This is a genomic window from Micromonospora sp. NBC_00330 (genome assembly GCF_036136635.1).
In the GTDB taxonomy this organism is placed as follows: Bacteria; Actinomycetota; Actinomycetes; order Mycobacteriales; family Micromonosporaceae; genus Micromonospora; species Micromonospora salmantinae.
The window spans coordinates 6,463,528-6,518,880 of the sequence record NZ_CP108012.1 but is presented as its reverse complement, the minus strand read 5'-3'; the positions used below and the strand labels follow the sequence as shown (position 1 = coordinate 6,518,880).

Annotated in this window: 60 protein-coding genes and 1 pseudogene (2 of these 61 cut by a window edge); 31 read left to right on the top strand and 30 right to left on the bottom strand. The window is 71.3% G+C overall.

The genetic code is table 11. The features are described from left to right. Both OG598_RS29740 and OG598_RS29735 read right to left on the bottom strand, forming a co-directional pair. Positions 1 to 450, bottom strand: partial view of a response regulator transcription factor gene (locus OG598_RS29740; protein ID WP_030329696.1) — the 5' portion only. Its footprint begins 234 nt before the window's first position; only the first 450 of its 684 coding nucleotides appear in the window; the start codon lies at positions 448 to 450; the stop codon falls past the left edge of the window. Positions 451 to 474: 24 nt separating this feature from the next. Further along, positions 475 to 1,758: a sensor histidine kinase gene (locus tag OG598_RS29735; RefSeq protein ID WP_328652012.1), complete on the bottom strand. Its 1,284-nt coding sequence runs from the start codon at positions 1,756 to 1,758 to the stop codon at positions 475 to 477. A 204-nt stretch (positions 1,759 to 1,962) separates the two neighbouring features. Between OG598_RS29735 and phoU the strand changes: the two genes are divergently transcribed. Continuing rightward, positions 1,963 to 2,616: a phosphate signaling complex protein PhoU gene (gene phoU / locus OG598_RS29730; protein WP_328652011.1), complete on the top strand. Its 654-nt coding sequence runs from the start codon at positions 1,963 to 1,965 to the stop codon at positions 2,614 to 2,616. 65 nt (positions 2,617 to 2,681) lie between these two features. On the opposite strand, the gene OG598_RS29725 is transcribed toward phoU, so the two are convergent. After that, entirely contained in the window at positions 2,682 to 3,449 is a 768-nt protein-coding gene (locus OG598_RS29725) for a phosphoglyceromutase (protein WP_196919940.1), read from the bottom strand. A 152-nt stretch (positions 3,450 to 3,601) separates the two neighbouring features. Between OG598_RS29725 and OG598_RS29720 the strand changes: the two genes are divergently transcribed. Together OG598_RS29720 and OG598_RS29715 are read left to right on the top strand one after the other, a co-directional pair. Further along, complete coding sequence (locus OG598_RS29720) at positions 3,602 to 4,882, top strand: MDR family MFS transporter (protein WP_328652010.1); 1,281 nt, start codon at positions 3,602 to 3,604, stop codon at positions 4,880 to 4,882. A gap of 75 nt (positions 4,883 to 4,957) precedes the next feature. Beyond that, a complete protein-coding gene (locus OG598_RS29715; RefSeq protein ID WP_328652009.1) occupies positions 4,958 to 6,253 on the top strand; it encodes an MFS transporter in 1,296 nt (431 codons plus the stop codon). A gap of 366 nt (positions 6,254 to 6,619) precedes the next feature. Here the strand turns inward: OG598_RS29715 and OG598_RS29710 are convergent, their stop codons facing one another. The 3 genes from OG598_RS29710 to mshA form a co-directional block, all read right to left on the bottom strand. Next, the gene (locus OG598_RS29710) at positions 6,620 to 7,573 is read right to left on the bottom strand and encodes a hypothetical protein (RefSeq protein ID WP_328655475.1); all 954 of its coding nucleotides are present in this window, start codon (positions 7,571 to 7,573) and stop codon (positions 6,620 to 6,622) included. A gap of 439 nt (positions 7,574 to 8,012) precedes the next feature. Next, positions 8,013 to 8,528, bottom strand: coding sequence for a YbjN domain-containing protein (locus OG598_RS29705; protein ID WP_112605262.1), 516 nt, complete (start codon positions 8,526 to 8,528; stop codon positions 8,013 to 8,015). Positions 8,529 to 8,585: 57 nt separating this feature from the next. Continuing rightward, positions 8,586 to 9,950: a D-inositol-3-phosphate glycosyltransferase gene (gene mshA, locus OG598_RS29700; RefSeq protein ID WP_328652008.1), complete on the bottom strand. Its 1,365-nt coding sequence runs from the start codon at positions 9,948 to 9,950 to the stop codon at positions 8,586 to 8,588. A gap of 205 nt (positions 9,951 to 10,155) precedes the next feature. On the opposite strand from mshA, the gene OG598_RS29695 reads away from it, so the two are divergent. Continuing rightward, positions 10,156 to 10,917, top strand: a complete 762-nt coding sequence (locus OG598_RS29695) for an SDR family oxidoreductase (protein WP_328652007.1) — start codon at positions 10,156 to 10,158, stop codon at positions 10,915 to 10,917. A gap of 72 nt (positions 10,918 to 10,989) precedes the next feature. Next, the gene (locus tag OG598_RS29690; RefSeq protein WP_328652006.1) at positions 10,990 to 11,778 is read left to right on the top strand and encodes a class I SAM-dependent methyltransferase; all 789 of its coding nucleotides are present in this window, start codon (positions 10,990 to 10,992) and stop codon (positions 11,776 to 11,778) included. 165 nt (positions 11,779 to 11,943) lie between these two features. Here the strand turns inward: OG598_RS29690 and OG598_RS29685 are convergent, their stop codons facing one another. Continuing rightward, positions 11,944 to 12,981, bottom strand: a complete 1,038-nt coding sequence (locus tag OG598_RS29685; RefSeq protein ID WP_442931541.1) for a UDP-N-acetylmuramate dehydrogenase — start codon at positions 12,979 to 12,981, stop codon at positions 11,944 to 11,946. A 115-nt stretch (positions 12,982 to 13,096) separates the two neighbouring features. Here OG598_RS29685 and OG598_RS29680 point away from each other — a divergent pair, with 115 nt between their 5' ends. From OG598_RS29680 to OG598_RS29650, 7 genes are all read left to right on the top strand, one after another. Continuing rightward, positions 13,097 to 13,855, top strand: coding sequence for a maleylpyruvate isomerase family mycothiol-dependent enzyme (locus OG598_RS29680; RefSeq protein WP_328652004.1), 759 nt, complete (start codon positions 13,097 to 13,099; stop codon positions 13,853 to 13,855). Positions 13,856 to 14,085: 230 nt separating this feature from the next. Further along, positions 14,086 to 15,390, top strand: coding sequence for an ABC transporter substrate-binding protein (locus OG598_RS29675; RefSeq protein WP_328652003.1), 1,305 nt, complete (start codon positions 14,086 to 14,088; stop codon positions 15,388 to 15,390). Positions 15,391 to 15,463: 73 nt separating this feature from the next. Further along, positions 15,464 to 16,456, top strand: coding sequence for a carbohydrate ABC transporter permease (locus OG598_RS29670; RefSeq protein ID WP_328652002.1), 993 nt, complete (start codon positions 15,464 to 15,466; stop codon positions 16,454 to 16,456). Then, positions 16,453 to 17,286: a carbohydrate ABC transporter permease gene (locus OG598_RS29665; protein ID WP_328652001.1), complete on the top strand. Its 834-nt coding sequence runs from the start codon at positions 16,453 to 16,455 to the stop codon at positions 17,284 to 17,286. The genes OG598_RS29670 and OG598_RS29665 overlap by 4 nt, the downstream gene beginning before the upstream one ends. Then, positions 17,283 to 18,695 (top strand): GH1 family beta-glucosidase, encoded by a 1,413-nt coding sequence (locus OG598_RS29660; protein ID WP_328652000.1) that lies wholly within the window; start codon positions 17,283 to 17,285, stop codon positions 18,693 to 18,695. Before OG598_RS29665 ends, OG598_RS29660 begins: the two co-directional genes overlap by 4 nt. A 19-nt stretch (positions 18,696 to 18,714) precedes the next feature. Then, positions 18,715 to 19,722 (top strand): LacI family DNA-binding transcriptional regulator, encoded by a 1,008-nt coding sequence (locus tag OG598_RS29655; protein WP_328651999.1) that lies wholly within the window; start codon positions 18,715 to 18,717, stop codon positions 19,720 to 19,722. 466 nt (positions 19,723 to 20,188) lie between these two features. Further along, entirely contained in the window at positions 20,189 to 21,085 is an 897-nt protein-coding gene (locus tag OG598_RS29650; RefSeq protein WP_328651998.1) for a GNAT family N-acetyltransferase, read from the top strand. Between the two features lie 266 nt (positions 21,086 to 21,351). Here OG598_RS29650 and OG598_RS29645 read toward each other — a convergent pair. Together OG598_RS29645 and OG598_RS29640 are read right to left on the bottom strand one after the other, a co-directional pair. Further along, positions 21,352 to 21,645: pseudogene (locus OG598_RS29645) on the bottom strand (macro domain-containing protein); the annotation flags it as partial. Between the two features lies 1 nt (position 21,646). Next, a complete protein-coding gene (locus tag OG598_RS29640; RefSeq protein WP_328651997.1) occupies positions 21,647 to 22,438 on the bottom strand; it encodes an EI24 domain-containing protein in 792 nt (263 codons plus the stop codon). Between the two features lie 200 nt (positions 22,439 to 22,638). On the opposite strand from OG598_RS29640, the gene OG598_RS29635 reads away from it, so the two are divergent. The 5 genes from OG598_RS29635 to OG598_RS29615 are packed head-to-tail and all read left to right on the top strand — an operon-like array spanning position 22,639 to position 27,205. Further along, entirely contained in the window at positions 22,639 to 23,547 is a 909-nt protein-coding gene (locus tag OG598_RS29635) for an ABC transporter ATP-binding protein (RefSeq protein ID WP_328651996.1), read from the top strand. A 13-nt stretch (positions 23,548 to 23,560) separates the two neighbouring features. After that, entirely contained in the window at positions 23,561 to 24,295 is a 735-nt protein-coding gene (locus OG598_RS29630; RefSeq protein ID WP_328651995.1) for an ABC transporter permease, read from the top strand. Positions 24,296 to 24,306: 11 nt separating this feature from the next. Continuing rightward, complete coding sequence (locus OG598_RS29625) at positions 24,307 to 25,575, top strand: sensor histidine kinase (RefSeq protein WP_328651994.1); 1,269 nt, start codon at positions 24,307 to 24,309, stop codon at positions 25,573 to 25,575. Continuing rightward, entirely contained in the window at positions 25,572 to 26,213 is a 642-nt protein-coding gene (locus tag OG598_RS29620; RefSeq protein WP_328651993.1) for a response regulator transcription factor, read from the top strand. The genes OG598_RS29625 and OG598_RS29620 overlap by 4 nt, the downstream gene beginning before the upstream one ends. A 23-nt stretch (positions 26,214 to 26,236) precedes the next feature. Next, positions 26,237 to 27,205 carry a helix-turn-helix transcriptional regulator gene (locus OG598_RS29615; protein ID WP_328651992.1) on the top strand — a complete coding sequence of 323 codons (969 nt, stop codon included), beginning with the start codon at positions 26,237 to 26,239 and terminating at the stop codon, positions 27,203 to 27,205. Here the strand turns inward: OG598_RS29615 and OG598_RS29610 are convergent. From OG598_RS29610 to OG598_RS29585, 6 genes are all read right to left on the bottom strand, one after another. Further along, positions 27,196 to 28,110 carry an SDR family oxidoreductase gene (locus OG598_RS29610; RefSeq protein ID WP_328651991.1) on the bottom strand — a complete coding sequence of 305 codons (915 nt, stop codon included), beginning with the start codon at positions 28,108 to 28,110 and terminating at the stop codon, positions 27,196 to 27,198. The two genes, OG598_RS29615 and OG598_RS29610, sit on opposite strands and share 10 nt — an antisense overlap. Positions 28,111 to 28,165: 55 nt before the next feature. Further along, entirely contained in the window at positions 28,166 to 28,903 is a 738-nt protein-coding gene (locus tag OG598_RS29605) for an alanyl-tRNA editing protein (protein ID WP_124858939.1), read from the bottom strand. Positions 28,904 to 28,914: 11 nt separating this feature from the next. Continuing rightward, a complete protein-coding gene (locus OG598_RS29600) occupies positions 28,915 to 29,802 on the bottom strand; it encodes an alpha/beta fold hydrolase (RefSeq protein WP_112726773.1) in 888 nt (295 codons plus the stop codon). Beyond that, positions 29,799 to 30,113 (bottom strand): DUF2516 family protein, encoded by a 315-nt coding sequence (locus tag OG598_RS29595; protein ID WP_121653557.1) that lies wholly within the window; start codon positions 30,111 to 30,113, stop codon positions 29,799 to 29,801. The genes OG598_RS29600 and OG598_RS29595 overlap by 4 nt, the downstream gene beginning before the upstream one ends. 71 nt (positions 30,114 to 30,184) lie before the next feature. Continuing rightward, positions 30,185 to 30,820, bottom strand: coding sequence for a hypothetical protein (locus OG598_RS29590; RefSeq protein ID WP_328651990.1), 636 nt, complete (start codon positions 30,818 to 30,820; stop codon positions 30,185 to 30,187). Further along, positions 30,817 to 31,398, bottom strand: coding sequence for a helix-turn-helix domain-containing protein (locus tag OG598_RS29585; RefSeq protein ID WP_328651989.1), 582 nt, complete (start codon positions 31,396 to 31,398; stop codon positions 30,817 to 30,819). The genes OG598_RS29590 and OG598_RS29585 overlap by 4 nt, the downstream gene beginning before the upstream one ends. A gap of 113 nt (positions 31,399 to 31,511) precedes the next feature. Here OG598_RS29585 and OG598_RS29580 point away from each other — a divergent pair, with 113 nt between their 5' ends. Continuing rightward, positions 31,512 to 32,309 carry an alpha/beta fold hydrolase gene (locus OG598_RS29580; protein WP_328651988.1) on the top strand — a complete coding sequence of 266 codons (798 nt, stop codon included), beginning with the start codon at positions 31,512 to 31,514 and terminating at the stop codon, positions 32,307 to 32,309. Between the two features lie 22 nt (positions 32,310 to 32,331). Here OG598_RS29580 and OG598_RS29575 read toward each other — a convergent pair whose 3' ends face one another. The 4 genes from OG598_RS29575 to OG598_RS29560 all read right to left on the bottom strand — a co-directional run bounded on the left by OG598_RS29575 (position 32,332) and on the right by OG598_RS29560 (position 35,774). Next, a complete protein-coding gene (locus tag OG598_RS29575) occupies positions 32,332 to 33,291 on the bottom strand; it encodes an asparaginase (RefSeq protein ID WP_328651987.1) in 960 nt (319 codons plus the stop codon). Between the two features lie 94 nt (positions 33,292 to 33,385). Beyond that, positions 33,386 to 34,213, bottom strand: coding sequence for a 3-keto-5-aminohexanoate cleavage protein (locus OG598_RS29570; RefSeq protein ID WP_328651986.1), 828 nt, complete (start codon positions 34,211 to 34,213; stop codon positions 33,386 to 33,388). Positions 34,214 to 34,236: 23 nt separating this feature from the next. After that, positions 34,237 to 35,349, bottom strand: coding sequence for a CAF17-like 4Fe-4S cluster assembly/insertion protein YgfZ (gene ygfZ, locus OG598_RS29565; protein ID WP_328651985.1), 1,113 nt, complete (start codon positions 35,347 to 35,349; stop codon positions 34,237 to 34,239). After that, positions 35,346 to 35,774 carry a Fur family transcriptional regulator gene (locus OG598_RS29560; RefSeq protein ID WP_091402843.1) on the bottom strand — a complete coding sequence of 143 codons (429 nt, stop codon included), beginning with the start codon at positions 35,772 to 35,774 and terminating at the stop codon, positions 35,346 to 35,348. Before OG598_RS29560 ends, ygfZ begins: the two co-directional genes overlap by 4 nt. Positions 35,775 to 35,843: 69 nt before the next feature. On the opposite strand from OG598_RS29560, the gene OG598_RS29555 reads away from it, so the two are divergent. Beyond that, a complete protein-coding gene (locus OG598_RS29555; protein ID WP_328651984.1) occupies positions 35,844 to 36,722 on the top strand; it encodes an aminotransferase class IV in 879 nt (292 codons plus the stop codon). Positions 36,723 to 36,742: 20 nt separating this feature from the next. Here OG598_RS29555 and OG598_RS29550 read toward each other — a convergent pair whose 3' ends face one another. Both OG598_RS29550 and mtfM read right to left on the bottom strand, forming a co-directional pair. Further along, on the bottom strand, positions 36,743 to 37,333 hold the full coding sequence (locus OG598_RS29550) for an FABP family protein (protein ID WP_112584198.1): 591 nt from the start codon (positions 37,331 to 37,333) through the stop codon (positions 36,743 to 36,745). Next, the gene (gene mtfM, locus OG598_RS29545) at positions 37,327 to 37,431 is read right to left on the bottom strand and encodes a small membrane protein MtfM (protein ID WP_030327764.1); all 105 of its coding nucleotides are present in this window, start codon (positions 37,429 to 37,431) and stop codon (positions 37,327 to 37,329) included. The genes OG598_RS29550 and mtfM overlap by 7 nt, the downstream gene beginning before the upstream one ends. Positions 37,432 to 37,443: 12 nt before the next feature. On the opposite strand from mtfM, the gene OG598_RS29540 reads away from it, so the two are divergent. From OG598_RS29540 to OG598_RS29530, 3 genes are all read left to right on the top strand, one after another. Next, on the top strand, positions 37,444 to 37,818 hold the full coding sequence (locus tag OG598_RS29540; RefSeq protein ID WP_124820325.1) for a DsrE family protein: 375 nt from the start codon (positions 37,444 to 37,446) through the stop codon (positions 37,816 to 37,818). A gap of 79 nt (positions 37,819 to 37,897) precedes the next feature. Next, positions 37,898 to 38,278, top strand: coding sequence for an SCP2 sterol-binding domain-containing protein (locus tag OG598_RS29535; RefSeq protein ID WP_328651983.1), 381 nt, complete (start codon positions 37,898 to 37,900; stop codon positions 38,276 to 38,278). Beyond that, entirely contained in the window at positions 38,275 to 40,329 is a 2,055-nt protein-coding gene (locus OG598_RS29530; RefSeq protein WP_328651982.1) for an amylo-alpha-1,6-glucosidase, read from the top strand. Before OG598_RS29535 ends, OG598_RS29530 begins: the two co-directional genes overlap by 4 nt. 19 nt (positions 40,330 to 40,348) lie before the next feature. On the opposite strand, the gene OG598_RS29525 is transcribed toward OG598_RS29530, so the two are convergent. From OG598_RS29525 to OG598_RS29495, 7 genes are all read right to left on the bottom strand, one after another. Next, positions 40,349 to 41,212, bottom strand: coding sequence for a hypothetical protein (locus OG598_RS29525; protein WP_328651981.1), 864 nt, complete (start codon positions 41,210 to 41,212; stop codon positions 40,349 to 40,351). Positions 41,213 to 41,283: 71 nt separating this feature from the next. Beyond that, positions 41,284 to 41,742 (bottom strand): winged helix-turn-helix domain-containing protein, encoded by a 459-nt coding sequence (locus tag OG598_RS29520; RefSeq protein WP_328655474.1) that lies wholly within the window; start codon positions 41,740 to 41,742, stop codon positions 41,284 to 41,286. Between the two features lie 195 nt (positions 41,743 to 41,937). After that, on the bottom strand, positions 41,938 to 42,258 hold the full coding sequence (locus OG598_RS29515) for a DUF1416 domain-containing protein (RefSeq protein ID WP_091402852.1): 321 nt from the start codon (positions 42,256 to 42,258) through the stop codon (positions 41,938 to 41,940). A 2-nt stretch (positions 42,259 to 42,260) separates the two neighbouring features. Next, the gene (locus tag OG598_RS29510) at positions 42,261 to 43,109 is read right to left on the bottom strand and encodes a sulfurtransferase (RefSeq protein WP_328651980.1); all 849 of its coding nucleotides are present in this window, start codon (positions 43,107 to 43,109) and stop codon (positions 42,261 to 42,263) included. Between the two features lie 206 nt (positions 43,110 to 43,315). After that, the gene (locus tag OG598_RS29505; RefSeq protein ID WP_310503780.1) at positions 43,316 to 43,393 is read right to left on the bottom strand and encodes an Ms5788A family Cys-rich leader peptide; all 78 of its coding nucleotides are present in this window, start codon (positions 43,391 to 43,393) and stop codon (positions 43,316 to 43,318) included. Positions 43,394 to 43,497: 104 nt separating this feature from the next. Then, positions 43,498 to 44,286: an LmeA family phospholipid-binding protein gene (locus OG598_RS29500; protein ID WP_328651979.1), complete on the bottom strand. Its 789-nt coding sequence runs from the start codon at positions 44,284 to 44,286 to the stop codon at positions 43,498 to 43,500. A 104-nt stretch (positions 44,287 to 44,390) separates the two neighbouring features. Next, complete coding sequence (locus OG598_RS29495; RefSeq protein WP_328651978.1) at positions 44,391 to 45,449, bottom strand: hypothetical protein; 1,059 nt, start codon at positions 45,447 to 45,449, stop codon at positions 44,391 to 44,393. Between the two features lie 241 nt (positions 45,450 to 45,690). Here OG598_RS29495 and OG598_RS29490 point away from each other — a divergent pair, with 241 nt between their 5' ends. From OG598_RS29490 to pstB, 7 genes are all read left to right on the top strand, one after another. Beyond that, on the top strand, positions 45,691 to 46,410 hold the full coding sequence (locus OG598_RS29490) for a winged helix-turn-helix transcriptional regulator (protein WP_328655473.1): 720 nt from the start codon (positions 45,691 to 45,693) through the stop codon (positions 46,408 to 46,410). Positions 46,411 to 46,564: 154 nt separating this feature from the next. Beyond that, a complete protein-coding gene (locus OG598_RS29485) occupies positions 46,565 to 47,443 on the top strand; it encodes a polysaccharide deacetylase family protein (protein ID WP_328651977.1) in 879 nt (292 codons plus the stop codon). A 58-nt stretch (positions 47,444 to 47,501) separates the two neighbouring features. Continuing rightward, entirely contained in the window at positions 47,502 to 48,428 is a 927-nt protein-coding gene (mshD, locus tag OG598_RS29480; RefSeq protein WP_328651976.1) for a mycothiol synthase, read from the top strand. Between the two features lie 291 nt (positions 48,429 to 48,719). Further along, positions 48,720 to 49,826, top strand: a complete 1,107-nt coding sequence (pstS, locus tag OG598_RS29475) for a phosphate ABC transporter substrate-binding protein PstS (RefSeq protein ID WP_328651975.1) — start codon at positions 48,720 to 48,722, stop codon at positions 49,824 to 49,826. A 38-nt stretch (positions 49,827 to 49,864) separates the two neighbouring features. Continuing rightward, the gene (pstC, locus tag OG598_RS29470; RefSeq protein ID WP_328651974.1) at positions 49,865 to 50,956 is read left to right on the top strand and encodes a phosphate ABC transporter permease subunit PstC; all 1,092 of its coding nucleotides are present in this window, start codon (positions 49,865 to 49,867) and stop codon (positions 50,954 to 50,956) included. After that, positions 50,953 to 52,041, top strand: coding sequence for a phosphate ABC transporter permease PstA (gene pstA, locus OG598_RS29465; RefSeq protein WP_328651973.1), 1,089 nt, complete (start codon positions 50,953 to 50,955; stop codon positions 52,039 to 52,041). Before pstC ends, pstA begins: the two co-directional genes overlap by 4 nt. Positions 52,042 to 52,058: 17 nt before the next feature. Continuing rightward, complete coding sequence (gene pstB / locus OG598_RS29460; protein WP_328655472.1) at positions 52,059 to 52,835, top strand: phosphate ABC transporter ATP-binding protein PstB; 777 nt, start codon at positions 52,059 to 52,061, stop codon at positions 52,833 to 52,835. A 244-nt stretch (positions 52,836 to 53,079) separates the two neighbouring features. Here pstB and OG598_RS29455 read toward each other — a convergent pair whose 3' ends face one another. Further along, on the bottom strand, positions 53,080 to 53,913 hold the full coding sequence (locus OG598_RS29455) for an NUDIX hydrolase (RefSeq protein WP_328651972.1): 834 nt from the start codon (positions 53,911 to 53,913) through the stop codon (positions 53,080 to 53,082). Between the two features lie 59 nt (positions 53,914 to 53,972). On the opposite strand from OG598_RS29455, the gene OG598_RS29450 reads away from it, so the two are divergent. Next, on the top strand, positions 53,973 to 54,098 hold the full coding sequence (locus OG598_RS29450; protein WP_328651971.1) for a hypothetical protein: 126 nt from the start codon (positions 53,973 to 53,975) through the stop codon (positions 54,096 to 54,098). Next, a complete protein-coding gene (locus OG598_RS29445; protein ID WP_328651970.1) occupies positions 54,095 to 55,063 on the top strand; it encodes a Gfo/Idh/MocA family protein in 969 nt (322 codons plus the stop codon). The genes OG598_RS29450 and OG598_RS29445 overlap by 4 nt, the downstream gene beginning before the upstream one ends. A gap of 56 nt (positions 55,064 to 55,119) precedes the next feature. Here the strand turns inward: OG598_RS29445 and OG598_RS29440 are convergent, their stop codons facing one another. Continuing rightward, positions 55,120 to 55,353, bottom strand: partial view of an inorganic phosphate transporter gene (locus OG598_RS29440; RefSeq protein WP_328651969.1) — the 3' end only. It continues 774 nt past the right edge of the window; 234 of the gene's 1,008 nt are visible here — the last part of the coding sequence; the start codon falls outside the window, past its right edge; its stop codon occupies positions 55,120 to 55,122.

Here is a 55,353-nt window from a genome sequence, read left to right as displayed (position 1 = left end):
CCCGCCGTCCACGGTCACCACGTGCCGCTCGATGTCCATCCGCACCGGCCCAGCGGCCAGCGTCGGCGCACCCGCCTCGGCCACCTCCGGGCTCTGCCGGCGCAGCACCGCCCGGATCCGGGCGACCAGTTCCCGCGGCGAGTACGGCTTCGTGACGTAGTCGTCGGCGCCGATCTCCAGCCCGACCACCTTGTCGATCTCGCTGTCCCGGGCGGTGACCATGATGATCGGCACGGCGGAACGCTGCCGCAACTGCCGGCAGACCTCGGTCCCCGACATCTCGGGCAACATCAGGTCGAGCAGCACGATGTCGGCGCCGGTCCGGTCGAACTCGGTGAGGGCGTCGGTGCCGGTCGCGGCGACCGAAACCTCAAAGCCCTCCTTACGGAGCATGTACGACAAGGCGTCGGAGAACGACTCCTCGTCCTCGACCACCAGAACGCGGCTCAACGGGGATTTCCTTTCCATTTGCTGTCAGACCTGCCGTAGCCCAGTCGGACCGGACTCGATCCCAACCGGCGGCAGTGTCGCCAGGAGGTCGTCCGGTGGACTGGCGGGCAGCCGGAGGGTGAACGTCGATCCACCACCAAGAGTGCTCGACACCTCGACCCGTCCGCCATGGTTGCTCGCAATGTGTTTCACGATCGCCAGGCCGAGCCCGGTGCCGCCGGTGGCACGCGAGCGGGCCTGGTCGGCCCGGTAGAACCGCTCGAAGATCCGGTCCACGTCGGTGGGGGCGATACCGATGCCCTGGTCGGCGACGGCGACCTCGACGTGCTCGTCGTCGCCGCGGAGGGTCACCCGCACCGTGGTGTCCTCGCCTGAGTAGTTGATGGCGTTCTCCACCAGGTTCGCCACCGCCGTGGCGAGTTGGGAGTCGCTGCCGTACGCGGTGAGACCACGGGCCCCGTCCACTGTCACCGCCACACCCCGGGCGGAGGCAGTGGTGCGGGTCCGGTCGACCACCTCGGCGATCACCCAGTCCAGCGCGACCGGCTCGGGTGGCGGCTGCGGCTCAGCCCCCTGCAACCGGGTCAGCTCCAGCAACTCCTGCACCAGCCGACCCAACCGGGTCGACTCGTGCTGGATCCGTTCGGCGAACCGGCGGGCGGCCACCAGATCCTCGGAGAGGTCGGGTGCCGCGGCGTCGGCCGGCTCGGTCGCGTCCAGCAACGCCTCGGCGAGCAGTTGCAGGGCCCCGATCGGCGTCTTCAGCTCGTGGCTCACGTTGGCCACGAAGTCGCGTCGTACCCGGGTCAGCCGGTGCGACTCGGTCACGTCGACCGCCTCGACAGCGATGAAGCCGTTGCCGAGACCCATCGCCCGCAGGTGCACGCCCAGCGGGTTCTCCCCCGCACTGTCGCGACCTCTGGGCAGGTCCAGCTCGATCTCGCGTCGCACGCCGGTGCGTCGCACCTGGCCGGCAAGGGTACGGATCAGCGGATGCGCGGCGATTGAGCCGGGGGTGCTGCCGGTACGCAGCAGTCCCATCGCGCGGGCGGCCGGGTTGATGAGCACGGGGACGTCGTCGTTGTCCAGAACCACGACACCGGCCCGGAGTGAGTCGATCGTCCGGCGGCCGAGCCCGGCCTGCTGCTCGTCGGCTATCGCGGGCCTCCCCCTGCTCCAGCGGAAGCTGACGCTCCCCTTCGACGTGGAGTGACCGTCCCGCCTCGGCAGGAACCGGGGCAGCAGCAGACCGGCGGCCATCCCGGCCACCAACGCCAGGGCCACCACGACCGCCACAGCCCACTCCACCCGGCGATCGTAGGGTCATTGTTAACCTGGCTACCACACAGAACGGGACGAACTACCCTCACTTACGGAAGTGTTCACCCCCACGTCTGGCGTCGTTCACCGTGGTTCATCCGGGATCCGTCCACGCGCCCTACCGTTGGCGTCGCACCTGCTCAACCCCCTGCGCCGGCACCCGTCGGCGGCGACCGACCACAGGACGTGATGATGCGCGACGAGTTCCGGGCCGACCTCCAGATCGTCAGCCAACTGCTGGTGGACATGGCGGAGGGCGTCCGCGCCGCCATGCGCCAGGCCACCCGGGCCCTGCTCACCGCCGACCGGCAGGCCGCCGAGACGGTCATCGAGCGGGACGCCGAGATCGACGACCTCTACCGGCACGTCGAGGAGCGGGTCTGTGACCTGCTCGCCCGACAGGCGCCGGTCGCCTCCGACCTCCGGGCGATGATCACCGCGCTGCACGTGGCCGCTGATCTGGAGCGGATGGGCGACCTCGCCGAGCACGTGGCGAAGACCGCCCTGCGCCGGCACCCCTCTCCCGCCGTCCCGGCCGAGCTGCGGACGGTCTTCACCGAGATGTCCGAGATCGCCGACCGGATGGCCGTGAAGATCGGTTCGGTGCTGGCGAAGCCCGACGCCGACCTCGCCGGCGAACTGGACCGCGACGACGACGCCATGGACGAGCTGCACAAGAACCTGTTCGCCGTGCTGCTCGGCGACGACTGGCCGTACGGGGTGGAGACGGCTATCGACGCCACCCTGCTGGGCCGCTTCTACGAGCGCTTCGCCGACCACGCGGTCAACGCCGGCGAGCACGTGATCTACCTGATCACCGGGGAGAGCTCCCCCAGCGGTAACTGACCGGCACGCAAAGGGGCCCCTCGCCATCGCTTCTCCGCGATGACGAGGGGCCCCTTTCTGGTGGCTCAGCGCCCCTGGTTGGCCACCGCCGCGGCGGCCGCCTTCGCGGCGGTCGGGTCGAGGTAGGTGCCGCCCAGAGTGAGCGGGCGCAGCTGCGGGTCGAGGTCGTAGCGCAGCGGGATGCCCGTCGGGATGTTCAGCTTGGCGATCGCCTCGTCGGAGATCTGGTCGAGGTGCTTGACGAGGGCGCGCAGCGAGTTGCCGTGCGCGGCCACCAGCACCGTCCGGCCGGCCAGGATGTCCGGCACGATCGAGTCGTACCAGTAGGGCAGCATCCGCTCGACGACGTCCTTGAGGCACTCGGTGCGCGGCATCAGCTCGGTCGGCAGCAGCGCGTAGCGCGGGTCACCCACCTGCGACCACTCGTCGTTGTCGTCGATGGGCGGCGGTGGGGTGTCGTACGACCGGCGCCAGAGCATGAACTGCTCCTCGCCGTACTCGTCGAGGGTCTGCTTCTTGTTCTTGCCCTGCAGGGCGCCGTAGTGGCGCTCGTTGAGCCGCCACGACCGGCGCACGGCGATCCAGTGCCGGTCGGCGGCGTTGAGCGCCAGCTCGGCGGTGCGGATCGCACGGCGCATCACGCTGGTGTGCACGACGTCCGGCAGCAGGCTGTGCTCGCGCATCAACTCGCCGCCGCGCCGCGCCTCGCCCTCGCCCTTCTCGGTCAGGTCGACGTCCACCCAGCCGGTGAAGAGGTTCTTGGCATTCCAGTCGCTCTCACCGTGTCGCAGCAGGACCAGCGTCCCGACGGTGGGCCCTTCGCTCGCAGTCATGCGGATCATCCTGCCTCAACCGCCCGGCGGACACGCGGGCAGCCGTCGTGACGACCACCACGTGAAAAAGCTGATGACCAGCGGATCCGGCCGCCACTAGGGTTGTAAGGCACACCAGTCACATCGGTCATTACTTGCAAGCGGGGCGCCATATGCGGACGATGCGGAGTTGGTTCCGGGACACCACCGGCGGCCTACCGACCACCTTCTGGTACCTGTGGTCGGGCACCCTGATCAACCGACTCGGCTCGTTCGTCCTCGTCTTCCTCGCCATCTACCTGACCCAGGAACGTGGCTTCTCGGCCTCGCAGGCCGGCCTGGTGATCGGCCTGTGGGGCGTTGGCGGGGCGTTCGGCACCACCGCCGGCGGCACTCTGGCCGACCGGTGGGGCCGCCGGCCGACGCTGCTCACCGCCCACGTGGGCGCTGCGGCCATGATGCTCGGGCTCGGGCTGGCCCGGGATCTCTGGGCGGTGGCGCTGGGCGCGCTGCTGCTCGGCATGTTCGCCGAGGCGGCCCGGCCCGCGTTCGGGGCGATGATGATCGACGTGGTGCCGGCGAAGGACCGGCTGCGCGCCTTCTCGCTCAACTACTGGGCGATCAACCTGGGCTTCGCCTGCGCCGCCGTCCTCGCCGGCCTCGCCGCACAGGCCGACTACCTGCTGCTGTTCGTGGTCGACGCGGCCACGATGCTGATCACCGCGCTGATCATCTTCAGCAAGGTGCCGGAGACCCGACAGGCCGGCCCCGCCACCGCCGTCACTGCGGCAGCGGCTCCGCGCGGCGCGCTGCGCACGATCCTCACCGACCGGGTCTACCTCGGATTCGTGGCACTCAACCTGTTCGCCGCGCTGGTGTTCCTCCAGCACATCTCGATGCTGCCGATCGCGATGGGCGACGACGGTCTGAGCCCCGCCACCTACGGCTCGGTGATCGCGCTCAACGGCATCCTCATCGTGGTCGGCCAACTCTTCGTGCCCCGACTGATCCGGGGTCGGAGCCGCTCGCACGTGCTCGCGCTGGCGTCCGTGGTGATGGGCGTGGGGTTCGGGCTGACCGCTTTCGCCGGCACCCCCTGGTTCTACGGGCTGACAGTGCTGATCTGGACGGTCGGCGAGATGCTGAACTCGCCCTCCAACTCCACGCTGATCGCCGAACTCTCCCCGGCCGAGCTGCGCGGTCGCTACCAGGGCGTGTTCTCCCTCTCGTGGCAGATCGCCGGGGCCAGCGCGCCGATCCTCGGTGGCCTGGTGCGCGAGCACGCCGGCAACGACACCCTCTGGTACGGCTGCGCCGCCCTCGGCCTCCTGACCGCGGTGGCCCACCTGGTGTCGGGGCCGGCCCGGGAACGGCGTGCGGCCGCGCTGCGCCGCTCCGGTGAGGCACTGGCACCGGCCACCGGGTCACGTGCGCCACAGCCCGCCGAGGCGTAATGAGTGGCGCGGCGGTGCCGCAGTTCCTACTGTGCAGGTGGAAACAGTTAACAACCTGAACTGTCGGGAGGTCGGGTGCACGCCCTGCGGCGCTGGTGGCACGAAACCGCAGGCGGACTACCCGCCACCTTCTGGTACCTCTGGGCCGGCCTGCTGATAAACCGGGCCGGCGCGTTCGCCATGCTGTTCCTCTCGCTCTACCTCACCGACGTACGCGGCGCGAGCGAAGCTCTGGCCGGCACAGTGGTCGGCGCGTACGGGGCCGGCGGAGCGGCCGGCGTCCTGCTCGGCGGGGTGCTCGCCGACCGGTGGGGACGCCGGGCGACCCTGCTCGCCGCGCACCTGGCCACTGTCGGCCTGATGATGGCGCTCGCCTTCACCCGACCCCTGCTGCTGATCGCGGTGCTGTCCGCGCTGATCGGCGTGGTCCACTCGATGCCCAGCCCGGCGTTCGTGGCGGCGATCGTCGACGTGGTGCCCGCCGAGCGCCGCTCGCGGGCGTTCAACCTTCAGTTCTGGGCGTTCAACCTGGGCATGGCTGTCGCCTCGCTGCTCGCCGGGGTGCTGGCCGAGGCGAGCTTCACCGCGCTGTTCCTGGTCGACGCGGGCGCCACACTGACCGCCGCTGCCGTGATCGCCTGGAAGGTGCCCGAAACCCTGCGGCTGGCCCGGCCAGCGGCCGGCCCAGCGCCCGCCACGGGCGCGGCACCGACATCCGTCCGGACCCGTCGGCCGGGCCTGCACACCGCGCTCACCGACCGCACCTTCCTGATCTTCGTCGGGCTCACCTTCGTGCTGGCCGTACTCACCATGCAGACGTCGACCATCATGCCGCTGGCCATGCGCGCGGACGGCCTGGGCCCGTCGGCGTACGGGGTGGTGGTGGCGCTCGGCGGCGCGCTGATCGTGGTCGGGCAGTTGTTCGTGCCCCGGCTGATCGACAGGCACCGTAAGGACGTCGTGCTGGCGGCCTCCACGGCGCTGCTCGCGCTCGGTTTCGGGGCGCTCGCCATCGCCGACGAACTGGCCATCTACCTGGGTGCCGCAGTGGTCTGGACGGTCGGCTCGATGCTCGCCGCCCCGCCCAACGCGCAGATCAACGCGGACCTGGCGCCACCGCAGCTACGAGCGCGTTACCAGTCGGTCTTCTACCTGACGTTCCCCGCCGCGGCGTTCGTCGCGCCCACTCTCGGAGGCGTGAGCCTCCAGCACCTCGGCGACCGGCACTGGCTGATCGTGGGCGGGCTGGGTCTGCTGGCCGCGCTCGGGCACCTGCTCGCCGGACCACCCCGGGAGCGGCACGTCGCCGCGCTGCGCCGGGTTGTCGACAGGGAGCGGACACCCCCGGCAGACCGCGTACCGACCGGATAACCGACGCAAAGCGCCCACCACGTCCCTGAAGGTCGTGGTGGGCGCCCGCCGGTGGGGCCGGCGGCGGCGGGCAACACTCACCCCCGTAAGCATCGCCCGCTCACGCCGCCGGTCCAAACAGGTGGGAACCGTCCCCCAACGGTTATTCCACCCGTCCCCTCGCGCCTCGTCTGGTGCGCGGATCTGATCGATCCGCCGCTCCCCCGAACGTTTCCAAACGTGGCGCGGTGCAATAAAGCTAGTTCGCCCGGATTCTGGATTCAACCCAGAACGGCTGTCTCGCCGGTCACAACTGGCGAGTATCCGCTGCTCCGGCCTCGTCCGTTGGCAACAGCCGGGTACCCGTCGGCCATTCCCGCAAACACCTCAACCGTCTTCCCGATCGGGTGACTCGGTCCGGAAGAAGCTGCTCTGCCGGCCGTTCCGCAACTGTTCCTGATAAATCAGGTTCAGCCGCCGCAGGTCAAAGGTGTAGAACCAGTCATCCCAGGTGATCTCGCGGATCCGGCTGCTTTCCCGGTATCCGGGAATGTTGAACGTCAACACCCCCGCCCGGCCATCCCGCTCGGTGCCGGCGATGGTCGCCGGTTTGGCCCCGCGTTCCCGGGCCCACCGCTGGATCACCTCGTGGTTCGCCGTGATCAAACTCCGTCCCGGCCGCTCCGGCCGGTCCGTGAGCGACGAGATCACCTGCGAGCTACGGACCGACCGCCCCGTACCCCGTCCGGTCCGGATCCCGCCGACCGCCGTCCCGCCACCGGTCGACGGCGTCAACGTGCGCTTGGCCGCCGCGCTCTTGGCCGGTGCCGTGCGCTTGGCTGCCGCGCTCCTGGCCGGTGCCGCGCGCTTCGCCGTCGTGCGCTTGGCCGCCGCGCTCTTGGCCGGCGTCGTACGCTTCGCCGCCGGTCGTGCCGGCGCCTTCTTCGCCGGCGCCTTCCGCGCAGGCGCCGTACGCGCCGTCGCTGTCTTACGGGCCGCCGTGGTCTTCCGGGCGGCGGCGGTCCTGCTCGCGGCCGTCGTCCGGCTCGCGGCAGTGGTCCTGCGGGCGGCCGTCGACGTCGCCGCCGTGGTCCTCTTCGCGGCGGTCGCCTTCTTCGCCGGCGCCTTCTTCGCCGCCGCCGTCGACTTCCGCCCGGCGGTCGCCTTCGTTGCGGCGGCCCGCTTCGCGGGCGCGCTCTTGTTCGCCGGCGCGGCCTTCGCGCGGCTCGACGCCGGCCTGGCCGCCGACTTCTTGGTGGCGGCGGCACGACCCGCCGACGCCCTGGTGCCGGCGGCCCGGCCCGAGGGGCCGGTGCTGCTCCGACCCGCGCCGGAGCGCATCGAGCGCACCAGCTGTTTCACCAGCTCGGGCTTGCGCAATGCGGAGATCCCGGAGACCCCGCGTTTGCGCAACTGTCCGCGGATGTCGTCCACCCGCATCCGGGAAATCTCCGACTCGGAGACTCCGGGCGTACCCGGCGTCTGGTTGCCGGCCTGTCGCTTCGTCCTGGTCGCAGTCGCGCCGCGACCTGAGCTGTTCCGCTGAGCCATGGGACGCTCCGCTCCTTGGCACTCCGTCATCGGCGCGCGGGGGTCCCTTGCCGCACCGCGCGGTGCGGCATACCCGTCAGGAGCACTCCGAACCACAGTCAACTCGCCATGGTCGTGCTGCATCCAGGATCGAGTGGTGACGCCGCTGCGGCGACACCACCACTTCCTCGTTCGAGCACGATCAGGGGAGGCGGTCCCGGGCGCGGGGCCCCGGGCGCGGGCTGGTGGGTCAGGTCGGGTCGGGGCCGGCGCCGGAAGGCTCGAAGAGGTGGGCGAAGGCGGCCAGGTTGGCTGTCGACTCGCCCCGCTTCACCCGCCACTCGTACTCGCGCCGGATCGAACTGCCGAAGCCGATCTCCAGCATCGTGTCGAACGACTCGTCGGCGTACGTGAGCACCGCGCCGAACAGTCGGTCCAACTCGTCGGCGTCCACGCCGGCCGGGTTGACCCGACCGGTCAGGTACACGTCGCCGACCGCGTCGGTGGAGAAGGAGACGCCGTACATCCGGGCGTTGCGCTGCAACAGCCAGGCCCACAGCTCCTCGCGGCGCTCGTCCGGCTGGCGCATCACGAACGCCTCGATCCGCAGCGCGTGCTCGCCGACGATCAGGTTGCAGATCGTCTTGAGCTTGTGGGTGCCCGGCAGCGTCACCGCGTACGAGCCGGGGCCGGTCGACTCCCAGGCCAGGTCCCGCTCGGCGCAGACCGACTCGATCAGGGTCGCAAGATCGCTCTTCGGGCTCACCGGACCCACTCTACGACCGACCCGGCTCGCGCACCGGGTGACAACCGGGCCCCCGGGTCACCAGGAGCAGGAGAGCGCCGGGCCGCCCGCGAGGTCGGCCGCGAGCCGGGCGCGCTGCCCGGCGATCGCCTCGCCGTAGACCCCGAGCAGACCGGCGACCGTACGGTCCCAGGAGAAGTGCCGAGCGTGCTGCTCGGCGCCTCGGGCCAGCACCGACCGCAGCGCCCGGTTCGGCAGCAGGCTGCCCATCGCACGGGCCCAGTCAACCGGGTCGTGACCGTCGATCAGTACGCCACTGACCTGGTCGCGGACGGCGGTGACCAGCCCTCCGACGGCGGCGGCCAGCACCGGCGTACCGCAGGCCTGCGCCTCCAGGGCGACAAGCCCGAACGATTCGTTGTGCGACGGCACCGCGACCAGGTCCGCCGCCCGGTACAGGGCCGGAAGGTCGTCCCCGGTGAGCGGCGGCAGGAACCGCACCCCGTCGCTGACCCCGAGCTTGGCGGCCAACTCGATCAGGGCGGTCGGCCGGTCCAGCCCACTGCCGCTGGGCCCGCCGCAGATCACCACCGTCACCTGGTCGGCCAGCGCCGGATCCCGCTCCCGCAACGCGGCAATCGCGCGAATCAGCACGTCGGGGGCCTTGAGTGGCTGGATCCGACCGACGAAGGCAACCACGTACCCGTCGACGGGAAGCCCCAGCCGGCGACGGGCCTGGCGGCCGGCCGCGGACCTGTCACCCGGCGCGGGCCGGAACCGGGCCAGGTCGACGCCCGGCTGCACGACGGACACGCGGGTCGGGTCGGCGTCGTACCGGTCGAGCAGGTCGCTGGCCTCGAACCGGGTGTTGGCGACCAGCCGGTCCGCCTCGGCGACGACCTGTTCCTCGCCGATGACCCGGGCCTTGGGCTCCGGCCGGTCCCCGGCCGCGAGTTGGGCGTTCTTGACCTTCGCGAGGGTGTGCGCGGTGTGCACCAGCGGCACCCCCCAGCGCTCCTTGGCCAGCCAACCGACCTGGCCGGAGAGCCAGTAGTGGGAGTGGATCAGGTCGTAGTGGCCGGGCGGACGGGACGCCTCGGCGCGCAGCACCCCCGCGGTGAAGGCACAGAGCTGACCGGGCAGCTCCTCCTTGGTGAGGCCCTCCAGGGGGCCGGAGGTGATGTGTCGGACCTGCACTCCGGGCGCCATCTCGACCACCGGGGGGAGGTCACCGGAGGTGGCCCGGGTGAAGATCTCCACCTCCACGTTGGCCTCGGCGAGACGCCTGGCGACTTCGAGGATGTAGACGTTCATTCCGCCGGCATCACCCGTGCCGGGCTGGTGCAGGGGGGAGGTGTGTACCGACAGGGTGGCGATGCGGCGAGGCCGGGGCCACGGTCGGGCACCTCGCTGACGCCCGACACCGGTGTGCATATCCGCCACATCCGCTCCTTCTTCACGGTTGATGCCGTCTCGCACGACCGGCGCTTCTCGGTCAACCTGTACGCCGGATGTCATCTTCCCCATCGGGCTTCGGAAATTCCCCGGCGCGGCCCCTCGGCGTGACGGACCTCATCACCGAACGCCCGCCGATGGCTGCCCTACGCCCGGTCGGGGCGGGTCGTACGCCCGCTGTGACAATGTCGGGATGACCTCAGTCGCCATCGTCACCGGAGCGTCCAGCGGGATCGGCGCGGCCACCGCCCGCCGACTCGCCGCCGAGGGCTTCCACGTGCTCGCCGCCGCCCGCCGCGCCGAACGGCTCACCGAGCTGGTCGCCGAGATCACCGCCGCCGGCGGGCAGGCCACCGCCGTGACCTGCGACGTCACCTCGGACGAGTCGGTGGCCCGGCTGGCCGAGGCCGCCGCCCAGGCACCCGGGCCGGTCGCGCTCCTGGTCAACAACGCCGGCGGAGCGCGCGGGCTGGACCCGGTGGAGTCCGGCTCGGTCGCCGACTGGCAGTGGATGTACGACGTGAACGTGCTCGGCACCCTGCGGGTCACCCAGGCGCTCCTGCCGGCGCTGGAGGCCTCCGGCTCCGGCACCGTCGTGGTGGTCTCCTCCACCGCCGGATTGACCGTGTACGAGGGCGGGGGCGGCTACACCGCCGCGAAGCACGCGCAGACCGCCATCGCCGGCACGCTCCGCCTGGAACTGTGTGGCCGGCCGCTGCGGGTCATCGAGATCGACCCGGGCATGGTGAAGACCGACGAGTTCGGGCTGGTCCGCTTCGAGGGCGACGCGGAACGGGCCGCCGCCGTCTACGCCGGGGTGCCGGGGCCGCTGGTCGCCGAGGACGTCGCCGACTGCATCGCCTGGTGCGCGACCCGCCCCGAGCACGTCAACATCGACCGGCTGGTGGTCCGGCCCCGGGCACAGGCCGCCCAGCACAAGGTGCACCGGGTCTAGCAGTGCTGCGCGAGGAGTGAGCCGGGTCTGCGAGCCCCGCAGCCGCGAACGGAGATTGGCCTTGAGGTCGACATGAGCCCTGCGGCACGGCGGCGGCCGGTCGGCGTGGTCACGCGCGGCACGACGAACCCGAACCGGCTCCGTCGGGTGGACAACTGGATCGTCGCCACCTGCGCCGACCGGCTGTTGGCGGCGGACGACCCCCTGGTGGTCGACCTCGGCTACGGCGCCACCCCGGTGACCGCTGTGGAGTTGCGCGCTCGACTGGCGGCCGGGGTCCGTCCGGACGTACGGCTGGTCGGGTTGGAGATCGACGCGGCCCGGGTGGCGGCCGCGGCGTCGGCCGCCGACCCACCCGGGCTGACGTTCGCCCGGGGTGGGTTCGAGTTGGCCGGGCTCCGGCCGGTGCTGGTCCGCGCGTTCAACGTGCTGCGACAGTACGACGAGAGCGAGGTGGCCGAAGCCTGGCAGACGATGACCGCCGCGCTCGCCCCCGGCGGAGTGCTCGTCGAGGGCACGTGTGACGAGTTGGGGCGGCTCGCCAGTTGGCTGCTGATCGACGCCGACGGCCCTCGGACGCTCACAGTGGCCGCGAAGCTCACCACGCTGGGCAGCCCTGCCGAGTTGGCCGAGCGTCTACCCAAGGCGCTGATCCACCGCAACGTTCCCGGTGAGCCGGTGCACGCGCTGATCCGCGCACTGGACGACGCCTGGCAGGCCGCCGCACCGTACGCCACCTTCGGCCCCCGCCAACGCTGGCTGCACGCGGTGACCCGCCTCCGCGAAACGGGCTGGCCCATCCTCGACAACCCGACCCGCTGGCGCCAGGGCGAACTAACCCTCCCCTGGCCCCTCCCCTAACCCACAAACCCCACAGACCCCACCCCGCACATCCGCCCCGCCCTGCCCCGTCACCCTCGCCGTCGATCTTGAAGTTGTGGTGGGCATTTTGGCCGCAGCAGGGGCAAATGTCTCCCACCACAACTCCTTGATCGACAAGGGCCGGCGGGGGCGGGGTGGGGTGGGTTAGAGGGTGCAGTTGATGAGGACTGGTTCGGGGTGCAGGGTTACGCCGAAGCGGGCGTGGACCTGGTCGCGGATGGTGGCGGCCAACGCGAGCAGGTCGCCGGTGTGGGCGGTGCCGCTGCGGTTGGTCAGGGCCAGGGTGTGCTTGCTGGAGATGGCCACCCCACCCTCGCCGGGGTGGCCCTTGGCGAAGCCGGCCTTGTCGATCAGCCAGGCGGCGCTCACCTTGACCAGCCCGTCCGCCCCGGGCCAGGCGGGCGGGTCGCCCAGCTCGGCGGAGCGTTCCAGGAGCTGTTCGTACGTCGCGCGGTCGAGCACCGGGTTGGTGAAGAAGGAGCCGACCGAGCGAGTGTCCGGGTCGTTGGCGTCGAGCACCATGCCCTTGCCCGCCCGCAGCCGCAGCACGACCGCTCGGGCGTCGGCCAGCGGCACCTGGTCGCCCACCTCGACACCGAGGGCTCGGGCCAGCTCCGCGTAGCGCACCGGCCCGGAGAGCGGAGACCTGGTGAGTCGGAAGTCGACCGAGAGCACCACCCAGCGGTCCACGTACTTGAAGATGCTGCCCCGGTAGGCGAAGCCGCAGTCGGCGGCGGGGATGACCTGGCGGGTGCCCTCGACCCGGTCGTACACCTCGACGCCGGTGATCGTCTCGGCGACCTCCTGGCCGTACGCGCCGACGTTCTGGATCGGGGTGGCACCGGTCGAGCCGGGAATGCCGGAGAGGCATTCGAGCCCGGCCCAGCCGTTGGCGACGGTGGCGGCGACCAGGTCGTCCCACGGCTCGCCGGCGTCGACCCGTACGGTGACCGAGGTGGCGTCCTCGGAGATGACCCGCATGCCACGGGAGCGCACCAGCACGACGGTGCCGGGGAAGCCGGCGTCGCCGATCACCACGTTGCTGCCCCCGGCCAGGATCAGGACCGGCTCCGCCGCGGCGCGTACCGCCTGGACGAGCTCGTCGGCACTGCCGGCGGCCACGATCCGCTCGGCCGGCCCACCCGTTTGCAGGGTGGTGTGGCCGGCGAGTGGACCGGGGATGGCACGATCGGCGTCGGTTGTCGGCTGGGCGGAGGCGTCTGGCACGCCTTTCACCTTAGGCTGACAAGTAGCCGTGGCACCCAACTGGTCGCCCGGCACCCCCGGGAGGATGGCGATGAGCAGACTGCAGGGCAGCAAGGATTTCTGGATCGGGGCGCTCCGGACGGAGGGTCCGGCTTTCGCGGCAGCGGTGGCCGAGGCGCCGCCGGAGACACCGGTGCTGTCCTGTCCGGGCTGGACGGTCAACGACCTCACACTGCACATGGCCGGCATCTACCACTGGGTTTCGTCGTTCGCCGGTTCCGGCCAGACCAGCCAGCCGCCTCGGCGGGAGAAGATCGAGGCCGACCCGGCCGTGAACGCGCTCCAGCTGTGGCAGCAGGGTTACGACCGGGTGATGACAGTCTTCGACGGGCTCGACCCCGAGGCGCCGGCGTGGAACTGGGCCCCGCAGCCGAAGAGGGCCGGTTTCTGGCCGCGTCGGATGGCGCACGAGACGGCTGTGCACCGTTGGGACGCCCAGCTCGCCATCGGCGCCGGTGACCCGGTGGAGGCCAAGCTCGCGGCCGACGGGGTGAGTGAGGTGCTGGACACCTGGCTGCCGGCGGGCCGGCGGCAGGTGCCGGGTGACTGGCACGGGGTGGTGCAGCTCTGCGCGACCGATGCGGCCCAGGAGTGGTATCTGCGGTTGCGCGGCGAGGGGGTGGCGCTGCTCGACACGGCGACCATCTTCGACCACGACGATCACCACGCCCGCGCCCAGGTCAGCGGCACGGCGAGCGATCTGCTGCTGGCGCTCTGGGGTCGGGTGAGCTTCGAGACGCTGGACGTCGTCGGTGACCGCACCCTGTTGGACGGTCTGCGCACCGACTGACCGACCCACCACGACACAAGGGCGTCACCCCATCCGGGGTGGCGCCCTTCGTCGATGTCGGTGGTTCCCCCGCCTGCCGGACGCCGCACCGGCGGCGGGCGTTCATCACGGGACCACAACGCTGAGAGAGCGCTCTCTTGACAGTGGGATGGCGACCCACCACCCTGTCGTGAGAGCGCTCTCTTAGCCATCCGCCATCACCCGCCCGCCTTGAGAGAGGTCGATAACCCATGGCTGTCTTCCCTCGCCGCCGCCTCGCCGCGGTGGCCCTCGCCGCCGCCACCGCCCTGCTCGTCACCGCTGGCTGCGGCGGCGGCGACGAGCCGGGCGACGGACCGGTCACCCTGACCGTCGACGTCTTCGGCCAGTTCGGCTACGAGCAGCTCTACCAGGAGTACATGAGCGCGAACCCCGGCGTGAAGATCGTCGAGCGCGGCACCGGCACCAACCTCGACGAGTACTCGCCGAAGCTCACCCAGTGGCTCGCCGCCGGCCGGGGCGCCGGCGACGTGGTGGCCATCGAGGAGGGTCTGCTTGTCGAGTACAAGGCCAACCCGGCGAACTTCGTCAACCTGCTGGACCACGGCGCCGCCGACCTGAAGGGCAACTTCCTGGAGTGGAAGTGGAACGCCGGTCTGACCGCCGACGGCAAGCAGCTCATCGGTCTCGGCACCGACGTGGGTGGCATCGCCATGTGCTACCGCAAGGACCTCTTCCAGAAGGCCGGCCTGCCCACCGAGCGGGACGCGGTCTCGAAGCTCTGGCCGACCTGGTCGGACTACATCGCCACTGGTGAGAAGTTCGTCGCGGCCAAGACCGGGGCGTCCTTCCTCGACGCGGCCACCAACACGTTCAACACGATCCTGCTGCAGACGGCCGGCAACGGCAGCGGCTACAGCTACTACGACACCAGCGAGAACTTGGTGGTCGACAGCAACCCGGCCGTGCGCCAGGCCTACGACACCACAATGGACATCATCGACTCGGGCCTCTCCGGAAAGTACGGATCCTGGTCGGAGGAGTGGGTCTCCGCCTTCAAGCAGTCGAAGTTCGCCACCATCGCCTGCCCCGCCTGGATGACCGGCGTCATCGAGGCCAACGCCGGCACCGGCGCGCAGGGCAAGTGGGACATCGCCCAGGTGCCGGGCAACGGCGGCAACTGGGGTGGATCGCACCTCGCCGTGCCCAAGCAGAGCAAGCACCAGGCCGAGGCGATCAAGCTGGCCAAGTTCCTCACCAGCGCCAAGGGGCAGATCGGGGCGTTCAAGGCCAAGGGCCCGCTGCCCTCCTCGCCGCAGGCGCTCGACGACCCGGCGATCACCGGCGCGACCAACGCGTACTTCTCGGGGGCACCGGTCGGCGCCATCTTCGGCACCGGCGCGAAGAGCCTGAAGCCGGTCTACATGGGCCCGAAGAACCAGGCCGTACGGACCGAGGTGGAGAACGCCGTACGGACCGTGGAGCTGGGTCAGCGCAGCCCCGCGCAGGGCTGGACCGACGCGGTGGCCAACGCGAAGAAGGCCGCCGCCAAGTAGCCCGAGCGAGCGAGCGTGCGGGCGGGCCTCGGCGCAGAGGTCCCGCCCGCACGACGGAAAGGAGTTCTCGGGCATGACCGTCCAGCTCGACGCCCACCCGCCGGCCACACCGGCAACCGGTAACCACCGCCAATCCTCGGGTCGGCTGAGCCGGCTCGACACCCGCTTCTCGCCGTACCTCTACATCGCCCCGTTCTTCCTGATCTTCGGCGTCTTCGGGGCGTACCCGCTGGCGTACACCTTCTGGGTCTCGCTGCACGACTGGGACCTGCTCGGAGCCGACCATCCCTTCGTCGGCGCGGAGAACTACACAAGGCTGCTGGCCGACGCCGACTTCTGGCACGCGCTCGTCAACACGCTGGGGATCTTCGTCATCTCGACAGTGCCCCAGTTGCTCGCCGCGCTCTGGCTGGCCAACCTGCTCAACCGCGGCCTGCGGGCGCGCACCGGTTGGCGAATGGCGGTGCTCGTCCCCAATGTCACGTCCACCGCCGCGGTGGCGATCGTGTTCGGGGTGCTCTTCGGCCGCGAATTCGGCATGATCAATTGGCTGCTCGACCTGGTCGGGATGGACGCGATCGAGTGGAAGTCCAACCGGCTGGCCTCCTGGGTGGCCATCTCCGCCATGGTCGACTGGCGGTGGACCGGCTACAACGCGCTGATCCTGCTGGCCGCGATGCAGGCCATCCCCCGCGACCTGTACGAGGCGGCGGCGATCGACGGCGCCAACCGGGCCCGACAGTTCTGGTCGGTCACAGTGCCGCTGCTCAAACCGACGATCATCTTCTGCGCCATCATCGCCACCATCGGCGGCCTGCAACTCTTCACCGAGCCCCGGATGTTCCACTCCGGCACCAACCCGATCCGAGGCGGACCGCTGCGCGAGTCGCAGACCCTGACCATGTACATGTTCGAGAACGCCTTCGCCCCGCACTACAACTTCGGGTACGGCTCGGCCGTGGCCTGGCTGCTCTTCGCGCTCATCGCGATCGTCGCGGCGGTCAACGTGCTGCTCCTGCGCCGACTCGGCGGCGGGAACCGACAGCAGAAGGGAGCGGCTCGATGAGCCGGCTCTGGCGGGCCAGCCCGCTCACCTACCTCGCCCTGGTCGTCGCCGCCGGCCTGTCGGTCTTCCCGATCTGGTGGATGTTCGTCGTCGCCAGCCGCAGCAACGACGCGATGGGCCAACTGCCACCCCCGGTCACCCCCGGCGGCAACCTGGGCGCCAACATCGCCCGCCTGTTCGACAACACCGACGCGTACTTCCTGACCGGCCTGATCAACTCGGCGATCGTGGCCACCACGGTCACCGTCTCCGTCGTGTTCTTCTCCAGCCTGGCCGGGTTCGCCTTCGCCAAACTCAGGTTCCGCGGCCGCAACGCCCTGCTGCTGGTGATCATCGCGACCATGATGGTGCCGACGCAGCTCGGCGTGATCCCGCTCTACCTGCTCATGACCAAGCTGCAGTGGAACGACCGGCTGCCGGCGGTCATCGTCCCGGTGCTGGTCACCGGGTTCGGGGTGTTCATGATGCGGCAGTACGCCGGCCAGGCCATCAGCGACGAACTGATCGAGGCCGCCCGGATGGACGGCTGTGGCACCGCCCGGATCTGGTGGCACGTCGTGCTGCCAGCCCTGCGTCCCGCCGCCGCCGTCCTCGGTCTGCTCACCTTCATGACCACCTGGAACGACTTCCTCTGGCCGTACGCTGTATTGAACGATCCGGCGAATCCGACAGTGCAGCTGTCCCTACGAGCACTGTCGGACGGGTACTACCAGGACATGTCGCAGGTGTTCACCGGAACGGCCATCGCGACGCTGCCCCTGCTACTGGTCTTCGTGTTGTTCGGCCGGCAGATCATCGGCGGAATCATGGAAGGTGCGGTCAAGGCGTGAACGAGCGGAGCGAGCCAACCAACCGGCCCGGCAACGAGATCCGGTTCCCCGAACACTTCCTCTGGGGGGCGGCCACCGCCGCGTACCAGATCGAGGGTGCGGCCCGCGACGACGGCCGCGGTCCGTCCATCTGGGACACCTTCAGCCGTACGCCGGGCAAGGTGTACCAGGGCCACACCGGCGACGTCGCCTGCGACCACTACCACCGGTACGCCGACGACGTGGCGCTGATGGCCGAGCTGGGCCTGCGGGCGTACCGGTTCTCGGTCGCCTGGCCGCGGATCCAGCCCGACGGCACCGGCCCCGCCAACCCCCGTGGGCTGGACTTCTACGACCGGCTCACCGACACGCTGCTCGACCGGGGAATCGACCCGATCGTCACCCTCTACCACTGGGACCTGCCGCAGGCCCTGGGCGACCGGGGCGGTTGGACCAACCGGGACACCGCCGAACACTTCGCCACCTACGCCACGGCGGTGTACGCCCGCCTCGGCGACCGGATCGACGTGTGGACCACGCTCAACGAACCGTGGTGCTCGGCCTACCTCGGTTACGCCAACGGCCTGCACGCTCCGGGCGAGCAGGATCCGGCGGCGGCCTTCACCGCCGTACACCATCTGCTGTTGGGGCACGGCCTGGCGGCGCGGGCGTTGCGGGCGGCCGGCGCGCGCAGCGTGGGCGTCACCGTCAACCCGGCCGACGTACGCCCGGCCGACCCGCAGAGCGCTGCCGACGCCGCCGCGGTCCGCCTGGTCGACGGCCTGCACAACCGGATCTTCCTCGATCCACTGCTGGCCGGCGGCTACCCGGACGACGTCCGCGAGCACGTGTCCCGGATCGTCGAGCCGACGTTCATCCGCGACGGCGACGAGAAGGTGATCGCCGCCCCGATCGACCTGCTCGGCATCAACTACTACGCCCCGAGTTACGTGGCCGGTCGGCCCGACGGCGCCGGCGACGGCGCGTACCCGGGCACCGAGGGCGCCGTGCACTTCCTGCCGCCGGCCGGGCCGCTCACCGACATGGGTTGGATGATCGAACCGGCCGGGCTCACCCGGCTGCTGGAGCGGATCGCCGCCGACTACCCAGGTGTGCCGCTGCTGATCACCGAGAACGGTGGGGCGTTCCCCGACAAGCCCGGCGCCGACTCGCCCGACGGCCCGACGCAGGTGATCGACGCCGATCGCATCGCCTACCTCGACGGGCACCTCCGTGCGGCGCACGAGGCGATCTCCCGGGGCGTGGACCTGCGCGGTTATCTCGTATGGTCATTCCTGGACAACTTCGAGTGGGCGGAGGGTTACCGCAAGCGGTTCGGGATCGTGCACGTCGACTACCTGACCCAGCGGCGCACACCGAAGGCCAGCGCCCGGTGGTACCAGGAGGTGATCTCCCGGAACGGGCTGTGACGAGCGGGGGGAAAGCGCGATGACGACGGCGCAGCGGCCGACGCTCGAAGCGGTGGCAGCGCGGGCCGGGGTGTCCCGCGCCACCGTTTCCCGGGTGGTCAACGGCTCCACCACCGTCGCCGAGCCGATCCGCGAGGCGGTCACCCGGGCGGTCGCCGAATTGGGGTACGTCCCCAACCTGGCGGCCCGCAGCCTGGTCACCCAGCGCACCGACTCGATCGCCCTGGTCATGCCCGAGGCGGCCACCCGGGTCTTCTCCGACGACCAGGTCTTCCCCGGCATCATCCGGGGCGTCAGCCAGGAGTTGGAGGCGGCCGACAAGCAACTGGTGCTGATGCTCGCCGGCTCGCCGGCCGGGCACCACCGGGTCGAGCGGTACACCACCGGCCGGCACGTCGACGGCGTGCTCTTCGCGTCGCTGCACGGTGCCGACCCGCTGCCCGGCACGCTGGCCCGACTCGGCATCCCGGTGGTGGTCAGCGGCCGCCCGCTCGGCGACGTGCCCGTCCCGTACGTCGACGTCGACCACGTGGGCGGGGTGACCGAGGCCGTTCGGCACATGATCGACAGCGGTCGTCGACGGATCGCGACCATCGCCGGGCCACAGGACATGGTCGCCGGGATCGAACGGCTCAGCGGCTACCGCAGCACCGTCGCCGACGCGGGGCTTCCCGAGCTGATCGCCATCGGTGACTTCACCCGGGAGTCCGGCTCGGCGGCGATGCGCCGCCTGCTCGCCGAGCATCCCGACCTCGACGGCGTCTTCGCCGCCTCCGATCTGATGGCGCACGCCGCCCTGCGGACGCTGCGCGAGGCTGGTCGGCGGGTGCCCGACGACGTGGCGGTGGTCGGCTTCGACGACATCGAGACCGCCGCCTACACCGAGCCGCCGCTGACCACCGTCCGGCAGCCGATCGTGGAACTCGGCCGCCGGATGACCCGCCAACTGCTCCGGCTGGCCGCCGGGGAGAGCATCGAGCAGGCGATCATGCTCCCCACGGAGCTGATCCGCCGCGCCTCCGCCTGACACGCGGCCCACGCCCGCCGCGCGGCGCCCGCCCGGCGGTCCGGTCCGCCCCGCAAGATCCGCCCCGCCCCGCCCCGCCCCGCAAGATCCGCACAACTTCAGGGAAGTAGTGGCCTCCCCGGCGCACGGAGGCCACTACTTCCCTGAAGTTGCTGCCTGTAGGTCGGTCGCAGGCTGCGGGAGCACATGGTTAATGCGTCGCTCGGGCGGACGATCTTGGTTAGCCTCGCCCATATGCCGGATCCTGTAGCGCTGCTGCCCATGCCCAGCTGTTCCGACCAACTGCTCGAGGTCGAGGCCCCAGGTGACATCGGCGGCCGCGATGACATCAGCGGCCCAGGTGACATCGGCGGTCGGGGCGACGCCGACAGTTGGGGCGCTCCGGCTGATTCGTTTACGACATCAGCTCCAAAGGACGCGAGCACGAGGTGTCGACCCGTCACGGCCGTACGGATGGAGGGCTGACATGCGGATTCGTAAAGCGCAGCCGGACGACGCCCCGGGCGTGGTGGCCCTGCGGGCGACGGTCTACCCGTACCAGGTACGCGGGGTCGAGTCGACCCGGAAAATGATCGCCGAGCCGGTACCGGACAGGGACTGGGTCGCCTTCGTGGCCGAGGTCGACGCCCAGGTCGTCGGCTGGGTGACGGCCCAACGTAATGCCTCGACCTCGACTGCGAACTTCGGTGACATCTCCCTGCTGCACGTACACCCCGATCACCGGCGGCGCGGCATCGGCACCGCGCTGCTGACGACCGCGACAGGTCACCTCGCCCCGCTGGGGGTCCGCCGGCTCCGCGCCTTCGCCCAGCCGGATGCGCTGCCGTTCGCCCGTCGGCACGGCTACGAGCCCAGTCGTGAGCTGCGCTTCTCGGCGCTCGAACTGAACCCGGCACCCGCGCTGCCCGACCCGCCGCCGGGCGTACGGCTGCTCCCGATCTCCGACCTCGACCCGCATCTGCTGTACGCGGCCGATGTGGCCGCATCCGTCGACGAGCCGGGCGACGTGCCGGTCGACTCGATCAGCTACGAGAGCTGGCACTACGACGTCTGGGACAACCTCGGCCTGGACAAGACAGCCAGCATCGCCGCCGAGGTCGACGGGGAGGTCGCCGCCTTCAGTCTCGTCAAGCGGGACGGGGACCGGATGTGGTCGGACTTCACCGGCAGTCTCCCGGCGTACCGGGGGCGGGGCCTCGCCCGGCTCGCCAAGGCGGCAGCGCTGCAGCGGGCCGCCGCGAACGGTGTGCGCGTCGCCTACACCTCGAACGACGAGGCAAACGGGCCGATGCTCGCGATCAACACCCGGCTGGGCTACCGCCAGGTGGCGGCCGAGTGGTCCTGCCTGGCCGACCTGACCTGATCAGCGCTCCCGGATGAGGGCCGCAGTGACCTGACCGGTATTCCGGAATGCGGTAGCGGCCTCGCCCCGCCCCCGCCGATCTTGCAGTTTCTGTCGCCGGAATGCACGGAATGCCCCTCAATGCCGCGACAGAAAATGCAAGATCGCGGAAAGGGCGAGCCTGAACTCGTCGATCATGGAGTTGTGGTGCCTGTTTTGGTGCAACAAGGGCACTTTGTCACCCACCACAACTCCATGATCGACGAGGCAGCGCGGGGGTTGGACCACTCTCGCAGCAGCGTCGACCGGTCCTCGCTGGCCGACCAGACCGGCCCCACGGTGTGGATCACCCAGCGGGCCGGTAGCTCCCCGGCCGTGGTTGCCACCGCCTGACCGGTGGGCAGGCCCCTGCCGTAGCGGGACGCCCGCAGCGCCCGGCACTCGGCCAGGATCGCCGGCCCGCCGCGCCGGTGGATGGCACCGTCGACCCCGCCGCCGCCGAGCAGGGACGAGTTCGCGGCGTTCACCATGGCGTCCACCCGCTGGGTGGTGATGTCCCCCTCGACCAGGGTGATCTCCATGTCAGCTCTCCTCGATGGGCTGACCCATCGAGCGGCGGGCCAGCAACGTGGCACCGGCGACCGCGGCCGGCATGATCAGCACGGCGCCGAGCGGGATCAGGAAGCAGAGGAAGACGGCCACCCCGAAGCCGAGCGCTGTGGGTCGGTCGGCCTTCAGGATCGTCCGGCGCTGCGGCAGCCGCATCCCCCGTCGGTAGAAGGGTGCACCGACCAACTCCACGGCGAGGAACCACCCGCCCACGGCCGCCCCGATGACCGGGACGACCGTCTGGCCGACCACCGGGATGAAGCCGGCGACGAAGAGCGGGATGCCGACCAGCGCCGTGAGCGCCACCAGACGTACCGAGTCGGCGAGGCTGCGGCGCAGCGACGACCAGAAGGGCACGTCCACAGCGCCCGGCGTGCCGCCGTACCGCTGCTCGACCTGCTCGGAGATCTTCTCGTAGAACGGGTCGCCGATGACCAGGGTGACAGCGGTGAAGGTGAGCACGCCGAGCAGGCCGCCGAGCCCCAGGAAGGCCAACCCGGCGATCACCCGGACCAGGCTGCGGCCTGTGCTCGACCAGTCGTCAGCGAATGGGGTGACCAGCGCGGCGAGATCGTCCACGAAGTACACGAGCGCGGCGAGCGCGGCCAGGAAGAGGACGCCGGAGATCAGCGCCGGCACGATGCCGAGCAGCATCAGCCCCGGGCTACGGACGTAGAGGCCCAACCCGCGCAGGAGCAGCCCCGCCCCGGCGAGGAAGCGTCCGACGGCCCCGGTCACCGGGCTGGCGATTCTGCTGGCATCCACGATCGAGCAGCCTAACCAGCCGTGATCGGATCCGCCGGGCGGAGCGCTAGCAGCGACTCACCACGTACACATCAACCGGTTGACGGACGGCAGTGATCCACCGGGGACGCCGAGGTTCGTCGCTGACCGGTCGATCCGCCGGCGGGCCACCACGACAACCCTTGAGGGGTACGAAGTCAGCGGCGGCGGAAGGCGGCACGATGCCGGTCATCGAGGTGACCCACCTGAAGAAGCGGTACGGCGACCTGGTGGCGGTGGACGACGTGTCGCTCGCCGTGGAGGCCGGGGAGATCTTCGGCGTCCTCGGTCCGAACGGCGCCGGCAAGACCACCACAGTGGAGTGTGTCGCCGGGCTACGTGTCCCCGACGGGGGCGGGGTGTCGGTCCTCGGGCTCGACCCCCGCAGGGACGCGGCCCAGCTACGCCAGCGGGTCGGGGTGCAACTCCAGGAGAGTCAACTGCCGGACCGGTTGCGGGTGGCCGAGGCGCTGGAGCTGTACGCCTCGTTCTACCGCAACCCGGCCGACCCGGCCGAGCTGATCGACAAGCTGGGCCTCGGCGAGAAGCGGAACACCGCGTACAAGAAGCTCTCCGGCGGTCAGAAGCAGCGGCTCTCCATCGCGCTGGCCCTGGTGGGCAACCCGGAGATCGCCATCCTCGACGAGCTGACCACCGGGCTGGACCCGCAGGCCCGCCGGGACACCTGGGGCCTTATCGAACAGGTCCGCGACAGCGGGGTGACGATCGTGCTGGTCACCCACTTCATGGAGGAGGCCGAGCGGCTCTGCGACCGGGTCGCGGTGATCGACCGGGGGCGGGTGGTCGCCCTGGACAGCCCGGCGGGCCTGGTGTCGACGGTGGCGCCGGAGCAGCGGATCCGGTTCCGGCCGTCGGCTCCGGTCGACGACAAGCTCCTCACCGACCTGCCCGAGGTGTCCGCCGTGCAGCGAACCGGCAGCCAGGTGGTGGTGACCGGCACCGGCGAGTTGCTGCACGCCGTCACCTCGGTGCTCGCCCGCCACCAGATCGTCGCCGCGGACCTGCGGCTGGAGCAGTCCACCCTCGACGACGCCTTCGTCGAGCTGACCGGGCATCGGCCCGCCAACTGAGAGGGAGCCGGCAATGCACGCCTTCCGTAACATCCTGAGAACCGAGGCGCGGCTCTACCTGCGGGACCTGCCGACGCTTCTCACCACGATCGGGCTGCCCACCCTGATCCTGGTGGTGCTGGGGCTGATCCCGTCGCTGCGCAAGCCGGATCCGACCTTCGACGGGCAGACCTTCGTCAGCTACTTCGCCCCGTCGCTGCTGGTGGTCACCCTCGCCATGGTCGGGGTGAACATCCTGCCCGCCGTGCTGGCCACCTACCGGGAACGCGGCGTGCTGCGCCGGCTGGCGACCACCCCGGCGCACCCGGCGGCCCTGCTCGCCGCCCAACTGGTGCTGGCCCTGGCCGGGATCCTGGCCAGCGCGCTACTGCTCATCGTCGTCGCCCGGATCGCGTTCGGGGTGCCGTTCCCCCGGCACCCGCTCGGCTTCGCGCTGGCGTTCATCCTCGGCACTGCCGCCCTGCTGTCGCTCGGCCTGCTGGTCGCCGCGGTGGCCCGGACGACGAAGGCGGCACAGGCTCTGGCCGTGCCGCTGTTCCTGGTCACCATGTTCTTCGGCGGGGTCTACCTTCCCCGGTTCCTGCTCCCGGACTTCGTGGCGCGGATCGGCGACTACACGCCGCCCGGGGTGCAGGCGCTCCTCGACGCCTGGACCGGCACCCCGCCGCAGCCGCTGCACCTGGGGATAATGGCGGTGATCGCCGTGGCGGCCGGCGTCGGCGCGGCGAAACTGTTCCGCTGGGAGTGAGCGGAGATGCGATGACCTGCAACGGTGGGCACGACCGTCTGGCCAGTTGGCGAGAGCGCGAGGCGAGCCTCTATCGCGTGTTCCCCTTCGGCGGGCTGGCCCTGGGCACTCTGCTGGCCCTCGTCGCACCGGCACCCGATCATTTCGGGGCGCTGCCCACCCTCGCCGTCGCCGTGGCGGCCGGGTGCTGGGTCGCCTGGTTCGTCACAGTGCACCCCGGCTGGCAGAGCCGGCGCACGCTGATGGCGGTCTACTATGCCGGGCTGCTCACGTTCGCCGCCGCGCTGGTGGCCGCGAGCCCGTGGTACGGCTTCTTCGCCTGGATCGGTTACATCCACGCCTTTCCGGTGCTGCCCGGGCGCTGGCGGGTCGCCGGCGTGGTCACCACGGCCACCCTGGTCGCCACGTCGCAGGGCGGCGGTCTGTCGGTGGTGACGTCGCACCTGCCGCTCTGGCTGGTGCTGGTGCTGTTCAACCTGGTGGTCGCCGGCTCGGTGAGCTGGTTCGCGATGGTCGCCGAACAGGAGGACGCCAAACGCAAACGGTTGGTGGCGGAACTCGGCGAGACCAACCGCCAACTCACCGAGACGGTCAGTGAGAACGCCGGGCTGCACGCCCAACTGCTCACGCAGGCCCGGGAGGCCGGCGTGCTGGACGAACGGCAACGGATGGCGCGCGAGATCCACGACACCCTGGCGCAGGGGTTGACCGGCATCATCACCCAGTTGGAGGCGGCCGAGCAGACCCGCGACCGGTCCGCCGACTGGCGCCGGCACGTCGACAACGCGCTCGCCCTGGCCCGGGAGAGCCTCACCGAGGCCCGCCGTTCGGTACAGGCGGTCCGTCCGGAACCGTTGGAGACGGCCCGACTACCGGACGCCCTCGTCGAGCTGGGCGGACGCTGGTCGGCACTGAACGGGGTACGGGCCGACGTGGCCACCACCGGCACGCCCCGCCCACTGCACCCGGAGGTCGAGGTGACGCTGCTACGGGCCGCCCAGGAGGCGCTGTCCAACGTGGCCCGGCACGCCGCCGCGTCGCGGGTCGGGCTGACCCTGTCGTACATGGCGGACGTGGTGACGCTTGACGTCCGTGACGACGGGGCGGGTTTCGACCTCACCGACCAGCCGCTGCCCCGTGAGCCGGGCGGCGGGTACGGGCTGACCGCCATGCGGCAACGGGTGACCCTGGTCGGTGGCGAGTTGGCAGTCGAATCCGAGCCGGGCAGCGGCACCGCCATCTCGGCGTCCGTCCCCGCGCTACCCGGAGGTGCCGGTTGAGCGCCCCGGTTCGACTGCTGATCGTCGACGACCATCCGGTGGTGCGGGACGGCCTGCGGGGAATGTTCACCGGCGACCCCGATTTCGAGGTGGTGGGCGAGGCGGCGGACGGTTCGGAGGCGTTGGCCCTGGTCGCGACGCTGCGGCCGGACGTGGTGCTGATGGATCTGCGGATGCCCGGCATGGACGGGGTGACCGCCATCGGCAGGCTGGCTCGCGCCGGCAGCGCCGCCCGGGTGCTGGTGCTCACCACCTATGACACGGACGCCGACGTGCTGCCGGCGATCGAGGCCGGTGCGACCGGTTACCTGCTCAAGGACACACCTCGGGAGGACCTGGTTCGGGCGGTCCGGGCCGCGGCCCGGGGCGAGTCGGTGCTCGCGCCGAGTGTCGCCGGCCGACTGATGGGCCGGCTGCGCGCTCCCGCCGAGGAGCCGCTCAGTCAACGGGAGTTGGAGGTGCTCACCCTGGTGGCCCGGGGTGCTTCCAACCGGGAGGCGGCGACCCGCCTGTTCATCAGCGAGGCCACCGTCAAGACACACCTGTTGCACCTGTACGCCAAGCTCGGGGTCAACGACCGGGCTGCCGCGGTGGCCACCGCGTACGACAGGGGGTTGCTGACGCCCGGCGGGCGGTGAGCGGCACCGGGCAGGATGGGCGTATGCGCGCGTCCCGACTGATCTCGTTGCTGTTGCTGTTGCAGTCACGCGGGTCGATGACAGCGAGCGAGCTGGCGCGTGAGCTGGAGATCTCCGAGCGGACCGTCTATCGGGACGTCCTGGCGCTCTCCGCGGCGGGCGTGCCGGTCTACGCCGACCGGGGGCGGGCCGGCGGTTACCGCCTGCTCGGCGGGTACCGCACCCGACTGACCGGGCTGACCCGGGACGAGGCGGAGGCGCTCTTCCTCGCCGGGCTGCCCGGGCCGGCCGGCGAGATGGGGCTCGCCGACGCCGTCGCGTCCGCCGAGCTGAAGGTGCTCGCCGCGCTGCCACCCGCCCTGCGCGACGCGCCGGCCCGCGCCGGGCAGCGTTTCCACCTGGACGTACCGGGCTGGTTCCGGGAGACCGCGCCACCGATCTGGCTGTCGGAGCTGGCCCGGGCGGTCTGGGGCGACCGGGTGGTGGAGCTGCGCTACCGACGCGGTGACCGGGAGGCGACCCGTCAGGTCCAGCCATACGGCCTGGTGCTCAAGAGCGGTGTCTGGTATCTGGTCGGCCGGGTCGGCGACGATGTGCGCACCTACCGGGTGGACCGGGTCACCGGGGTCGAGGTGGGCGACGCGCACTTCGACCGCGACGAGGGCTTCGACCTGGCCGGGCACTGGCGCGAGCAGGCAGGGTCGTTCCTGCGGACCATGCTGCGGGCCGAGGTCACCGTCCGGCTGAGCCCCGCCGGCCTGCGCCAGCTCCGGCACCTGGTCGATGCCCCCTTCGTGTACGACGAACTGCTCGCCGCCGCCGGCCCGCCCGACGGGCAGGGCTGGGTGGTGGCACGGCTGCCCGTCGAGTCGGTCCCGGTGGCGTACCACCAACTGCTGGGGCTCGGCCCCGAGGTCGAGGTCCTCGACCCTCCCGAGCTGCGGCGGTTGTTCGCGGAGAGCGCCGACCGGCTCGCTGCGCTCTACCGGTAGCCGGTCACGTCCGACGGCTTGCCCGCGTCGACCACCTCGGTGATGTAGCGGAAACCCTCGGGTTGGCTGCCGTCGAGGTCGGTGAAGCCGTACACCTTTGACAGCGTGCCGGCGTCGACGGATTTACCGCTCCAGCGGGCCTTCTCCTCGTCGGCGGCGAGCGCGGCCACCGCCCGGCCGACGAAGGCCGGGGTCTCCGAGATGAGGAAGTTCGGGTCGGTGGCAGCGGCGTCGCGCCAGTTCTCCTCGGTCACGCCGAAGTGCTCCAGCATCGCCTCGGAACGGATCCAGCCGGGGGTGAGCGCCACGGCCGTGCACCCGTGCGGTTTCAGCTCGTGCGCCTGGCTGAAGGCGAGCCGGGTGACCGAGGTCTTGGCCAGGTCGTAGAAGACCGACAGTCGGTAGTTCTCGTCGTTGTACGCCTTGGTGCCGTCGCCCATCTCCACCACCAGCCCGCCGGGCTTGCGGATCAGCAGCGACAGGGCGAAGTGGCTGGTGATGATGTGCGTGTCGATGCCGAGCCGGAGGCTACGGAAACCCGCGTCCAGCGGCTGCTCCCAGACCGGCTTGTTCCAGGTGACCAGCGAGTCGCCGCCCCAGATGTCGTTCACCAGCACGTCGAGTTGGCCCTGCTCGGCGTCGATCCGGGCGACCAGGTCGCGGACCTGCTCGGGCACCAGGTGGTCGACCTGAACGGCGATGCCGGTGCCGCCGGCCGCGCTGACCAGCTCGGCGGTCTCCTCGATGGTTTCCGGCCGGTCCATCTCGGAGCGGCCGGCCCGGGAGCTGCGACCGGTGGCGTAGACGGTGGCACCGGCCGCGCCGAGCTGAACGGCGATCTGCCGCCCGGCACCACGGGTGGCACCGGCGACGAGCGCGATCTTTCCTGTGAGCGGTTGTGTCATGCCTGCGACGGTGTCAGGAATACCTGACAACCGACGTCCGAATTCGTTACTCGATCTAGTCGACCAGTCGGACCCGGACCCGGCGGTTGGCCCGGCCCTTGCTCTCCACCTTGACCACCTGGACCTTGCCGATCTGGGCGGTGGAGGCGACGTGGGTGCCGCCGTCGGCCTGCACGTCCAGCCCGACGATGTCGACGATCCGGACCTCCTGCTCGTCCGGCGGGATGAGGTTGGACTGGGTACGGATGATGTCCGGCAGGGCCAGCGCCTCGGTGCGCGGTAGCACCCGGGTGGCGACCGAGCGGTCGGCGGCCACCTCGGCGTTGACCAGCTCCTCGATGCGACTCTTGAAGTCCGGGGGCACCTCGGGGAGGTTGAAGTCCATCCGGGCCTCGCCCGGCTCCATCGAGTTGCCGGTGACCAGCGCGCCGAAGTCGCGGAACACCACACCGCAGAGCACGTGCAACCCGGAGTGGGTACGCATCAGCCGGGTGCGGCGCTCGTCCTCCACCGCGCCGACGACCTCGGTGCCGACCGGCGGCAGCGGGTCACCCTCGGCGGGAATCAGGTAGGGGTCGTCGCCCTTGCGGGTGCCGACGATCCGCGTCTGCACGCCCTGCCAGAGCAGCACGCCGTGGTCGGGTGGTTGACCACCGCCGCCCGGATAGAACGCCGAACGGTCCAGCACGATGCCCTGCTCCGCATCGGAGTGCAGGACCGTGCACGTCCATTCGCGCAGAGTCGGGTCGGCAAGGTCCAGCCGGTGCGTCCGGCCGTGCTGTGTGACGCCCATGACAGGGCAGGTTACTCGTTCAGGAAGCCGGAGATGCGGTCCCGCAGGTCGGCGCGTTCCGACCAGAGCACGCCGGGCCGGTCGTACACGTGCAGGGTGGCCTGGGGCAGCGCGACGGCGAGCCGCTCGGCGACCTCGACCGGGTGCAGGTCGTCGCCCGCGCAACCGATCACCAACGCCGGCGCGGTGACCGCCGTCAGGTCACCGATCTGGCGCAGCGGTGTCTGGTCGGTGAGCGTGGCCAGACCGTCGGCCAGACCGTCGCGGAGCAGTTGGTCGAGCCGTTGTCGCAGGTAGGCCCAGCCGGCCGGGGTGTTGCGCACCGCCGGGGGCAACTCCAGCGTGACGATGTCGGCGACCGCCGAGGCGTCCCCGCTCTCCACCGCCTCCAGCAGGTCGGTGACGCGCTCCCGGGCGAGCGGCCCGCGTGGCTCGTCGAGGACCGCCGGCAGGAAGAAGACCAGCTTGTCGAAACGCTCGGGGCTCTCCACGAGGAGTCGGCAGAGGGCACCCGCGCCGAGGCTCGCGCCGAACGCCCGGCTGGCGCCGCCGAGGTCGGCGATCGCCCGCAGATCCCGGGCCAGATCCAGGTAGTCCCACGGCCCGTCCGGGGCAACGGATCGGCCGTGCCCGCGGAACTGGAAGAACACCTTGCGCCCGTTCACCCCACTGCCGAACGGGCGGGTGGTGGCGATGCCGTTGCCCAGCCCGTGCGCGAACACGGTGACCGGATCACCGGTGCCGGTGACCAGCCGCTCCAGCCGTACGCCGTGCGGGGTGTCGACCAGCTCGGTCTCCGGCTCCGGCAGCGCCGGCCGACCGGTACGCGGCCCACCCGGCCCGGGCCCCCAGGTGCGGGGCCCGCTGTCGGGTGGGGGCGGCCAGCGAAAACCTCTCACCAGAACCCTTTGCCGTCGCTCAGGTCGCGCAGACCGACCCGGACGTCGAGCAGGTAGATCAGACCGGCGGCGATGCCGACCAGTCCGAAGAGGCTGATCGGACCGAAGCCGAGCAGGGTGAGCACGAGGCAGACCGCCAGGATGGCGATCCAGCCGCCCTTGGGCAGCGTCCCGATGGCGGGGAAGGCGTCGGAGCGCTGCGTGACGGCGTGCACCAGGGCGACGCCCTGAACGATCAGCGCGAAGACGAGCAGGATCAGCTCGATCACGTCACGGACGGCGAAGGCGAAGATCGGCGCGGCGTTGGCCATGTCGGCCAGTTTATGTCCACGACCCCGGCTACGTCCGACAAGGACGCCGCCGGGGTCGTGGACCCGACGAGCTACTCGGCGGCCGGACGGGTCCGCTTGGTGGCCCGGGGAAGCTTCGCCGACGGGGTCTCGGCCGGCTTGGCGGCCTTCGGCGCGCGGGCGACCTTCTTGACCGCGGCCGGCTTGGCCTCGGCGATCTCCGCCACGTCGGCCGGGGTCGGCGCGTCGGCGGGGGCCGCAGTGGTGGGGGTGGTGGCAGCCGCGGTGGTGGCCGGCGTCACGGCCTCGGTGGCCTCGATGTCGGCGTTTACCGTCTCGGCGGCCTCCAGCACGCCGGCACCGACGACCCGCTCGCCCCGGGCGACCAGCGCGCCGTACGCGGCGAACGCGCGCTCCTGGGCGACCTGGGCGCTCGCGACCACCAGGGCGGCGTTGCGGGTCGCGGCGGCGCGCAGCTTGTCGATGTCGGCCACCTCGCGCAGCTTCGCCAGGTCGGCGGTCTCGTTGGCGGTGCGCAGCGTCTCGGTGGCCTTCTGCTTCAGCTCGAAGCCGGTCAGCACGGCCCGGCCACCCAGGTCGGCGACGACCCGGGTGCTGAGGACGCCGACCACGGCCGGCAGCTTGCGCAGCTGCTCGATGGCCAGCTCACCGGCGCCGGCTGCGGCGTAGATCGGGGCGGGGATGCGGTTGGTCTTCGGCTCGCTCATGACGTCTCCTCTTCGGCCGCCTCGGCGGCCTTCTTCTTCTGGGGGATGCTGGTGCTGCCCGGGGCGGGGGCGGTGCCCGCCTCGGTGACGGCTACCGACTCGAGCACGGCCTCGGTCGGGGTGCCGCCCACTGTGGTGGGGCCGGTGGCGGCCACATTGGCCATGTCCGCGGCCTGGCTGGCGGGCTGATCGACGGGCTGGTCGGCCTGCGCGGTCTCGGCCTCGGCCTCGGCCAGCCGGGTGTTCTCCCGGCGGAACGTCTCGTAGATCTGACTGAGCGACTGCTTCTGCGCCATCGTCAGGTCGGCGTCCACGGCGATGGCGGCCAGCACCCCGTGGCCTTCCTTGTCGTCGAGCAGACCGGCGCGCAGATACATCGCCGGCGTGGAGACCCGCAGCGCGCTCGCCAGTTGCTGGAGCACCTCGGCGCTGGGCTTGCGCAGGCCGCGCTCGATCTGGCTGAGGTACGGGTTGCTGACCCCCGCCTGCTCGGCGAGCTGCCGTAGCGAGATCTTGGCGTTGCGCCGAAGATCGCGGATGAACCCGCCGACGTCGGGAAGGTCCTTGGGTGTGGCCATGGCAGCGACGCTAACCGTCCGCGCTAGCTCTTGCAAGCAAAACGCTAACCATAGTTAGCAAGGTCTCAGCACCCCGTTTGCGCGCCGCTCGGCCGATCCGTACGGTCCGTTCCGTGCACAAGATCACAGTCAATGGAGCAAGCATCGCGTACGACGAGGCCGGCAGCGGTTCGCCAGTCGTCCTGCTGCACGCCGGAATCGCCGACCGGCGGATGTGGCGGGGGCAGGTGTCAGCGCTCGCCGCCCGGCACCGGGTGATCGTCCCGGACCTGCGCGGCTACGGAGACTCGGAGCTCCCGCCGACCCCGTTCGCGCACCACGACGACGTGGCCGGGCTGCTGGACGCGCTCGACCTGCCGCGGGCCGCCCTGGTCGGCTGCTCCTTCGGCGGGGCGGTAGCCATCGACACCGCGCTGGCCCACCCCGACCGGGTGAGCGCGCTCGCGCTGTTCGACACGGCGGTCTCCGGCAACGAGTGGTCCGACGAGGCGAACGACCTCTGGGACGGCCTGGTCGGCGAGGTCGACCCGGACGACTTCGTCGCCGGCGCGGCCGGTGAGGTGCGGTTCTGGGTGGTCGGCCCGCGACGCCGGCCGGAGGACGTCGACGCGGAGCTGGTCGCGTTCGCGCAGGAGATGGACCAGCGTGCCCTCGCCGCCGAGCTGGCGCTCGGCGCGGTCGAGGTGGGAGAGCTGTCGCCACCGGCGATCGGTCGTCTCGGCGAGCTGAAGATCCCCGTCCTGGTCACCGCCGGCGCCGCGGACGTGCCGGACATCAGTCGGCTCGCCGACCGGATCGCCGCGGAGGTCCCCGGCGCGGTACGGCTGCCCGACGTGCCGGACGCCGCGCACCTGCTGCCGCTGGAGCGCCCGGAGCCGGTCAACGCCGCGCTGCTCGACTTCCTGAGCTGACCACCACCGCCGCCGACGGGTCTCACCAGAGCGGGCGGACCGCCCCGACCGGGACACCGCCACCGAAGAGCGGCACCTCGGCGTACTCGGTCAGCACCGGAGCGTCCACGCCGAGCCGGCGCAGCGCGGAGACCAGTACCGGCATCCGGGCCCGGTCGGCGCCGTCGTCGATCTTCAGTGCGACGGCGCCGACGCCCGGCAGCGCCACGGCGATCACGCCCTCGGCACCGACCTTGGCCAGCAGCCCCGGGACACCTCGCATCAGCCGGGTGTCGTCGGCCTGGGTGCCACCCACGATCTCCGGGTACGCCCGCATCGCGTCGGCCACCGTGCGCGGCACCGAGCCGGGCTCGGCGTCGACCAGCCGGAGGTACGCCCCGGCCAGGCCGGTCAGCGACACCGCGAGGACCGGGGCCCCGCAACCGTCGACCCCCACGGCCGCCGCCTGCTCACCGGTGAACTCCTCGATGGCGGCCCGCAGCCGCTGCTGAAGCGGGTGCTCCGGCCGCCAGTAGCCCTCCCGGGACCAACCGGCGGCCTCGCAGGTCAACAGCATCCCGCTGTGCTTGCCGGAGCAGTTCATCTGCACCCGGCTCGGGCCGCCACCAGCCCGAAGCACCGCCTCCCGGGCCGCGGCCCCCACCGGCAGGTCGGGCGGGCAGTGCAGCGCCGACGCGTCCAACCCGGCGCGCTCCAACAGCGCACCGACCCGGGCCAGGTGGAATTCCTCGCCGGCGTGGCTGGCCGATACCAGCGCCACGTCGGCCGGGTCGGTCAGGGCCAGGCCGGCCCGGAGCATCCCGATCGCCTGCATCGGCTTGCTGGCCGACCGGGGGAAGATCGGCGAGGTCACGTCCCCGGCGGACGCCACCGCGACACCTGCGGCGTCCAGCACCACCACCGAGCCGCGGTGCGCACCCTCCACGAACCCGGACCGGACCACCTCGGCGAGCGGCGCGCCGCCCTCGTACGTCTTCGTCACGCGCTGGACGGTACCGACGGTCCGGGGGTGCCCGGCGGCGGGGTGACCAGGAGGTCCACCGCCCGGGTGACAGGGGCGCGGGACAGACCCGGCCTTACAGCCCGAGCATCTCGCGGGCCTCGGTGGTGGTCAGCGGCGGGCGCTGGGCGAGCTGGGCGAAACCCACAGCGCGGGCGACCAACTGCATGTTGGACTCCACCGGGCGGCCCTTCGCGTACGTCACTGTGTCCTCCATGCCGACCCGCAGGTGCCCGCCGGTCGACAGCGAGGCCAGCAGCACCGCGATGGTGCTCCGGCCGACGCCGGTGGCCGAGAAGGTGGTGCCCTCGGGCAGGTCCCGCAGCATCCGGTGGGCCGCGACCAGGGTCTCGGTGGTGCCCGGCATCCCGCCCGGCACGCCCATCACGAAGTCGACGTGCACGTGCCCGCCGGCCGGCAGCCCGTACTTGCCGAGCAACCGCTGCAACGCGGACAGGTGGCCGAGGTCGAAGATCTCGTACTCCGGCACGATCCCCCGTTCCTGCATCCGGGTGTGCAGGTCGACGATGAACTCCCAGCGGTTGAGGAAGACGTCGTCGCCGAAGTTGACGGTGCCCATGGTGCAGGAGGCCATGTCCGGACGGGCGTCGAGCACGGCGAGCCGGGCGGCCTCCGGGTCGGTCACCGCGCCACCGGAGGAGAGCTGCACGATCAGGTCGGTGCTGTCCCGCAGCGCCGCCACGGTGTCGGCCAGCCGGATCTGGTCGAGCGTCGGCCGGGCCTCGTCGTCGCGGATGTGGACGTGGATCACGGCGGCGCCGAGCGCCTCGCACTCCTTGGCGGTGAGCAGCAACTCGTCGAGGGTCACCGGCAGCGCCGGCACCTCCGCCTTGGCCGACTCAGCGCCGGTCGGGGCCACCGTGATCAACGTCCCTGTCGTCATGCCGGCGATCCTAGACGCCCCGCTCAGGACGGGTCGATCGCCGCCGCGGTCTCGCCGATCAGCAACGCGGCGTCGTCCGGGACGTTCCGCTTCAGCACCGCGAGAGCGACCTGGCCCAGCTCGTGGTGCAGCACGGCGGTGCCGACGAAGCCGACCGCTCGGCCGTCGAGCGTCACCGGCGTACCGGCCACCGGCGGCTGGTCGGTGGTCACCCCGTCCAGATGCAGCAGTACGAGGCGACGCGGCGGCCGGCCCATGTTGTGCACCCGGGCCACCGTCTCCTGCCCCCGGTAGCAGCCCTTGTCCAGGTGCACCGCCGGGGCGATCAGGTCGACCTCGGCCGGAATGGTCCGGTGGTCGGTGTCCACCCCGACCCGCGGCTGCCGGGCGGCCACCCGGATCGCCTCGTACGCCCACAGCCCCGCGACCGGCACCCCGGCGCCGCGCAGCTCCGCCACCACCTGGTCCATCGCCGACCGGGGCACCAGCAGGTCCACCCCGAGCGGACCACGTCGGGCCCAGCCGCCGATCGGCAGCGGTCGTACGTCGTACCGAGCGCTCGCCCGCAGTGGCACGGCACCGTGCGGGAACTTCGGACCCGGCACCGCGACCACGTCCGGCGCGGCGAGCCCGGTCACGCCGAGCGTGCCGAGCGCCTCCATGGCCGCCGGCCCGACCAGCGACAACAGCGCGCGCTCGGCCGTCGCGTCGCGTGGCTCGACCTTGCTGAAGAACCGCATCTTCTCCAGGTAGGTCAGCAGGCCCTGGGTCGCTCCGGGCTCGGTGTCCAGCCAGGTGGTCTCGCCGTCCTCGGCGACCATGGCGTGCTGCTCGATGTGGCCGTGCGGCGACAGCACCAGCAACTCGGTGCCCTCACCCGCGGAGAGCGTGGTCAGGTGCTGCGACGTGACGGTGTGCAGCCAGCTGGCCCGTTCCTCCCCGGCCACCGCGATGATCCCTCGATGCGACCGGTCGACCAGACCGACAGCGGTGTCGAGGGTGCGCTGCTCGCGCAGCGGGTCGCCGTAGTGCGCGGCCACCCCCCGCACCCCGGCCGCTACGTGCGCCGGATCCGGCTGGTCACGGCTGGCCTCGTCGATGCCCTCGACGGCCACCGCACCCGCGATGTCGATCATTTTTCGTCCCCGTTCTCGCAGCGTACGCAGACGCCGAAGAGTGACACGTGCCCGATGTCCACCCGGAACCCGCGCTGCGCGGCCAACTGGTCGGCGAGGGGGCGGAGCAGCTCCGGATCGATCTCGTCGATCGCGCCACACTCCCGGCAGACCAGGTGGACGTGTTGGTGTTCACCGGCTGCGTGATAGGTCGGTGAGCCGTGCGACAGGTGCGTGTGGGTGACCAGACCGAGCCGTTCCAGCAGCTCGAGCGTGCGGTAGATGGTGGTGATGTTGACGCCGGCGGCGACCTCCCGGACCGCGGTGTGCACCTGCTCCGGGGTGGCGTGGCCCAGATCGAGCACCGCCTGGAGGACGAGCTGCCGCTGGGCCGTCAGACGCAGCCCACGGGCCCGCAGCATTTCCGCGAGGGAGGATTCGGACACCGTCCGATCATAGTTCGGCCACCAGGCTGTTCACCGCACCGCGATCGATCACCGCTACGCTGGACGGTCATGGTGAGGTCGTCCGTCGGGGAGGTCGCGGCCGACCCGACCGCGCGGATCGCCGTCCTGGGGCGCGGCCCGGTGCCGCCCGGCGACCCGGTGCTCCGCGCTGACGACCTCGGGGTGCTGCACGGCGACGGCCTCTTCGAGACCATGCACCTGCGGGACGGCCAGCCGTGGCTGCGCGACGAACACCTGGCTCGCCTGGCCACTGCGGCCGCAGCCGTCGAGCTGCCAGTGCCCCCCACCGCCGCGCTGATCGACCTGCTGGACCAGGTGCGGACGGGCTGGCCAGCAGGTGTGGAGGGGGCACTTCGGTTGGTCTGCACCCGAGGCCCGGAGGCCGGCGGTCCTCCCACGATCTACGCCACGCTGGCCCCGGTGCCGGCGGCCTCCCGGGCCGCCCGGCGGGACGGAATCACTGTGGCCACCCTGCCGCTGGGGCTGCCCGCCGCCGCCCGCAGCGGGCTGACCTGGCTGCCGGCCGGCATCAAGTCCACGTCGTACGCGGTCAACAGCGCCGCCCGCCGCTGGGCCCGCCGGGCCGGCGTGGACGACGTGCTCTGGATCTCCTCCGACGGGTACGCGCTGGAGGGCCCCACCGCCAATGTGGTGTGGCTCACCGACGACACGCTCTGCACGGTGCCGGCCGCCAGCACCGGCATCCTCGCCGGCACCACGGCGGCCTGGCTGCTCGCCCACGCGAGCGAGCTGGGCCTGCGCGCCGCCGAACGGATGGTCAGCACCGCCGACCTGCACGCGGCGGACGGCGTGTGGTTCACCTCGTCGCTGCGCGGAGCCGCCGAGGTCCACACGCTGGACGGGGTACGGCGGGCTCGCTGCCCGCGTACCCCCGCCCTACAGGCAGTGCTGGGTTTCCCCGTCTAGCCGGCCGCCGACCGTCGAGGTCAGCCGCCGACCCGGACGAGTCGGGCGGACAGGTGCGGACTGAGCCCGTGCCCCATGGCGGCCATCTCCTGGGCGTAGAGCAACGCACCCTCGACGATGCCGAAGAGCCGGTGCCCACCGGTGACCTCCTTGGCGGTCGGAGTCCGGATCACCGCGTCGGTGGCGAACTCGAGCTGCGTGCCGGTGCGCTTGCCCAGGTGCAGCTCCATCACCCCGGTCGGGGTGGTCAGCAGCGCCTCCAGCTCGTCGGTCGCCCGCCCGTCCACCAGCACCGGCCGCCACCAGCCCACCTCGCGGCCGGCCGGCCGGACCGGCTTGCTCTGCTCGTCGAGGATCCAGGCACGCGACTCGTAGTGCAGGAACGGTCGGCCGTCGTGGCTGATCCGGATCTCCTGCGCGTAGTCGAAATCCTCGATGGTGGGGAAACCGCCCTTGCCCCGACCGCGCCACAGACCGATGTACGGCAGCAGGGCATCCAGCGCGGGGTGCAGCTTCGGCCCGACCCGCAGGTCGTGGCTCTCCTCGAACGGGTACTCCTCGACCGGCGGCGCGTTCAGCCACGGCGGCTGCAGCGGGTTCTCGCTCACCAGCGTCCTCTCGAAATGCGTACGGCAAGGTAGACCAGGCCACCGGCGAGCCCGCCCAGGCCCGCGACCAGCAGGCTGACAAACCCGATCTCGGTAACCATCCCGGCCATCCTATGCTGGGCCACATGGCCCGCAATCTCGTCGTGAAGGCCACCGCAGGGGCGGACGCCCCGGAGCGGTGCGCGCAGGCATTCACCGTCGCCGCGACGGCGGTAGCGGCCGGGGTGGACGTCTCGCTCTGGCTGACCGGTGAGTCCACCTGGTTCGCGCTGCCCGGTCGCGCCCAGCAGTTCGACCTGCCGCATTCCGCGCCCCTGGCCGAGTTGTTGCACGTCATCCTGACCAGCGGCCGGGTGACCGCCTGCACGCAGTGCGCGGCCCGGCGGGAGATCGGCCCGGACGACGTACTTCCCGGGGTCCGGATCGCCGGTGCCGCGGTGTTCGTCGAGGAGGCCCTGGCCGAGGGCGCGCAGGCACTCGTCTACTGACCGCACGGCGGCGGTGGGTCGATCCGAGCGGAGTGTCGATACCGACCCGACATCTCGGACAGCTGCCTACGATTCGGATGTGACCGAGGCGGCGGAGAGGTTCTTCGAGGCACTGCCGTCGCGCGCCGCCGAGGTCCTTGGCGGCCTGGCCGACGGCACCCTCCAGATCGACCTCGGCGAGGACCACCGCACCGAACACTGGCTGGTCCGGATGCGGCCCGGGTCGGTGCAGGTCAGCCGGGGGCGCGGCCCGGCCGACGCGATCTGGTACAGCAGCGCCGCCCTCTTCGGCCGGCTGATCACCGGCGAGGCCCAGGGGGTCGCGGCGGTGCTGCGCAACGAGAGCACGTTCAGCGGGAACGTGGTGCTCTTCCTCGCCTTCCGGCGGTTCTTCCCGAACCCGCCCGGCACCCGCGACCCCCGCGAAACGGCCCGCCGAGCAGCCGGGCGACTCAGGTGAAGGACCTCGTCAGCATCCTGGACGGCAACACCTTCCTGGTCAGCGACCGGCGTGGGGACATCGAACCGTCCTACGACTTCCCCACCGGGCTGTTCTCCTTCGACACCCGCTTCCTGTCCACGTGGGTGCTCACCCTGGACGGCGAACGGCTGCACGCCCTCTCCGTCGACGACGCCGAGTCGTACCGCACCAAGTTCTTCCTCGCCCCCGGCGAACCCACGCACTACCTGGACGCCAAGGCGTCGGTGATCCGCAGCCGGGCGATCGTGGGCAGCTTCGAGGAGGAGCTGACGGTGCTGAACCACCTCGGCGCGGAGGTCGAGTGCACCCTCCGGATCGAGATCGGGGCCGACTTCGCGGACCTTTTCGAGATCAAGAATTCTCGACAGAAGCGGGGACGGACCACAGTCACCGTCGCCGAGAACGAGCTGCGGCTGACCTACCGGCGGGAGGCGTTCCACCGGGAGATGGTGGTCAGCAGCACCGCGCCGGCCCAGGTCGACGAGACCGGGATGACCTTCCGAATCCGGATAGGCCGCAACGACAGATGGGCCACCAGGCTGCACGTCTCCAGCGTCGTCTACGGGGCCCGGGGCGAGGACATCCGCGCCACCCTCCCGTACGGCGGCAGCCGCAGCGCCGACGCCATCCGGGCCGAGCAGCAGGAGCTGATCGACCGGGCGCCGAAGCTCGGCTGCGACTGCGAGCCGCTGGCCGGGGCGTACCGGCGCAGCCTCAACGACCTGGCCGCGCTGCGCTACGAGTCGATCGCCCTGGGCGTACGGCTGATCGCCGCAGGACTCCCCTGGTTCATGACCCTGTTCGGCCGGGACAGCATCATCACCTCGTTGCAGGTGCTGCCGTTCCTGCCGGAGCTGGTCCCGCCGACCATCCTGATGCTGGCCGGACTCCAGGGGCAGCGGGTGGACGACTTCCGGGACGAGGAGCCCGGCAAGATCCTGCACGAGCTGCGGTACGGGGAGACCGCCGGCTTCGAGGAGCAGCCACACTCGCCGTACTACGGGTCGGCCGACTCGACGCCCCTGTTCATCATCCTGATCGACGAGTACGAGCGGTGGACCGGTGACGCGGCACTCGTCCGCAAGTTGGAACCGCAGGTCCGCGCGGCGTTGGAGTGGATCGACACCTACGGTGACCTGCTCGGCACCGGCTACCTCTGGTACCAGACCCGCAACCCGGAGACCGGCCTGCAGAACCAGTGCTGGAAGGACTCCTGGGACGCCATCTCGTACGCCGACGGTCAACTGCCCGGCTTCCCCCGGGCCACCTGCGAGTTGCAGGGCTACGCGTACGACGCGAAGATCCGGGCCGCCCGGCTGGCCCGGACCTTCTGGAACGATCCGGATTTCGCCGACGAGCTGGAGCGGCAGGCCGCCGACCTGAAACGGCGGTTCGATCGCGACTTCTGGATCGCCGACCGCGAGTACTACGCGCTCGCGCTGGACGCCGACGGCCGGCAGGTGGACGCGCTCACCTCGAACATCGGGCACCTGCTGTGGAGCGGCATCGTGGACGAGTCGCGCGCCGGCAAGGTGGTCGAGCACCTGCTCGGGCCACGTTTGTTCTCCGGCTGGGGGGTGCGGACTCTCGCCGCGGACGAGGGGCGGTACAACCCGATCGGCTACCACGTGGGCACCGTCTGGCCGTTCGACAACTCGATCATCGCCTGGGGGTTGTGGCGGTACGGCTTCCGGGAGGAGGCAGGTTTGCTCTGCGACACGATGCTGGCCGCGTCCCGGTACTTCGAGGGCCGGCTGCCGGAGGCGTTCGCCGGCTACGCCCGCGACCTCACCGACTACCCGGTGGAGTACCCGACCGCGTGCAGCCCGCAGGCCTGGTCGACCGGCACCCCGCTGCTGCTGCTGCGGGTGATGCTGGGGTTGGAGCCGCAGGGCGAGCACCTGATCATCGATCCGGCCGTACCGCCGGGGATGGGCCGGGTCGAGCTGCTGGACATCCCCGGCCGGTGGGGCATGGTCGACGCGTTGGGCCGCAGCCGTGGCCCTGAGGACCAGCCGGACGGCGGCTGACCCGAGCGGACGGCCCGGCTCAGCTCGGGCAGCCGACGGTGGCGGCCAGTCGGGTGGCGTCCGCGCTGATCTCGGCCAGCACCGTGACGGCACCGCTGCGGTACGCGTACACCGGGGGTTGGTCCAGCAGTGGGGCGTTGCCGGCCAGCGGGGCGAGTGCGGCCGTCGAGGCCGCCGGGCCGGGACCGTTCGTGGACCAGGCGGTACGGGCGAGCCCGCCGCCCGGGCAGGGCGCGGTGACCAGCTCCGACGCGGCGTCACCCGGTCGGTCAAGGGCCGTCAGTGCGGCGGTCAGCGCGGCGACCTCCGGGCCGGCGGCGGTGGCCGGGGACGGCGTGTAGCCGGCGCCGACCGGTCGGCAACCGGTGTCGACGACCAGTCGCAGCCGGCCGTCCACTGTCGGCCGGCCCTCGACGGCCACGAATTCTCCGGCGTCGGCGCGCAGCTCGGGACCGTCCACCCCGGGCCCGACGCCGGCCCGCCAGCTCGCCGGCAGCCGCTCGGCGATGCCGGCCAGCACGGCCCGCTCGTCACCGGTGGCAGCGAGCACCCCCACCTCGCGCCGCAACCTCGCCCCGTCGGCGAACGGGGTGACCCGGCAGCCGGACGCGACCCGCGCGGGGCTCAGTTCCAGCAGACCGGCCGCACCGGCCGCGCGAGCCAACTCGCCGACCGCCCGGTCGACCACCGGGCCGGCCTGATCGAGGGAACGCTGTTCGCGCACGGTCGGCGGGTCGTTCCGCACCGATGTCCAGGTGAGCCCGGCCAGCAGCACCGCCCAGGCCACCGTCACGGCCAGCAGCCAACGCCGCCGCGACCGGGCCGGTGTCGGCGCGGCAGGGCCGGCCGAAGAGGCCCAACCCGTCTGCACAGCACCGCTCACCCGGCCATGGTGTCACGCGCCCGCCGCCGGGCCGGCAGCGGAGGCGGTCGACCCGACGGAGCGACAGCGGGTCAGTGGTCGTGCAGCCGGGGCGGCGGGTCGAGTCGATAGCCGACCCCTCGCACTGTGTGCACCTGCGGTCCGCCCGGCAGGCCCCGCAGCCTGCGACGAAGCCGTCTGATCGTGGATTGCAGCGCTGCGGTGTCCGCGCCACCCAGCGCGGCGGCGCAGAGCCGTTCGTAGCTCCACACCGCCAGCGGTGGGCCGATGAGCACTGTGAGCAACTCCCGTTCGGTGGGGGTCAGCGGGAGCACCTCGCCGCGCCAGGTGACCCGACGTCCGGCCCGGTCGACGACCAGCTCACCCCACTTCACCAGGCCCCGCGCCTCGGTGAGCGGCAGGACCGTGGGACTGACCGACGCCCGGCCCGTCGGCGACGACAACAGCTCGCGTAGCTCGGTCAGATCGGAACAGCTGAGCACCGGGGCGCGCCCGTCGAGTTGGCTCAGCACCCGCTCCCGCAGCGACATGTCAGTGCCCACGCAGAGGACGATGGGGACCGCTTCGCCGGACCCGCCGCTTTCATCCCTGAAATTCACCAGTAGATAGTGACGCATGCCGATGGATTTCGGGACCCGCCCCGACGTGCCGGCGCGCTACGAAGAAACGACCGGGGCCAGCCACCCCCGGGAGGGTGACCGGCCCCGGTCGATCAGAGCAGTGGGTCAGGCGACGGTGACGGCAACCTCGTTGACGCCTCGGCCGGCAGTGACAGCGGTGTCGCCGTTGCCGTGCCGGGACAACGCCCGCAGCGTCCAGGAGCCCGGCGCGGCGAAGAACCGGAACTGCCCGGCGGCCGAGGTGACCACCTCGGCGGTGAACTCACCTGTCGAGTCGAGCAGCCGGACGTACGCGCCCGGCACCGGCTCGGCCTCGGCGGAGCGGACGATGCCGGTGATGACGGTTTCCTTCTCCAGATCCAGGCTGGCCGGCAGCGGCGCGGCCTGGTCCGGTGCGGCGCAACCCGCGGCGGTGGGAAGAGTCATGATCAGGCCTCCCCGGGTTCGTCGCCGAGCGCGACCGGCACACCGACCAGCGAGCCGTACTCGGTCCAGGAGCCGTCGTAGTTCTTGACGTTGCGGTGACCCAGCAGCTCCTGGAGCACGAACCAGGTGTGCGACGAGCGCTCACCGATCCGGCAGTACGCGATGGTCTCCTTGCCGTCGTCGAGCCCCGCGTCGCCGTAGATCCTGCGCAGCTCGTCGTCGGACCGGAAGGTGCCGTCCTCGTTGGCCGCCTTGGACCACGGCACGCTGATCGCGGTGGGGATGTGGCCGGCCCGCTGCGCCTGCTCCTGCGGCAGGTGGGCGGGGGCGAGCAGGCGACCGGCGAACTCGTCGGGGCTGCGCACGTCGACCAGGTTCTTGGTGCCGATCGCGGCGACGACCTCGTCGCGGAAGGCCCGGATGGAGGTGTCCGGCTCCTGCGCGACGTACTGCGTCGCCGGGCGGGACACCGCGTCGGTGACGAGCGGACGGGCGTCCAGCTCCCACTTCTTGCGGCCGCCGTCGAGCAGCTTCACGTCACGGTGGCCGTAGAGCTTGAAGTACCAGTAGGCGTACGCGGCGAACCAGTTGTTGTTGCCGCCGTACAGGATGACTGTGTCGTCGTTGCTGATGCCCCGCTCGGAGAGCAGCGCCTCGAACTGCGTCTTGTTGACGAAGTCCCGGCGGACCTGGTCCTGGAGGTCGGTCCTCCAGTCAATCTTGATGGCGCCGGCGATGTGGCCGGTCTCGTAGGCCGAGGTGTCCTCGTCGACCTCGACGAAGACGACGCCCGAGGCGTCGAGGTTCTTCTCGGCCCACTCGGCCGAAACGAGTGCGGTGTCGCGACTCATCGAATCACTCCCTGGTGAGGATGGATGGTGAGCCAACGCGCGCGAATCGCTAGGTGTAACTGTCGCACCACGCGCGGGACCCAGCGGAAGGACGGGATCACGGGTTCGTGCGACGGCGCCGCTGCCGGGCGTTCGGTGGGTTGACCGGAGGGTGCGAGAACCCTTTGCCGGTGGCCGCCGTCAGGCGGCCGGAGACAGCCCCGCCGTCAGATGACGGGGCGACACAGGCAGGTGGCCACGCGGCACAGGTCGACCGCGCGCCGTTTGGTGAGGTGGGTCCCCATGGTCAGGGAGCGTACCAGCCAGTGACCGTGCTGCCACTGGGCCGACCACCATCCGGGATCGTTCGGGCCGCCGAGAAATTCGGCGGCCCACCGCGCCTCCGGCGTCAGCCAGCGGAGTTGATCGGCACGTTCTTGGCGTCGGCGGTGACCGCCAGCCCTTCCGGCAGTGGACGAACCTCCCGGACCGCGAGCTGGAACGGCAACTCCGGCAGGGGCACGTCGATCGAGATGCTCTTGGCGTAGTTGCTCAGGAAGGCCCGAGCCAGCGGCAGGTTCGGCAGACCCGCGGCGTCCAGGTCGTTGAACCGCAGGGCCACCGCGCCGTTGTCGGCGACAGTGACGTCGGCGGTGCCGCTGATGGTGAGCTTCTGACCGAGGATGTCGGCCGGGGCCTTGACGGTGAGCTTGCCGTTCTGCTCGCCGAGGGTGAGACCCGGGCGGTTCAGCAGCGCGGCCAGACTCTCGTAGCTGATCGTGCCGGCACCGTTGACGGTGTCCGCCACGACGTCACCCTGGCCGGTGCGCAGGGTGTCCAGCGAGGCCCGAACGTTGCGGGCGGTCACGTCGAGCACCGGCAGCCGGACGGCGTCGCCCTCGACCGAGGCCTGCACGTCCCGCAGGTTGATGGTGATCCGCTGGTAACGGCCGTCCAGCACCTGGGTGAGGAACGGAGTTCCGCCCACCTCCACCTCAGGTGCGGCGGACTGCGCGCCCTGCTTGGCGATCTCCTGGCTTACACGGTCGCCGATCATCCGCTCGGCGACCCCGACCGCGACCCGGTCGGCGACCACCAGCAACCCCGCCAGCAGCAGGAGCAGCACGAACAGCCCGATGAGCAGCTTGCGGCCACGCCGTCGGGGTCGCGCCTGGTCCACCGGATAGTCCTGCGCCACGCCGCCTCCTGTCTCCGCCCGTCGCGCCGCGACGGGTCGTTCGTACCGACGCCGCAGGGCGGCGCACCCGTAGGTACCCGACCGGCTCAGCGCTCAACCGTGACTCAGAGGAAGAGCATGCACATGGCGTACGCGGCGGGCGCCGCCAGGGCGAAGCCGCCGAGCGGGCCCTGCATGTGCCGGGCCACCCACATCGTGGGCGGTTCGCCGGCCATCAACCGGCCCGCCTCCGCGTACCCCACGGCGAGGTCGGAGAGGACGGCGGTGACCGCCGCGACCAGGCCGATCACGGCGGCCCGGGTCGGCGTGAAGGGCGCCACCAGGTAGCTGCCGAGGAGGGCGCTGGTCAGCGTGCCGACCATCGCGCCGGCCACCACGCCGGCGGCGCCACGGGGCACCTGCGGTGCGAGCCGGGGCCAGGGCAGTACGGCGTCGGTGAGCCGGGCGACGGTGAGCGCGACACCGCTCGCGGTCAGGCAGACGGTGATCGCCTGGGTGCCGGCCGGGATCCGGCTGAGCACGATCAGGGTGCCGAAGGCCACCACCCCGACCACGATGAGCAGCGTGGAGCCGAGGGAGTCGGTGACCCGGACCCGGTCGACCCGACGGACCAGCTGGCCGAGCACAGCGGCGAGGAACCCACCGGCGGCCAGGTAGCCCAGCGGGGCCAGGCCGGCGACGTCGGTCTGCACCGCCGCGATGTCGACGAACGCCGCGACCGCGGCGCTGATCCCGGCGACCACCAGCAGCGCGGGCGGACGCATGGCCATCGTCCAGGCGAGCACGAACAGCAGTTGGACGCCGAAGATGATGAAGGCGAACGGCAGCCGGTGACCGGGGCCGGACGTCTGCGCGCCGAGCACCAGGCCGACACCGAGCAACGCGGCGAAGCCGGCGATGGTCAGCGCCAGTTGACGGTGCACAGCGACCGGGGGGATGACCTCCTCTTCCGGCTCGTCGATCTCTTCTTCGGATCGGCGGGCCGGCTCGCCGGCGCGGCGGGCACGGCGCGGCCCACCCCGTTCGCGGCGGTCGCCATCGGTGGTGGCCGGACCGGTACGCGGCGCGGGCGGTTGGCCGCGCGTCGCTGCGGCGGCCGGACCCGGTTGGGGCCCAGCGGGCCACGATTCGCGGCCGGCCTCGGGCGAGGTGGAGGGAAACACGACCCGATCGTGCCAGACCGACGGCCCGACGCGGTGGTCACGGGTTTCGGCGACGTTAAAATCCGGGCCGCGATCAGGGGCAAGATAGACAAACGGGAAATGGCCTGACGGCGCGGCCGAGGCGATCGGTTAGGCTCAACGCGTTACCCGCCCGTCAGCGACGCCGGGACCACGCAATTTCTCAGCGCACTCCTTGATGGGTGCGACTGGTCGCGTGCGGCCGTGCGCCGCCGGGACGGAGGTGATCGTGGAGATCCTGCTGCTGGTGACTGCGCGCGCAGGTGAACCGTCGGCTGTGCTGCCGGCGCTCGACCTGTTGCCGCACTCGGTCCGCACCGCGCCGCGTGATGTTCGCACCCTGGTCGCGGGCCCCAGCCCCGACGCGGTGATGGTGGATGCCCGATCGGAGTTGAGCGAGGCCCGCGCGACGTGCCGGATGTTGCACGCCACAGGGCTCGGCGTGCCGTTGGTAGCGGTGGTGACCGAGGCCGGTCTGATCGCCCTCAACGCCGACTGGGGCGTCGACGACGTCATCCTCGCCTCGGCCGGCCCCGCCGAGGTCGAGGCACGGCTGCGGCTGGCGGTGGGCCGGCTCAACAACACGACAGCTGGCGCGGGTGGCTCGATCCGGGCCGGCGAGCTGAACATCGACCCGGACACCTACGCGGCCAAGCTCAAGGGCCGTCCGCTCGACCTCACCTACAAGGAGTTCGAGCTGCTGAAGTTCCTGGCCCAGCACCCGGGCCGGGTGTTCACCCGGGACCAGCTCCTGCGCGAAGTCTGGGGCTACGACTACTTCGGCGGCACCCGCACCGTGGACGTGCACGTCCGGCGACTGCGCGCCAAGCTCGGCTCGGAGTACGAGTCGATGATCGGCACCGTCCGCCAGGTCGGCTACAAGTTCGTCGTTCCGCCGTCGCGGTCGCTTCCCGAGGCGGAGCACGCGCCCCTGCCGGTCTGATCCGGAGACCACTCCGGGCGATTTCCCATATGCCCTTTTTGCGCAGCTTGGCAGATCTATTCTGACTGCCGGGTTTGTCGGAGAAAGGGGCGACGGTGCGCGCACTGAACACGGGGGCGACGGGCCGGCGTGACCGGCAAACCAGGCGGAAGTCGTGACGCGGGGCAGCTCGACCGCGCGCGCCGCGGGGATCGTGACACTGGTGGTGGCGGGGCTGCTCGGCTCCGCGTACGTGCTGGGCCGCAGCCTCGTCCCCGACCAGACGCCTCGGCAGTCCACAGGTGTCACCACGAGCGCCGACGGACCGCACTACGCCGACCAACCCAGCGTTGGCGAGCCGGGCGGAGCCCCGAGCGCCAGCGCAAGCGCGGCGGAGACCGGCCCGGCCGAGACCGGCCAGGACGGGTCCGGACGGGACGCCGGAGACGACAACCTGTTCGGTGCCCACGCCACCACCGGCACCCCGCGGCTCGCGCTGACCTTCGACGACGGGCCGGACCCGCGCTACACGCCGCAGGTCCTCGCCCTCCTGCGCGAATACGACGTCCGCGCCACGTTCTGCGTGGTCGGCGAGAACGCGCAGAACCACCCCGACCTGATCCAGTCGATCGTGGACGCCGGGCACACCCTGTGCAACCACTCCTGGCACCACGACGTCGGCCTGGGCGCCCGGTCGGCCGACGCGATCCGCTCCGACCTCCTGCGCACCAACGCCGCGATCCGGGCGGCGGTGCCGAACGCGCCGATCGTCTGGTACCGCCAGCCGGGCGGCGCCTGGACGTACCCGGTGGTGTCGGTGGCGCAGCAGCTCGGCATGACCCCGCTGCACTGGTCGGTGGATCCGTCGGACTGGGAGCTACCCGGCGCCAGCAAGATCACCGCGACGGTGCTGAGCCAGGCCCAACCGGGTTCGGTGGTGCTGCTGCACGACGCCGGTGGTGACCGACAGGGCACGATGGAGGCACTGCGCCGGATCCTGCCCGACCTGACCGCCCGGTTCGAGCTGGAGGCACTCCCCACCGACCCGACGTGACCCACGGCTTTACGGCGACGCTCCGGGCGTCACGACACGCAACGGATACGGTGGCGGGATGAGCAGCGCGGAGCCGACCAGCGACCAGGTGACCCGGAGCGACCAACTGGCGCCGGCGGAAATCGCCGACGTACTCGCCCTCGCCAGCGCCGCAGGTGACACGGACGGAGCGGACCCGCTCGACGAACACGTCCTGCTGCGGCTGCGCGACCCCGACGCCCCCGCCGTTCACCTGATCGCCCGCGCCGACGACGGCACCCTCACCGGCTACGCGCACCTGGACACCACCGACCCGGTCGGTGGGATCGGGGTCGAGCTGGTGGTGCACCCCGCGTACCGGCGGCGGGGCACCGGACGGGCGCTGGCCCGGGGCGTACTCGCCTCGGCCACCGGGCCGCTGCGGGCGTGGGCGCACGGCGACCACCCCTCGGCCGCCGCGCTCGCCGTCGACCTCGGCTTCGCCCGCGCCCGGGTGCTCTGGCAGTTGCGCCGGCCCCTGGCCGCCCCGCTGGGTGAGCCGCGCCTGCCCGACGGGGTGGCGCTACGCGCGTTCCGGCCCGGGGCGGACGACACGGCCTGGTTGGCCCTCAACGCACGAGCCTTCGTCGAGCACCCTGAACAGGGCCGGTGGACGTCGGACGACCTGCGGGTCCGCCTCGCCGAGCCGTGGTTCGATCCGGCCGGCTTCCTGCTCGCCGAAGAGACCGCGACCGGCCGACTGCTCGGCTTCCACTGGACCAAGGTGCACGAGCGGCCGGGGTCGGCCCGGATCGGCGAGGTGTACGTCCTGGGGGTGGAGCCGACAGCGCACGGTGGCGGGCTCGGTCGGGCTCTGACCACCGCCGGGTTGGCACACCTGCGGGACAAGCGTGGCCTCGACCGGGTGATGCTCTTCGTGGACGACTCGAACACCGGGGCCGTCGCGCTCTACGAGCGGCTGGGCTTCGCCCGCTGGTCCGCGCACATCAACTACCACCTGGGCTGACCGTCGGCCGTCGCCCTGACCGCGTCACCGGTCGGTAACGGCCGAGCGTCGGCGAGATAACGCTGAACCGGAAATATACCCATACTTCCGACAGGTGTATCCGGGTTCACTTAACGGACAACTCACCCTCGGCAAGCGGTCACCTCAGGGGCCGTACGTGTTCACCTTGCGTTCACTTGCGACCGGCGAACCGGCTACCTGGCACTTCTAACTTTCGTGTCAGCCGGTCAGTGCCGGTCCTCGGGCCCCGGGATCGGGGCGCCAAGTCAGACGCGAAGGGAAACCCCTCAGGTGAAGCTCCAGCGGTACGGCACTATTGCCTGCCTCGCTCTTGCCGCGACGCTCGGCCTCAGTGCATGCGGCTCGGACAACAACGAGCCCGCCTCCGGCGCGAGTGCTTCGGGCTCGGCCGCCGCGGTCGACTGCGCTACCGGCACGCTGAACGCCCAGGGCTCGTCGGCGCAGAAGAACGCCATGGCCGAATGGATCAAGGCGTACCAGCAGAAGTGCCAGGGCACCACGATCAACTACGAGGCTTCCGGCTCGGGCGCCGGCATCCAGGCGTTCATCGCCGGGACCGCCGACTTCGCCGGCTCCGACTCCGCGCTCAAGCCGGAGGAGCAGCCGCAGGCGGACGCCAAGTGCGTCGGTGGCAAGGCCATCCACCTGCCGATGGTGATCGGCCCGGTGGCCGTCGCCTACAACGTCAGCGGCGTGGACAACCTCCAGCTCAAGCCGGCCACCCTGGCGAAGATCTTCGCCGGCAAGGTCACCAAGTGGGACGACGCCACGATCAAGGCCGACAACCCGGAGGCCAAGCTCCCGGCGACCACGATCCAGACCGTCCACCGTTCGGACGAGTCGGGCACCACCGACAACTTCACCAAGTACCTCTCGAAGACCGCTGAGAGCGACTGGACCCTGGGCAACGCCAAGGCGTGGAAGGCCCCGGGCGGCACCGGCGCCAAGGGCTCGGACGGCGTGGCCAGCCGGGTCAAGGGCGCGGACGGCTCCATCGGCTACATGGAGTGGTCGTTCGCCGAGAACGCCGGTCTGAAGATGTCGAAGATCGGCAACGGCAACGGCGAGTTCGCCGCGCTGACCGCCGAGGCGGCCGGCAAGACCATCGCCGGCGCTGCCGTCGAGGGTCAGGGCGACGACCTCAAGCTGAAGATCGACTACAACACCAAGGAGGCCGGGGCCTACCCGATCGTCCTGGCGACGTACGAGATCGTCTGCAGCAAGGGCCTCGCGGCCGACAAGCTGAAGCTCGTCAAGGGCCTGCTGGGGCACGCCGCCAGCGCCGAGGGCCAGGCCTCTCTCACCGAGCTGGGCTACGCCCCGCTGCCGGAGACGGTCCGCACCAAGGTCGAGACCGCGGTCAAGAACCTCTCCTGACCCGATTCCACACCTTCGCAACCGAATCGAGCGAGCAGATGGGTGAAACCCCTCACCGCTCGGCCGACGCCGGCACCGGCGGGACGCGCGTGACCCAGAGTCACGAGTGGCCCGCCGGTGCCTCGGCGCGTGTGGCCGAGGCACCAGTCAGCACCCGTTCCCCGGGCGGCACCGGGCTGGGCGGCGGCGGCGCGCTGCCGCGCAGCCGTAAGTTCGGCGCCGAGCGGGCCTTCCGCGGCCTCACCCTGGCCGCCGGCACCGCCGTTCTGGTCATCATCGCCGCCATCGCGATCTTCCTGGTCGCCAAGGCGGTGCCGGCCCTACGCGCCAACACCGAGAACTTCTGGTCCTACGAGGGCTGGTCCCCCAACGAGACAGAGCCGAAGTTCGGAATCGGTGCGCTCGCCTTCGGCACCGTGCTCAGCTCGGCGCTCGCACTGCTCATCGCGGTGCCGGTGGCGCTCGGCATCGCGCTCTACCTCTCGCACTACGCGCCGCGCCGGTTGGGCACCGCGCTCGGCTTCCTGGTCGACCTGCTGGCCGCCGTACCGAGCGTGGTCTTCGGCCTCTGGGGGCGGGACGTCTTCAGCAGCCCCGTCCGGGACTTCTCGGTCTGGCTGAACCATCACTTCGGCTGGATCCCGCTCTTCGGCGGCGACGGCCCCTTCGGGGCGTCCGTCATGCTCGGTGCCCTGGTGCTCGCGATCATGGTGCTGCCGATCATCACCTCACTCTCCCGCGAGGTGTTCCTCCAGACCCCCACCGCGAACGAGGAGGCCGCCCTCGCCCTGGGCGCCACCCGCTGGGAGATGCTGCGCACCGCGGTGCTCCCCTACGGCCGTCCCGGCATCATCGCCGCGATGATGCTCGGCCTCGGCCGGGCGCTCGGCGAGACCATCGCCCTGGCGCTGACCCTCGGCATCACCTTCGGCATCTCGTTCAACCTCATCCAGAACGGCGGCAACACCATCGCCGCCAACATCGCCAACGCGTTCGGCGAGGCGAACGAAACCGGCCGGGGCGCGCTCATCGCCTCCGGTCTGGTGCTGTTCACCATCACGCTGATCGTCAACATCACGGCGCGGGCGATCATCTACCGCCGCCGGGAGTTCACGGAGTCGGCCGCATGACCACAACCGCCACCTCCCACCGCACCCGGCCGCCGGCCCAGCCCAACTCGCTGCGGGCCAAGCGGCTGCCCTGGTACGCCGCCCCGGCCATCGCCGTGGCAGCCCTGGCGCTCTCCGCCGTGATCGTCTACGGCGCCAGCATCGGCGGCCCGGTCCTCGTGGTCGTCCTCGGCGCGATCCTCTACCTGGTCGGGCTCTTCGCCGCCGCCAACGCGGTCGAGGGGCGCCGATCGGCCCGCAACCGCACCTGGAGCGCACTGATCCACTCCGCCTTCGTGCTGGCGGTGCTGCCGCTCGTGTCGGTGGTCTGGACGCTGGTCAGCAAGGGTGCCGACCGACTGGACGCCAACTTCTTCCAGACCTCGATGAACAACATCGGGGCCCGGGACGCCAACGGCGGCGCGTACCACGCGATCGTCGGCACGCTGGAGCAGGTGGGCATCGCCACCCTGATCACCGTCCCGCTCGGCGTTCTCTGCGCGATCTACATCGTCGAGTACGGGCGCGGCAAGTTCGCCTTCGCGATCCGGTTCTTCGTGGACGTGATGACCGGCATTCCGTCGATCGTCTCCGGCCTCTTCGTGCTGGCGTTCTGGGTGCTGATCGTGTCGCCGTGGTTCAACGACGGTCGGCCCAGCTTCTCCGGCTTCGCCGCCGCGCTCGCGCTGAGCGTGCTCATGCTGCCCACCATCGTCCGGTCCACCGAGGAGATGCTCCGCCTCGTACCGGCGCCACTGCGCGAGGGCGCGTACGCGCTCGGCGTACCCAAGTGGAAGACCATCCTGCGGGTGGTGCTGCCGACGGCGCTGCCCGGCATCGTCACCGGCGTCATGCTCGCCATCGCCCGCGCGGCCGGTGAGACCGCGCCGGTGCTGCTGGTCGCCGGCGGTGGCGCCGCGATCAACACCAACCCCTTCGAGAACAACCAGTCGTCGCTGTCCCTCTTCGTCTACCAGCAGGCCGGCGACGCGTCGAAGTACGCCCCGGCACGGGCGTGGACCGCGGCACTCACCCTGGTCGCCCTCGTGCTCATCCTGACGATCGCGGCGAAGCTGCTGGCCCGTCGCAACAGGCTCAGCCGATGAACCCCGGAGGTACCACCATGGCCAAGCGCGTCTCCGCCTCGAACGTCACTGCGTACTACGGCAGCTTCAAGGCAATCGAGAACATCAACCTGACGGTCGAGCCGAAGACCGTCACCGCTCTCATCGGGCCGTCCGGCTGCGGCAAGTCGACGTTCCTGCGGTCGATCAACCGGATGCACGAGGTGCTGCCGGGGGCACGGGTCGAGGGCAGCCTGACCATCGACGACCAGGACATCTACGACCGGGACGTGGACGTCACAGCCGTCCGCCGCACCATCGGCATGGTCTTCCAGCGGCCGAACCCGTTCCCCACCATGAGCATCTTCGAGAACGTGGTGGCCGGGCTGAAGCTCAACGGGGTCCGCAAGAAGTCGATCCTGGAGGACGCGGCCGAGAAGGCCCTGCGCGCCGCGAACCTGTGGGGCGAGGTCAAGGACCGGCTGGGCAAGCCCGGCGCGGGCCTCTCCGGCGGTCAGCAGCAGCGGCTCTGCATCGCCCGGACCATCGCGGTCGAGCCGCAGGTCGTCCTGATGGACGAGCCGTGCTCCGCCCTGGACCCGATCTCCACGCTGGCGATCGAGGACCTGATGTTCCAGCTCAAGGACAAGTTCACGATCATCATCGTGACGCACAACATGCAGCAGGCCGCCCGGGTGTCGGACCGGACCGCCTTCTTCTCGATCGAGAAGACCGGCGACCCGGGCCGGCTGATCGAGTACGACAACACCCAGAAGATCTTCAGCAACCCGAGCGTGAAGAAGACCGAGGACTACATCACCGGCCGCTTCGGCTGAGCCGCTGACACCCGGTCCGTGAGGGGCGTCGGTCGACCTGACCGGCGCCCCTCACGCGTACCCCGACGCGGTTTCGGCGCGGCCAAGGTCGTGCGGGCCTGCGGCGCCCAAGATCGGCGCAACTACAGGGATGCTGCTGTCTCCCACGCGTCCGAGGCAGCAGCATCCCTGAAGTTGTGCTGATCTTGACGGTGCGCGTCGGGCACGAGCGCTGTCGCAGCGCCGGGGCAGCGATCGGGAGCGCTCAGCCCAGGACGAAGCGGGGTTCGCCGTCCGGGGGCAGGTCCAGGCGCGGGGTGACCGGGGTGGCGGCGTCCCGATCGGCCGCCGCCCGCGCCACTCCGGCCAGGTCACCGGCCGCTGCCACCTGGGCCAGCGTGACCATTGTCGGTGGCAGCATGGTCAGCTCGCCGGCCTGCGCGCGGGCCAGCGCGTCCGCCGGGCGGATCCACAGGGTGTGGTCGGCCTCGCCGGAGACGTCGCGGGTCCGCTGGCCAGCCGGCAACAGGGCGATGAAGAAGTACGTGTCGAAGCGGCGCGGCTCGAACTCGGGAGTGATCCACCTGCTCCAGGGCAGCAGCAGGTCCGACCGAAGTGTGAGCTGACGGTCGGCGAGCAGCGCCGCGAAGCCCAGCCTCCGTCCCTCCAGGTCCTGCCGGGCCGCCTCCCAGTCGTCGCTGCTGACGTCGCCCACCACTGTCTCCCGGTTCGGACCGGCGAGCAGTACGCCGGCCTCCTCGAAGACCTCCCGGGCGGCGGCGCAGACCACCGCCTGCGCGGCCTGCGGGGCCACTCCGAGCCGGTCCGCCCACTCGCCCGGCGTCGGGCCGGCCCAGTCCAGGTGCGCCTCCGAGTCGGAGCGGTCCACCCCGCCTCCGGGGAAGGCGTACATCCCGCCGAAGGTCATCGCGGCGACCCGGCGGATGACGTACACCTCGAAGTCGGCGTCGGTCGGACGCAGCAGCAGCACGGTGGCCGCGACCCGCGGCGTCGCCGGGGTGCCACCCTCGGCCTGGAACCGGCGGGCGTGCTCGACCAGGGCGGCCGGGGCGGCGAAGCCGTCACTGTCGATCGTCATGCCCGCGAGCCTAGTTCCCGACAGCGCGACCACCGGCGGGCGCCAGGCGATGAGGGATCATGAAGTTGTTGCCACGACACGCCGTGCCGGCGGGCAACAACTTCATGATCGACGAGGGTGGCCGCTGGGACAGCGCGGGCCGGGCAGTGGGCGGTTCGCCTGGCTCGGCTAGCGTTCCGGCATGACTCGTTGGGGCATCCTGGCCACCGGCCACATCGCCAGCCGTTTCGCCGAAGACCTCCGGTTGGTGCCGGACGCCGAATTGGTAGCGGTCGGTTCCCGCGCCGCGGAGAGCGCGCAGCGCTTCGCCGACACGTACGGCGCGAAGCGCGCCTACGGCTCCTGGGTGGAGTTGGCCGCCGACCCCGAGGTGGACGCGATCTACGTGGCGACCCCGCATTCCGCGCACTACGAGGCGGCGATGACCTGCCTCACCGCCGGGCGGGCGGTGCTGTTGGAGAAGCCGTTCACCCTCGACCTGGCCACCAGCACCGAGCTGGTGGAGACGGCCCGCGCCGCCGGGGTCTTCCTGATGGAGGCCATGTGGATGCGGCTGAATCCGCTGATCCTGCGGGTGGTCGAGTTGATCGCGGACGGGGCGATCGGCACGGTGACCGGCGTCCGGGCCGACTTCGGGGTGGCCGGGCCGTTCCCGCCGGAGCATCGGATGCGCAACGCCGCGCTGGGCGGGGGCGCACTGCTCGACCTCGGGATCTACCCGATCAGCCTGGCCCACCTGCTGCTCGGGGTGCCGCAGCACATCCGGTCCTGGGCGCAGCTCGGCCCGGAGGGGACTGACGAGAACACCGGCATGCTGTTCGGCTACGACAGCGGAGCCCTGGCGACCCTGAGCTGCGGCATGGTCGGGTTGAGCGGGCAGACCGCCTCGATCACCGGCACCACGGGGCGGATCGACCTGCCGGAGCCGTTCTTCCGGCCGGGTTCGGTGACGCTGCATCGGGCCGGCACGGAGCCGGAGACGATCGTCGCCGACGGGGCCGGCAACGGCTACCAGTACGAGGCGATCGAGGTGCAGCGCTGCCTGGCCGCCGGCCTGACCGAGAGCCCTGTGGTACCGCATGCCACGACCCTTGAGGTGATGACCCTGCTGGACACGGTCCGCGAGCAGATCGGCGTGCGCTACGTCTGAACAGCGGAAGGGCCCCCTGCCACGGCTGGACCGTGACCGGGGGCCCTTCCGGAAACTCAGCCGAAGAGCGGCCGGACCAGCAGGTACATGACGCACGCGATCAGCGCGGCGGCCGGGAACGTGATGATCCAGGCGAGCACGATGTTGCCGGCCACGTTCCAGCGGACGGCGGAGAGCCGCTTGGTCGCGCCCACACCCATGATCGCCGAGGTGATGGTGTGGGTGGTGGAGATCGGCGCCTTCAGGACCAGCGCGTTGAAGTAGAGCACCGCGCTGGCGACGGTCTCGGC

Excerpts from the sequence above, each read along its gene's own strand:
- mshD (WP_328651976.1), top strand. The coding sequence starts at position 47,502 with ATGAGCAGCGCGGAGCCGACCAGCGACCAGGTGACCCGGAGCGACCAA.
- OG598_RS29690 (WP_328652006.1), top strand. The coding sequence starts at position 10,990 with ATGAGCCCTGCGGCACGGCGGCGGCCGGTCGGCGTGGTCACGCGCGGC.
- OG598_RS29720 (WP_328652010.1), top strand. The coding sequence starts at position 3,602 with ATGCGGACGATGCGGAGTTGGTTCCGGGACACCACCGGCGGCCTACCG.
- OG598_RS29455 (WP_328651972.1), bottom strand. The coding sequence starts at position 53,913 with ATGACGATCGACAGTGACGGCTTCGCCGCCCCGGCCGCCCTGGTCGAG.
- OG598_RS29605 (WP_124858939.1), bottom strand. The coding sequence starts at position 28,903 with ATGGGCGTCACACAGCACGGCCGGACGCACCGGCTGGACCTTGCCGAC.
- OG598_RS29665 (WP_328652001.1), top strand. The coding sequence starts at position 16,453 with ATGAGCCGGCTCTGGCGGGCCAGCCCGCTCACCTACCTCGCCCTGGTC.
- OG598_RS29710 (WP_328655475.1), bottom strand. The coding sequence starts at position 7,573 with ATGCGCTCCGGCGCGGGTCGGAGCAGCACCGGCCCCTCGGGCCGGGCC.
- mtfM (WP_030327764.1), bottom strand. The coding sequence starts at position 37,431 with ATGGTTACCGAGATCGGGTTTGTCAGCCTGCTGGTCGCGGGCCTGGGC.
- OG598_RS29450 (WP_328651971.1), top strand. The coding sequence starts at position 53,973 with ATGAAGTTGTTGCCACGACACGCCGTGCCGGCGGGCAACAACTTCATG.
- OG598_RS29725 (WP_196919940.1), bottom strand. The coding sequence starts at position 3,449 with ATGACTGCGAGCGAAGGGCCCACCGTCGGGACGCTGGTCCTGCTGCGA.
- phoU (WP_328652011.1), top strand. The coding sequence starts at position 1,963 with ATGCGCGACGAGTTCCGGGCCGACCTCCAGATCGTCAGCCAACTGCTG.
- OG598_RS29445 (WP_328651970.1), top strand. The coding sequence starts at position 54,095 with ATGACTCGTTGGGGCATCCTGGCCACCGGCCACATCGCCAGCCGTTTC.
- OG598_RS29680 (WP_328652004.1), top strand. The coding sequence starts at position 13,097 with ATGAGCAGACTGCAGGGCAGCAAGGATTTCTGGATCGGGGCGCTCCGG.
- OG598_RS29625 (WP_328651994.1), top strand. The coding sequence starts at position 24,307 with ATGACCTGCAACGGTGGGCACGACCGTCTGGCCAGTTGGCGAGAGCGC.
- OG598_RS29615 (WP_328651992.1), top strand. The coding sequence starts at position 26,237 with ATGCGCGCGTCCCGACTGATCTCGTTGCTGTTGCTGTTGCAGTCACGC.
- pstB (WP_328655472.1), top strand. The coding sequence starts at position 52,059 with ATGGCCAAGCGCGTCTCCGCCTCGAACGTCACTGCGTACTACGGCAGC.
- pstA (WP_328651973.1), top strand. The coding sequence starts at position 50,953 with ATGACCACAACCGCCACCTCCCACCGCACCCGGCCGCCGGCCCAGCCC.
- OG598_RS29695 (WP_328652007.1), top strand. The coding sequence starts at position 10,156 with ATGACCTCAGTCGCCATCGTCACCGGAGCGTCCAGCGGGATCGGCGCG.
- OG598_RS29655 (WP_328651999.1), top strand. The coding sequence starts at position 18,715 with ATGACGACGGCGCAGCGGCCGACGCTCGAAGCGGTGGCAGCGCGGGCC.
- OG598_RS29540 (WP_124820325.1), top strand. The coding sequence starts at position 37,444 with ATGCTGGGCCACATGGCCCGCAATCTCGTCGTGAAGGCCACCGCAGGG.
- OG598_RS29670 (WP_328652002.1), top strand. The coding sequence starts at position 15,464 with ATGACCGTCCAGCTCGACGCCCACCCGCCGGCCACACCGGCAACCGGT.
- OG598_RS29595 (WP_121653557.1), bottom strand. The coding sequence starts at position 30,113 with ATGGCCAACGCCGCGCCGATCTTCGCCTTCGCCGTCCGTGACGTGATC.
- OG598_RS29510 (WP_328651980.1), bottom strand. The coding sequence starts at position 43,109 with ATGAGTCGCGACACCGCACTCGTTTCGGCCGAGTGGGCCGAGAAGAAC.
- OG598_RS29585 (WP_328651989.1), bottom strand. The coding sequence starts at position 31,398 with ATGGCCACACCCAAGGACCTTCCCGACGTCGGCGGGTTCATCCGCGAT.
- OG598_RS29570 (WP_328651986.1), bottom strand. The coding sequence starts at position 34,213 with ATGACGACAGGGACGTTGATCACGGTGGCCCCGACCGGCGCTGAGTCG.
- OG598_RS29650 (WP_328651998.1), top strand. The coding sequence starts at position 20,189 with ATGCGGATTCGTAAAGCGCAGCCGGACGACGCCCCGGGCGTGGTGGCC.
- OG598_RS29505 (WP_310503780.1), bottom strand. The coding sequence starts at position 43,393 with ATGGGGACCCACCTCACCAAACGGCGCGCGGTCGACCTGTGCCGCGTG.
- OG598_RS29610 (WP_328651991.1), bottom strand. The coding sequence starts at position 28,110 with ATGACACAACCGCTCACAGGAAAGATCGCGCTCGTCGCCGGTGCCACC.
- OG598_RS29555 (WP_328651984.1), top strand. The coding sequence starts at position 35,844 with ATGGTGAGGTCGTCCGTCGGGGAGGTCGCGGCCGACCCGACCGCGCGG.
- OG598_RS29630 (WP_328651995.1), top strand. The coding sequence starts at position 23,561 with ATGCACGCCTTCCGTAACATCCTGAGAACCGAGGCGCGGCTCTACCTG.
- OG598_RS29520 (WP_328655474.1), bottom strand. The coding sequence starts at position 41,742 with ATGTCGCTGCGGGAGCGGGTGCTGAGCCAACTCGACGGGCGCGCCCCG.
- OG598_RS29590 (WP_328651990.1), bottom strand. The coding sequence starts at position 30,820 with ATGAGCGAGCCGAAGACCAACCGCATCCCCGCCCCGATCTACGCCGCA.
- ygfZ (WP_328651985.1), bottom strand. The coding sequence starts at position 35,349 with ATGATCGACATCGCGGGTGCGGTGGCCGTCGAGGGCATCGACGAGGCC.
- OG598_RS29515 (WP_091402852.1), bottom strand. The coding sequence starts at position 42,258 with ATGACTCTTCCCACCGCCGCGGGTTGCGCCGCACCGGACCAGGCCGCG.
- OG598_RS29675 (WP_328652003.1), top strand. The coding sequence starts at position 14,086 with ATGGCTGTCTTCCCTCGCCGCCGCCTCGCCGCGGTGGCCCTCGCCGCC.
- OG598_RS29635 (WP_328651996.1), top strand. The coding sequence starts at position 22,639 with ATGCCGGTCATCGAGGTGACCCACCTGAAGAAGCGGTACGGCGACCTG.
- pstC (WP_328651974.1), top strand. The coding sequence starts at position 49,865 with ATGGGTGAAACCCCTCACCGCTCGGCCGACGCCGGCACCGGCGGGACG.